This window comes from Modestobacter sp. VKM Ac-2984, from assembly GCF_026967985.1.
GTDB lineage: Bacteria > Actinomycetota > Actinomycetes > Mycobacteriales > Geodermatophilaceae > Modestobacter.
Genome location: NZ_JAPVBJ010000002.1, coordinates 548,691 through 605,141, shown reverse-complemented (window position 1 = coordinate 605,141; position 56,451 = coordinate 548,691). Strand labels below are relative to the sequence as shown.

At 73.3% G+C, this 56,451-nt stretch carries 54 protein-coding genes and 1 tRNA gene (1 of these 55 cut by a window edge); 33 read left to right on the top strand and 22 right to left on the bottom strand.

The window, feature by feature from the left end:
* The 4 genes from O2W16_RS06785 to O2W16_RS06770 form a co-directional block, all read right to left on the bottom strand.
* Positions 1-1,475, bottom strand: partial view of an MFS transporter gene (locus O2W16_RS06785; protein WP_269158048.1) — the 5' portion only. 199 nt of this gene lie to the left of the window's left edge; 1,475 of the gene's 1,674 nt are visible here — the first part of the coding sequence; it begins with the start codon at positions 1,473-1,475; the stop codon falls past the left edge of the window.
* A complete protein-coding gene (locus O2W16_RS06780) occupies positions 1,472-2,032 on the bottom strand; it encodes a MarR family winged helix-turn-helix transcriptional regulator (RefSeq protein WP_269158047.1) in 561 nt (186 codons plus the stop codon). Before O2W16_RS06780 ends, O2W16_RS06785 begins: the two co-directional genes overlap by 4 nt.
* Positions 2,033-2,223: 191 nt before the next feature.
* Complete coding sequence (locus O2W16_RS06775) at positions 2,224-5,154, bottom strand: FAD-binding and (Fe-S)-binding domain-containing protein (protein ID WP_269158046.1); 2,931 nt, start codon at positions 5,152-5,154, stop codon at positions 2,224-2,226.
* The gene (locus tag O2W16_RS06770) at positions 5,151-6,323 is read right to left on the bottom strand and encodes a pyridoxal-phosphate-dependent aminotransferase family protein (RefSeq protein WP_269158045.1); all 1,173 of its coding nucleotides are present in this window, start codon (positions 6,321-6,323) and stop codon (positions 5,151-5,153) included. Before O2W16_RS06770 ends, O2W16_RS06775 begins: the two co-directional genes overlap by 4 nt.
* Before the next feature lie 238 nt (positions 6,324-6,561).
* Between O2W16_RS06770 and O2W16_RS06765 the strand changes: the two genes are divergently transcribed.
* From O2W16_RS06765 to O2W16_RS06755, 3 genes are all read left to right on the top strand, one after another.
* Positions 6,562-8,076, top strand: a complete 1,515-nt coding sequence (locus tag O2W16_RS06765; RefSeq protein ID WP_269158044.1) for an SLC13 family permease — start codon at positions 6,562-6,564, stop codon at positions 8,074-8,076.
* A 158-nt stretch (positions 8,077-8,234) separates the two neighbouring features.
* The gene (locus O2W16_RS06760; protein WP_269158043.1) at positions 8,235-9,509 is read left to right on the top strand and encodes a CaiB/BaiF CoA transferase family protein; all 1,275 of its coding nucleotides are present in this window, start codon (positions 8,235-8,237) and stop codon (positions 9,507-9,509) included.
* On the top strand, positions 9,506-10,291 hold the full coding sequence (locus O2W16_RS06755; protein ID WP_269158042.1) for an enoyl-CoA hydratase/isomerase family protein: 786 nt from the start codon (positions 9,506-9,508) through the stop codon (positions 10,289-10,291). The genes O2W16_RS06760 and O2W16_RS06755 overlap by 4 nt, the downstream gene beginning before the upstream one ends.
* Here O2W16_RS06755 and O2W16_RS06750 read toward each other — a convergent pair.
* The gene (locus tag O2W16_RS06750; RefSeq protein WP_269158041.1) at positions 10,272-11,066 is read right to left on the bottom strand and encodes an IclR family transcriptional regulator; all 795 of its coding nucleotides are present in this window, start codon (positions 11,064-11,066) and stop codon (positions 10,272-10,274) included. The genes O2W16_RS06755 and O2W16_RS06750 overlap by 20 nt on opposite strands.
* A gap of 253 nt (positions 11,067-11,319) precedes the next feature.
* On the opposite strand from O2W16_RS06750, the gene aceB reads away from it, so the two are divergent.
* From aceB to O2W16_RS06730, 4 genes are all read left to right on the top strand, one after another.
* A complete protein-coding gene (gene aceB / locus O2W16_RS06745) occupies positions 11,320-12,921 on the top strand; it encodes a malate synthase A (RefSeq protein WP_269158040.1) in 1,602 nt (533 codons plus the stop codon).
* 100 nt (positions 12,922-13,021) lie between these two features.
* Positions 13,022-14,578 (top strand): FAD-linked oxidase C-terminal domain-containing protein, encoded by a 1,557-nt coding sequence (locus O2W16_RS06740; protein ID WP_269158039.1) that lies wholly within the window; start codon positions 13,022-13,024, stop codon positions 14,576-14,578.
* Positions 14,578-15,840 carry an FAD-binding oxidoreductase gene (locus O2W16_RS06735; RefSeq protein WP_269158038.1) on the top strand — a complete coding sequence of 421 codons (1,263 nt, stop codon included), beginning with the start codon at positions 14,578-14,580 and terminating at the stop codon, positions 15,838-15,840. Before O2W16_RS06740 ends, O2W16_RS06735 begins: the two co-directional genes overlap by 1 nt.
* Positions 15,840-17,243 carry a (Fe-S)-binding protein gene (locus O2W16_RS06730; protein WP_269158037.1) on the top strand — a complete coding sequence of 468 codons (1,404 nt, stop codon included), beginning with the start codon at positions 15,840-15,842 and terminating at the stop codon, positions 17,241-17,243. The genes O2W16_RS06735 and O2W16_RS06730 overlap by 1 nt, the downstream gene beginning before the upstream one ends.
* Before the next feature lie 37 nt (positions 17,244-17,280).
* Here the strand turns inward: O2W16_RS06730 and O2W16_RS06725 are convergent, their stop codons facing one another.
* The 5 genes from O2W16_RS06725 to dnaK all read right to left on the bottom strand — a co-directional run bounded on the left by O2W16_RS06725 (position 17,281) and on the right by dnaK (position 22,314).
* Positions 17,281-17,808, bottom strand: coding sequence for a MarR family winged helix-turn-helix transcriptional regulator (locus O2W16_RS06725; RefSeq protein WP_269158036.1), 528 nt, complete (start codon positions 17,806-17,808; stop codon positions 17,281-17,283).
* Positions 17,809-17,852: 44 nt separating this feature from the next.
* On the bottom strand, positions 17,853-18,284 hold the full coding sequence (locus tag O2W16_RS06720) for a heat shock protein transcriptional repressor HspR (RefSeq protein WP_269158035.1): 432 nt from the start codon (positions 18,282-18,284) through the stop codon (positions 17,853-17,855).
* Complete coding sequence (dnaJ, locus tag O2W16_RS06715) at positions 18,281-19,525, bottom strand: molecular chaperone DnaJ (RefSeq protein WP_269158034.1); 1,245 nt, start codon at positions 19,523-19,525, stop codon at positions 18,281-18,283. The genes O2W16_RS06720 and dnaJ overlap by 4 nt, the downstream gene beginning before the upstream one ends.
* An 82-nt stretch (positions 19,526-19,607) precedes the next feature.
* Entirely contained in the window at positions 19,608-20,363 is a 756-nt protein-coding gene (gene grpE, locus O2W16_RS06710) for a nucleotide exchange factor GrpE (RefSeq protein ID WP_269158033.1), read from the bottom strand.
* A 64-nt stretch (positions 20,364-20,427) separates the two neighbouring features.
* Positions 20,428-22,314 (bottom strand): molecular chaperone DnaK, encoded by a 1,887-nt coding sequence (dnaK, locus tag O2W16_RS06705; protein ID WP_269158032.1) that lies wholly within the window; start codon positions 22,312-22,314, stop codon positions 20,428-20,430.
* A gap of 294 nt (positions 22,315-22,608) precedes the next feature.
* On the opposite strand from dnaK, the gene O2W16_RS06700 reads away from it, so the two are divergent.
* The 4 genes from O2W16_RS06700 to O2W16_RS06685 all read left to right on the top strand — a co-directional run bounded on the left by O2W16_RS06700 (position 22,609) and on the right by O2W16_RS06685 (position 28,135).
* Positions 22,609-23,607, top strand: coding sequence for a type IV toxin-antitoxin system AbiEi family antitoxin domain-containing protein (locus O2W16_RS06700; protein WP_269158031.1), 999 nt, complete (start codon positions 22,609-22,611; stop codon positions 23,605-23,607).
* 189 nt (positions 23,608-23,796) lie between these two features.
* On the top strand, positions 23,797-26,088 hold the full coding sequence (locus O2W16_RS06695; protein WP_269158030.1) for a (Fe-S)-binding protein: 2,292 nt from the start codon (positions 23,797-23,799) through the stop codon (positions 26,086-26,088).
* A gap of 109 nt (positions 26,089-26,197) precedes the next feature.
* Positions 26,198-26,758, top strand: a complete 561-nt coding sequence (locus tag O2W16_RS06690) for a hypothetical protein (protein ID WP_269158029.1) — start codon at positions 26,198-26,200, stop codon at positions 26,756-26,758.
* A 66-nt stretch (positions 26,759-26,824) separates the two neighbouring features.
* Positions 26,825-28,135, top strand: coding sequence for an MFS transporter (locus tag O2W16_RS06685; RefSeq protein ID WP_269158028.1), 1,311 nt, complete (start codon positions 26,825-26,827; stop codon positions 28,133-28,135).
* A 10-nt stretch (positions 28,136-28,145) separates the two neighbouring features.
* On the opposite strand, the gene O2W16_RS06680 is transcribed toward O2W16_RS06685, so the two are convergent.
* Both O2W16_RS06680 and dcd read right to left on the bottom strand, forming a co-directional pair.
* Entirely contained in the window at positions 28,146-28,865 is a 720-nt protein-coding gene (locus O2W16_RS06680; RefSeq protein WP_269158027.1) for a methyltransferase domain-containing protein, read from the bottom strand.
* Positions 28,866-29,009: 144 nt separating this feature from the next.
* A complete protein-coding gene (gene dcd, locus O2W16_RS06675) occupies positions 29,010-29,603 on the bottom strand; it encodes a dCTP deaminase (RefSeq protein WP_269158026.1) in 594 nt (197 codons plus the stop codon).
* Positions 29,604-29,787: 184 nt separating this feature from the next.
* Here dcd and O2W16_RS06670 point away from each other — a divergent pair, with 184 nt between their 5' ends.
* From O2W16_RS06670 to O2W16_RS06650, 5 genes are all read left to right on the top strand, one after another.
* On the top strand, positions 29,788-30,318 hold the full coding sequence (locus O2W16_RS06670) for a PAS domain-containing protein (protein WP_269158025.1): 531 nt from the start codon (positions 29,788-29,790) through the stop codon (positions 30,316-30,318).
* A complete protein-coding gene (locus tag O2W16_RS06665) occupies positions 30,315-31,274 on the top strand; it encodes a methyl-accepting chemotaxis protein (RefSeq protein ID WP_269158024.1) in 960 nt (319 codons plus the stop codon). Before O2W16_RS06670 ends, O2W16_RS06665 begins: the two co-directional genes overlap by 4 nt.
* A gap of 123 nt (positions 31,275-31,397) precedes the next feature.
* The gene (locus O2W16_RS06660) at positions 31,398-34,091 is read left to right on the top strand and encodes a S8 family serine peptidase (protein ID WP_269158023.1); all 2,694 of its coding nucleotides are present in this window, start codon (positions 31,398-31,400) and stop codon (positions 34,089-34,091) included.
* 84 nt (positions 34,092-34,175) lie between these two features.
* Positions 34,176-34,246 (top strand) — tRNA-Gly (locus O2W16_RS06655).
* A 58-nt stretch (positions 34,247-34,304) separates the two neighbouring features.
* Entirely contained in the window at positions 34,305-34,859 is a 555-nt protein-coding gene (locus O2W16_RS06650) for a GNAT family N-acetyltransferase (RefSeq protein WP_269158022.1), read from the top strand.
* A 40-nt stretch (positions 34,860-34,899) separates the two neighbouring features.
* Here O2W16_RS06650 and fdhA read toward each other — a convergent pair whose 3' ends face one another.
* Entirely contained in the window at positions 34,900-36,126 is a 1,227-nt protein-coding gene (gene fdhA / locus O2W16_RS06645; protein ID WP_269158021.1) for a formaldehyde dehydrogenase, glutathione-independent, read from the bottom strand.
* Between the two features lie 284 nt (positions 36,127-36,410).
* Here fdhA and dhaK point away from each other — a divergent pair, with 284 nt between their 5' ends.
* From dhaK to dhaM, 3 genes are read left to right on the top strand one after another with little or no spacing between them, the layout of a single operon-like run.
* Positions 36,411-37,412 (top strand): dihydroxyacetone kinase subunit DhaK, encoded by a 1,002-nt coding sequence (gene dhaK, locus O2W16_RS06640; RefSeq protein ID WP_269158020.1) that lies wholly within the window; start codon positions 36,411-36,413, stop codon positions 37,410-37,412.
* Between the two features lie 2 nt (positions 37,413-37,414).
* A complete protein-coding gene (gene dhaL / locus O2W16_RS06635; RefSeq protein WP_269158019.1) occupies positions 37,415-38,044 on the top strand; it encodes a dihydroxyacetone kinase subunit DhaL in 630 nt (209 codons plus the stop codon).
* Between the two features lie 2 nt (positions 38,045-38,046).
* Entirely contained in the window at positions 38,047-38,457 is a 411-nt protein-coding gene (dhaM, locus tag O2W16_RS06630) for a dihydroxyacetone kinase phosphoryl donor subunit DhaM (RefSeq protein WP_269158018.1), read from the top strand.
* 184 nt (positions 38,458-38,641) lie between these two features.
* Here the strand turns inward: dhaM and O2W16_RS06625 are convergent, their stop codons facing one another.
* The 3 genes from O2W16_RS06625 to O2W16_RS06615 are packed head-to-tail and all read right to left on the bottom strand — an operon-like array spanning position 38,642 to position 40,824.
* Complete coding sequence (locus O2W16_RS06625; RefSeq protein ID WP_269158017.1) at positions 38,642-39,670, bottom strand: type III polyketide synthase; 1,029 nt, start codon at positions 39,668-39,670, stop codon at positions 38,642-38,644.
* A gap of 43 nt (positions 39,671-39,713) precedes the next feature.
* Positions 39,714-40,460: a methyltransferase domain-containing protein gene (locus tag O2W16_RS06620; protein WP_269158016.1), complete on the bottom strand. Its 747-nt coding sequence runs from the start codon at positions 40,458-40,460 to the stop codon at positions 39,714-39,716.
* A 10-nt stretch (positions 40,461-40,470) separates the two neighbouring features.
* The gene (locus tag O2W16_RS06615; RefSeq protein ID WP_269158015.1) at positions 40,471-40,824 is read right to left on the bottom strand and encodes a DUF3140 domain-containing protein; all 354 of its coding nucleotides are present in this window, start codon (positions 40,822-40,824) and stop codon (positions 40,471-40,473) included.
* A 47-nt stretch (positions 40,825-40,871) separates the two neighbouring features.
* On the opposite strand from O2W16_RS06615, the gene O2W16_RS06610 reads away from it, so the two are divergent.
* The 12 genes from O2W16_RS06610 (at position 40,872) to O2W16_RS06555 (ending at position 49,645) form a co-directional block, all read left to right on the top strand.
* Positions 40,872-41,372, top strand: coding sequence for a DUF6328 family protein (locus O2W16_RS06610; protein WP_269158014.1), 501 nt, complete (start codon positions 40,872-40,874; stop codon positions 41,370-41,372).
* Between the two features lie 45 nt (positions 41,373-41,417).
* On the top strand, positions 41,418-42,341 hold the full coding sequence (locus O2W16_RS06605; RefSeq protein WP_269158013.1) for a ribokinase: 924 nt from the start codon (positions 41,418-41,420) through the stop codon (positions 42,339-42,341).
* Between the two features lie 36 nt (positions 42,342-42,377).
* Positions 42,378-42,578, top strand: coding sequence for a hypothetical protein (locus tag O2W16_RS06600; RefSeq protein WP_269158012.1), 201 nt, complete (start codon positions 42,378-42,380; stop codon positions 42,576-42,578).
* Positions 42,579-42,699: 121 nt separating this feature from the next.
* Positions 42,700-43,728, top strand: coding sequence for a metal ABC transporter solute-binding protein, Zn/Mn family (locus O2W16_RS06595; RefSeq protein ID WP_269158011.1), 1,029 nt, complete (start codon positions 42,700-42,702; stop codon positions 43,726-43,728).
* Positions 43,725-44,522 (top strand): metal ABC transporter ATP-binding protein, encoded by a 798-nt coding sequence (locus O2W16_RS06590; protein ID WP_269158010.1) that lies wholly within the window; start codon positions 43,725-43,727, stop codon positions 44,520-44,522. The genes O2W16_RS06595 and O2W16_RS06590 overlap by 4 nt, the downstream gene beginning before the upstream one ends.
* Before the next feature lie 3 nt (positions 44,523-44,525).
* Positions 44,526-45,407, top strand: a complete 882-nt coding sequence (locus O2W16_RS06585; RefSeq protein WP_269158009.1) for a metal ABC transporter permease — start codon at positions 44,526-44,528, stop codon at positions 45,405-45,407.
* Positions 45,408-45,799: 392 nt separating this feature from the next.
* Positions 45,800-46,429 carry a TetR/AcrR family transcriptional regulator gene (locus tag O2W16_RS06580; RefSeq protein WP_269158008.1) on the top strand — a complete coding sequence of 210 codons (630 nt, stop codon included), beginning with the start codon at positions 45,800-45,802 and terminating at the stop codon, positions 46,427-46,429.
* Positions 46,430-46,521: 92 nt separating this feature from the next.
* The gene (locus O2W16_RS06575; RefSeq protein WP_269158007.1) at positions 46,522-46,944 is read left to right on the top strand and encodes a hypothetical protein; all 423 of its coding nucleotides are present in this window, start codon (positions 46,522-46,524) and stop codon (positions 46,942-46,944) included.
* Between the two features lie 45 nt (positions 46,945-46,989).
* Positions 46,990-47,160: a hypothetical protein gene (locus O2W16_RS06570; protein WP_269158006.1), complete on the top strand. Its 171-nt coding sequence runs from the start codon at positions 46,990-46,992 to the stop codon at positions 47,158-47,160.
* 117 nt (positions 47,161-47,277) lie between these two features.
* Positions 47,278-49,122, top strand: coding sequence for an acyl-CoA dehydrogenase (locus O2W16_RS06565; protein ID WP_269158005.1), 1,845 nt, complete (start codon positions 47,278-47,280; stop codon positions 49,120-49,122).
* A gap of 85 nt (positions 49,123-49,207) precedes the next feature.
* Positions 49,208-49,441, top strand: a complete 234-nt coding sequence (locus O2W16_RS06560) for a hypothetical protein (protein WP_269158004.1) — start codon at positions 49,208-49,210, stop codon at positions 49,439-49,441.
* A 24-nt stretch (positions 49,442-49,465) separates the two neighbouring features.
* A complete protein-coding gene (locus O2W16_RS06555) occupies positions 49,466-49,645 on the top strand; it encodes a hypothetical protein (RefSeq protein ID WP_269158003.1) in 180 nt (59 codons plus the stop codon).
* Positions 49,646-49,672: 27 nt separating this feature from the next.
* Here the strand turns inward: O2W16_RS06555 and O2W16_RS06550 are convergent, their stop codons facing one another.
* The 4 genes from O2W16_RS06550 to O2W16_RS06535 are packed head-to-tail and all read right to left on the bottom strand — an operon-like array spanning position 49,673 to position 53,311.
* Entirely contained in the window at positions 49,673-50,278 is a 606-nt protein-coding gene (locus tag O2W16_RS06550; protein ID WP_269158002.1) for a response regulator transcription factor, read from the bottom strand.
* Positions 50,275-51,486 carry a sensor histidine kinase gene (locus O2W16_RS06545; RefSeq protein WP_269158001.1) on the bottom strand — a complete coding sequence of 404 codons (1,212 nt, stop codon included), beginning with the start codon at positions 51,484-51,486 and terminating at the stop codon, positions 50,275-50,277. The genes O2W16_RS06550 and O2W16_RS06545 overlap by 4 nt, the downstream gene beginning before the upstream one ends.
* A 32-nt stretch (positions 51,487-51,518) precedes the next feature.
* Entirely contained in the window at positions 51,519-52,346 is an 828-nt protein-coding gene (locus O2W16_RS06540; RefSeq protein ID WP_269158000.1) for an ABC transporter permease, read from the bottom strand.
* Positions 52,343-53,311, bottom strand: a complete 969-nt coding sequence (locus O2W16_RS06535) for an ABC transporter ATP-binding protein (protein ID WP_269157999.1) — start codon at positions 53,309-53,311, stop codon at positions 52,343-52,345. Before O2W16_RS06535 ends, O2W16_RS06540 begins: the two co-directional genes overlap by 4 nt.
* A gap of 177 nt (positions 53,312-53,488) precedes the next feature.
* Between O2W16_RS06535 and O2W16_RS06530 the strand changes: the two genes are divergently transcribed.
* Positions 53,489-54,406 carry a 3-methyladenine DNA glycosylase gene (locus O2W16_RS06530; protein ID WP_269157998.1) on the top strand — a complete coding sequence of 306 codons (918 nt, stop codon included), beginning with the start codon at positions 53,489-53,491 and terminating at the stop codon, positions 54,404-54,406.
* Positions 54,407-54,424: 18 nt separating this feature from the next.
* Positions 54,425-55,264 carry a tyrosine-protein phosphatase gene (locus O2W16_RS06525; protein ID WP_269157997.1) on the top strand — a complete coding sequence of 280 codons (840 nt, stop codon included), beginning with the start codon at positions 54,425-54,427 and terminating at the stop codon, positions 55,262-55,264.
* Between the two features lie 96 nt (positions 55,265-55,360).
* Here the strand turns inward: O2W16_RS06525 and O2W16_RS06520 are convergent, their stop codons facing one another.
* Together O2W16_RS06520 and O2W16_RS06515 are read right to left on the bottom strand one after the other, a co-directional pair.
* Positions 55,361-55,516, bottom strand: a complete 156-nt coding sequence (locus O2W16_RS06520) for a hypothetical protein (protein WP_156119173.1) — start codon at positions 55,514-55,516, stop codon at positions 55,361-55,363.
* A 280-nt stretch (positions 55,517-55,796) separates the two neighbouring features.
* Positions 55,797-56,375, bottom strand: coding sequence for a putative PEP-binding protein (locus tag O2W16_RS06515; RefSeq protein WP_269157996.1), 579 nt, complete (start codon positions 56,373-56,375; stop codon positions 55,797-55,799).
* Positions 56,376-56,451 lie beyond the last annotated feature (76 nt).

The following is a 56,451-nucleotide window of genomic DNA, read 5'->3' as shown; positions in this document are numbered from 1 at the left end:
CGGATCAGCGCCTGGATCGGCGCCGGGGCGTCGGCCAGGCTGGCCAGCCCGATGTCCTGGGACCCGGCCGCTGCCGACGCCCCCGGGACGTCGGCCAGCCCCGACTGGATGAGCGTGCCCACCCGGCCGGAGAGCACCGCGCCGAGCACCGAGACCCCGATCGTGCCGCCGAGGCTGCGGAAGAACGCCACCGCCGAGCTGGCCGCCCCCAGGTCGGTGGCCGCCACGGTGTTCTGCACGGCCAGCACCAGGTTCTGCATGGTCATGCCGATCCCGACGCCGAGCACGGTGAGGAAGACGCCGAGCACCACCATGTCCGTGGCGTGGTCGATCGTGGCCAGCAGGCCGAACCCGAGGGCCACCAGCACCGACCCGGCGACCAGGTAGCGCTTCCAGAACCCGGTGCGGGTGATCAGGATCCCGGAGACGGTCGAGGAGACGAGCAGGCCGCCGACCATCGGGATGGTGAGCAGGCCGGCCGCCGTCGGCGAGTAGCCACGGGAGATCTGCAGGTACTGGCCGAGGAAGACCGTGGAGCCGAACATCGCGACACCGATGGCGACGCTGGCGATGATCGCCAGCGTCGTCGTCCGGTCCCGGAACAGCCGGAGCGGGACGATCGGCTCCTTCGCCCGCAGCTCGGTGACGACGAACGCGACGATGGCGAGCACGCCGCCCGCCACGAACAGGACGGTCTCCACCGACGCCCAGGCGAAGCTGTCCCCGGCCAGCGTCACCCAGATCAGCAGCGCCGAGACGCCGGCGGTCAGGAACGCCGCACCCAGGTAGTCGATGGAGACGTCCCGCTTGGTCACCGGCAGGTGCAGGGTGCGCTGCAGCAGCACCAGGGCCACGACCGCGAACGGGATGCCGACGAAGAAGCACCAGCGCCAGCCGAGCCAGCTGGTGTCGACCAGCAGGCCACCGATCAGCGGGCCGCCGACGGTGGCGACCGCCATCACCGAGCCGAGCAGGCCGGAGTACCGGCCCCGCTCCCGCGGGCTGATCATCGCGGCCATCGCGATCTGCACCAGCGCCTGCAGCCCACCCAGCCCCAGGCCCTGCAGCACCCGCCAGCCGATCAGCGTCGGCAGCGACTCCGAGAGCCCGGCCAGCATCGAGCCGACGATGAAGACCACGATCGAGATCTGGATCAGCAGCTTCTTGCTGAACAGGTCGGCGAGCTTGCCCCAGATCGGCGTGGACGCGGTCGAGGCCAGCAGGGTGGCGGTGACCACCCAGGTGTACTGGCTCTGCGTGCCGCGCAGGTCGGTGATGATCGTCGGCAGGGCGTTGGAGACGACGGTCGAGGACAGGAACGCCACGAACATCGCCAGCAACATCCCCGACAGCGCACTCAGGATCTGCCGGTGGGTCATCCGCCCCTGCTGCTCGACGGGGGCGACCGCCGACGGACCGGCGGCCGGGTCGACGGTCGCACCGGCGGCGGACCGGGTGGGTGCGGGGCTGCTCATCGGCGGTTCTCTCCAGGCGTTGCAGGTACGGGTGCGGGTGCGGACGTCGCGGAGGCCGACGTCGCAGGAGCGCGGGCTGCGGGGACGGGGCCGCCGGCCCGGGCGGGACGGCGACCCGCGCGGTCGAGGCCGTCGGCGAGCTTCTCCAGCAGGCCGCTGAACTCCCGCGCCTCGTCCTCGGTCCAGTCGGCCAGCGCCTCGACCGCCCACCGACCGCGGACGCCGCGGGTGTGGACGAGGGCTGCGGAACCGGCGTCGCTGATGCTGATCAGGCTGGCGCGGCCGTCGAGCGGGTCGGGCCGCCGCTCGACGTAGCCGGCACGTTCCAGCGCCGCCACCTGCCGGCTGGCCACCGAGACGTCGACGCCGGCGTGGTCGGCCAGGGCGCTGCACCGCTGGGCGCCGGCCTGCTCCAGCGGCACCAGCAGCGCCCACCCGAAGGAGGGGAGGTCGCCGTAGAGGTCGGCGGCGGCCCGGGGCCCCAGGTGCTTGACGGTGCGCACCAGCCGGGCCACGCCGGCGGTGAGCCGTTCGGAGGTCTCCGGGGTGAGCTGCACGTCGCGTCCTCTGCTGATCCGCCGCCGGGCGGGTCACCCGGTACATGTAGACAGCAACCATCGTGCACTCGTTGGTTGCTGTATGCAACAGCTAGATCCGGTGACCCGCGTCTCGCAGACGCAGGACGGGCGGCGACCGGACCCGAGGGTCCGCTCGCCGCCCGTCCTGGGGCGTGCGTCTCAGCCGGCGGTCAGGCCGGCACCTGCGTCGCCGGGGAGAGCGCCTCCAGGACCAGCTCCGCCGGGTGCCAGGCGGTGCGCTGGGTGCCGTGGAAGATCTGCTGGCGGCAGGAGACGCCGGTCGCGGCGATGACCGCGTCGGGCGCGGCCGCCCGGACGGCCGGGAACAGCCGGTCCTCCCCCACCTGCAGGGACACGTCGTAGTGCTCGGACTCGAAGCCGAACGACCCGGCCATGCCGCAGCAGCCGGCGTCCAGCTCCTGCACGGTGACCCCGGGGATCCGCGACAGCAGCGCCACGGTGGCCGCCGTCCCGGCCTCGGCCTTCTGGTGGCAGTGGCCGTGGAAGACCACCGTCCGCCCGGCCAGCCAGCTGTCCTCGCGCAGCCGCAGGCGACCGGCGTCGATCGCCTCGACCAGCAGCTCCTCGGGCAGCCTCACCCGCGCCGCGACGTCCCGGACGTTCGGGTCGTCGGGCAGCAGCTCCACGTGCTCGGCGCGCAGCGTGAGGATGCAGGAGGGCTCGCAGCCCACGATCGGCGAGCCGGGCTCGGAGCCCTCGCACAGGTTGGCCGCCAGCTTCTGCGCCTTGCCCCGGGCGTCGTCCAGCAGGCCCTTGGAGATGCTCGCGCGGCCGCAGCAGCCCTTGCTCTCCAGCCGCACCGGGTGCCCGGCCGCCTCCAGCAGCCGCACCACGGCCTGACCGATGCCCGGCTCGGTGTAGCTGGTGAACGAGTCGGCCAGCATCGTGACCGGCTGCTGGGTCAGCGCCGCCGGTGCGTCGTGCCGCTTGAACCAGCGCATCAGCGTCGTCCGGTGGAAGACCGGCAGGTCCCGCTGGCGGGCGATGCCGAGGCGGGCGTCCATCAGCGCCCGCAGCGGCTTGATCCTGCCGGGCAGGTTGGACAGCGGCGCGGTGGCCGAGCCCAGTCGGTTGAGCGTCCGGATCGCCCCGAACGCCCGCGACCGCAGCGGGGTGCCGTGCACGTCGTGCTTGGCCGCCAGCGCCTCGCTCTTCATCGCCGAGACGTCGACGCCGAGCGGGCACTCGCTCTTGCAGGCCTTGCACATCAGGCACAGGTCGAGCACCTCGTGCAGCCGCTCGTCGGCCAGCGCGGTGTGCGGGTCGCCCTCGCTGAGCGCCTTGACCAGCGCGCCCGCACGGCCGCGGGTGGAGTGCTCCTCCATCCGGGTCGCGATGTAGGACGGGCACATCGCCCCGGTCGTGGACTTGCGGCACAGCCCGATGTTCATGCAGCGGTCGGCGGCGCCGAACATCCCGCCGACGACGTCGAACTGCAGGCGGGTGCGCAGCGGGCCGGGCTGCGGCGGGTTCTCGTCCCGCAGGTGCTCGGTCATCGCCGGGGAGTCGACGATCTTGCCGGGGTTCAGCGTGCCCTGCGGGTCGAAGATCCCCTTGACCTGCCGCATCGCCTCGTAGAGGTCGTCGCCGAACAGCTCGCGGTTGAACTCGCTGCGGGCCAGCCCGTCGCCGTGCTCGCTGGAGTTCACCCCGCCGTACTCGCGCACCAGGTCCTTGACCTCGACGGCGACCGAGCGCATCACCTCGACCTGACCCGGCTGGGAGAGGTCGACGAACGGGCGGATGTGCAGACACCCGACCGAGCAGTGGCCGTAGAACCCCGCCTCGAGCCCGTGCCGGTCCAGCACGTCGCGGAAGCGGGCGGTGTACGCGGCCAGGTGCTTGGGGTCGACGGCGGTGTCCTCGACGAACGCCAGCGGCCGGCGGGCGCCCACCGAGTTGGCCATCAGCAGGCCCAGGGCGGACTTGCGCACCTTGAGCAGCGCGCCCTGCTGGGCCGGGGTGACCGCCCGCAGGGTGTGGTAGCCGTGCCCGTTGCGCTCCCACAGCTCGACGAGGGAGTCCATCGACTCGACCAGCTGCGCCTCGTCGTCCCCGGTGAAGGAGACGAACAGCAGCGCCTCCGGGTCGCCCTGCAGGATCTTGCCCAGCCCGGCGTACTCGATCTTCTGCCGGGAGAGGTCCAGGATCGTGCGGTCCAGCAGCTCGACCTGCGCCGGGTCGACCGACAGCGCGTCCTCGGTGGCGTTGATCGCCGCCTGCACGGTCTGGAAGTGGCCCACCGCGAAGACCTGCTTGGACGGCTTGGGCACCAGCCCGACCCGGGCGGAGGTGATGATCGCCAGCGTGCCCTCGGAGCCGACCAAGAACTTGGCCAGGTCGAAGGGCTGCCCCTCGGCCAGCCGGTCCAGCCGGTAGCCACCGGCCCGCCGCCAGAAGGACGGGAACCCGGTGGCGATCGCCTCCGTGTTCGCCGCGACCAGCTCGGGCAGCCGGCGGTAGATCTCCGCCTCCAGCGTGTCGCCCTGGGCACGGCGGGCGCGCTCGGCCTCGTCGACGACCCCGAAGGTGGCCGTCGAGCCGTCGGCCAGGACGACGTCGACCTCCTCGACGTGGTCGATCGTCATGCCGAAGCGCACCGAGCCGCTGCCGGCGGAGTTGTTGCCGATCATCCCGCCGATGGTGGCGCGGTTGGACGTCGAGGTGTCCGGCCCGAACATCAGGCCGGCGTCGGCAGCAGCCCGGTTGAGGTCGTCCTGCACGACCCCCGGCTCCACCCGGGCGGTGCGCGCCTCCGGGTCCAGCTCGGTGATCCGGTGCATGTGCCGGGAGAGGTCCAGCACCAGCCCCGGGCCGACGGTCTGCCCGGCCAGGCTGGTGCCCGCCCCGCGGGCGAGCACCGGGATGCCGGCCTCGCGGGCCAGCCGCACCGCGGCGACCACGTCGGCGGTGTGCGCCGGGTAGGCGACCCCGACCGGCGTCATCGTGTACATCGAGGCGTCCTGGCTGAAGATGTGCCGGGTGTAGTCGTCGAACGCGACCTCGCCGTCCAGCGCCCGGGTCAGCTCCTGCTCCAGGTCCGCCACCCCCACGCGGGGGCGCTCCGGGGCCGCTGTCATGCCTGCTGCAGGCGCTCGAGGGCCGCCTGGATCCCGTTCGGGTCGATCGGCACACCACTGCGGACCAGGCCCATCTGCACACCACCCAGGGTGCCGACCAGGGTCAGGTCGTTGAAGTGGCCCAGGTGCCCGATCCGGAACACCTTGTCCGCGAGCTTGCCCAGCCCGGCACCCAGCGACATGTCGTACTCCCGCAGGATCGTCGCCCGGACGGCGTCGGCGCCGCCGTCCGGCATGTGGATGGCGGTCAGCGAGCCGGAGTACTCCCGCTCGTCGAGGGCGAGCACCTCCAGCCCCCAGCCCCGGACGGCGGCCCGGGTGGCCTCGGCGTGCCGGGTGTGCCGGGCGTAGACGTTGGCCAGGCCCTCGTCGTCGAGCATCTCCAGCGCGACCTTCAGCGCGTAGAGCAGGTTGGTGGCCGGCGTGTACGGGAAGAAGCCGCGCTCGTTGGCGGCCAGGATCGGCTGCCAGTCCCAGAACGAGCGGGGCAGGCCGGCGGTCTTCGACGCCTGCAACGCCTTCTCGCTGACCGCGTTGAAGCTCAGCCCGGGCGGGAGCATGAGCCCCTTCTGCGACCCGGCGACGGTGACGTCGACGCCCCACTCGTCGTGCCGGTAGTCGATGCTGCCCAGCGAGGAGATGGTGTCGACCAGCAGCAGGGCCGGGTGCTCGGCAGCGTCGATGGCCTTGCGCACCTCGGAGACCCGGCTGGTCACGCCGGTGGAGGTCTCGTTGTGGACCACCATGACGGCCTTGATCTCGTGGCCGGCGTCGGCGGCGAGCCGCTCCTGGGCCGCGGCCGGGTCGGCGCCGTGCCGCCAGTCGCCGGGCACGAACTCGACCTGCAGGCCCAGCCGGGTGGCCATGTCCTGCCAGAGGGTGGCGAAGTGGCCGGTCTCGAAGGCCAGCACCTTGTCCCCGGGCGAGAGCGTGTTGGCGAGCGCCGCCTCCCAGGCACCGGTGCCCGACGCGGGGTAGATGACGACCGGCTGGGTGGTGCCGAAGACGGGCTTGACGGCCTCGAGGACCTCCAGGCCGAGGGCGGCGAACTCCGGGCCGCGGTGGTCGATGGTCGGGGCGGCCATCGCCCGCAGCACCCGGTCGGGCACGTTGGTCGGCCCCGGGATCTGCAGGAAGTGGCGCCCGCCGGTCGTCGTCGTCACTGACATGCCCGTGCCTCCATGGGTGTGGCTCTCGTCCGGATCCCCGGCTCGACACCGGAAGTCCACCATGCGGGAGGCTACTACCGGCAAGTGGATTGACGCAGAGACATCTCGGACGTCTTGTGAGCCTTGACACTGGCCGCGCCACCGCTTCTAATCCCCGCTAGCGAAAGCGCGGTTCCGTATCGCGGAAGCGCTTGGCCGGCGGGTGGCACACCCGCCTCGACCAACCCTGGGGACGCCGGTGTCCGTACAGCTCGTCTTGATCTCGATCTTGTTGGTGGTCTTCCTGATCGCCACGGTCCTGCCCGTGCACATGGGGGCCCTGGCCCTGGTGGCGGCGTTCATCGCCGGCTACTTCATCTACGGCACCGACGACGAGCTGCCGTACGACGACGCGGTCTTCGGCTTCTTCCCCGGGTCGTTGTTCGTCGTCCTGGTCGGGGTGACGTACCTCTTCGCCATCGCGAAGAACAACGGCACCGTCGACTGGCTGGTGCACGCCGCCGTCACCGCCTCCGGCGGCCGGCTGGCCGCCATCCCGTGGGCGATGTTCACCGTCACCGGCGTGCTCACCGCCATCGGCGGCGTCGTGCCGGCGGTGGTGGCGATCATCGCCCCGGTCGGCATGTCCTTCGCGCGGCGCTACCAGATCAACCCGGTGCTGATGGGCCTGTTCATCATCAACGGCGCCACCGCCGGAGGGTTCTCGCCGCTGTCGATCTTCGGTGTCATCACGAACACCGTGGTCGAGGAGAACGGCCTGGAGGGCAGCCCGCTGTTCCTCTGGGGCGCCTCGATCGTCATCAACATCCTGCTCTCCATCGCCGTCTTCTTCCTGTTCGGCGGCCGCAAGCTGCTCGGCGGCGGGCGGGTCGACCTCACCGACAACCGCGACGACGACTTCGTGGCGGCCTCCGTCGCTGGGGACGCCACCGAGGACACCGGCGAGGACATCCCCGGCGGCGGCGTCTCGGCGTCCCGCACCGCGGTCGGCAGCACCGGCACCGGTGGCGCCGCACTGGCCGGCGGCCAGGTCACCGAGGCGCGGCACGGGCAGCCCGGTCACCAGCACCCCACGGCCGGCGAGCGCGCCGACCAGCGGTCGCTGCAGACCACCGCCCTGGCCACGGAGGACCACGGCGCGGTCACCACGCTCGACCGGGACCGCACGCTGACGCTGATCGGGCTCGTCGTCCTGGTCGTCGGGTCGCTGCTCCCGCTGGGCCTCGACATCGGCCTGATGGCGATCACCGTCGGCGTGATCCTCTCGGTCGTCGCCCCGCGCGGCGCCAAGGGCGCCGTCGGCCAGATCGCCTGGCCGACCGTGCTGCTGATCTGCGGCATCGTCACCTTCGTCGGGCTGATGCAGGACCAGGACGTGCCCGGCTGGCTCGGGGACAACGTCGCCCAGATGGGCCTCCCGCTGATCGCCGCGCTGCTGATCTGCTACATCGGCGCCGTCGTCTCGGCCTTCGCCTCGACCACCGGCATCCTCGGTGCGCTGATCCCGCTGGCCGTGCCCTTCCTGCAGGGCGACAACGCGATCGGGGCGATCGGCCTGATCACCGCGCTGGCGATGTCCTCCTCGATCGTCGACTCCAGCCCGTTCTCCACCAGCGGGGCCCTCGTGGTCGCCAACGCCACCGAGGCCGAGCGGGAGCGGACGTTCAAGAACCTCACCGTCTGGGGCTTCTCGATGGTCGCGCTCATCCCGCCGATCACCTGGCTGGTCCTGATCGTGCCCGGCTGGCTCTGAGGAAGGACCCCGTCCTCCCCACCCCTCGCAGGCTCGCGGCGGGACCCGGGACGGGGCCGACCACCACCTCACCAACCCGCGCCCCGGACGGCGATCCTGCCGCCGGGGCGCGGTCACGTCCGGAGCACGACGAGACGACCACCACCGCGGAGGCAGACGTGAGCACACCCGCACCGGGCGACCAGCCGCCCCTGACCGGCATCACCGTCCTGGAGGTCGGCGTCTTCATGGCGGCGCCGTACGCCGCGATGCAGCTGGCCGACCTGGGTGCCCGGGTGGTCAAGGTGGAGGACCCCCGGTCCGGCGACCCGGTCCGGGCCAGCGGGCCGTTCGTGGACGGCGAGAGCTCGCCCTACCTGCGGCTGAACCGGAACAAGGAGTCCGTCGCGCTGGACCTCAAGTCGGCCGCCGGCAAGCAGGCGTTCCTCGAGCTGGTCGCCGCCGCCGACGTGGTGATCGAGAACCTCCGGCCCGGCGCGATGGCCCGGCTGGGGCTGGACGCGGCCGCGATCTGGGCGGTCAACCCACGGGTGGTCCACGCCTCCGGGTCCGGCTGGGGCCAGGACGGGCCGCTCGCCCCGTTGCCCGGGCTGGACATCATGGCCCAGGCGCGCAGCGGGATCATGAGCATCACCGGCACCCCGGGCGGCGAGCCGGTCAAGGTCGGCGTCCCGGTCTGCGACCTGGTCTGCGGCCTCTACCTGGCCCTGGCGGTCACCGCGGCGCTGCGCGAGCGGGACCGCACCGGCGTGGGCCAGTCGATCGACGTCTCGCTGTTCGAGGCCGGGGTCAGCCTCGCGGTGTGGGAGGCCGGCAAGTGGTTCGCCACCGGCGAGGTGGGCGGGCCGCTGGGCTCGGCGCACCAGAGCCAGGCGCCCTACCAGGCGTTCCAGACCGCCGACGGCTGGGTGACCATCGGCGCCAACACCCCCAACACCTGGGCCGGGCTGTGCGCCACGCTGGACATGGCCGACGAGCTCGCCGACCCCGGCTACGCCGACGCCAGCCGCCGGCACGCCCGCCGCGGCGAGCTGCTGGACGTCGTGGAGAGCCGCACCCGGACCCGCACCACCGCCGACCTGCTCGCGGCGCTCGGCGCCGCCGGGGTGCCCTGCGCCCCGATCAACGACTACGGCGAGGTGTTCACCGACGAGCACCTGAACGCGCGCGGCTTCTTCTGGGACGCCCCGCACCCGACCCTCGGGCCGGTGCGGCAGATCGGCTCGCCGATGCGGTTCTCCCGCACCCCCGCCGTCCGCGGCGTCGCCGGACCCCCGCTGGGCGCCGACACCCGGGCGGTGCTCACCCGGTACGGCGTCCCGGCCGAGGTCGTCGACGCCGTGGCCCCGGAGACCGTCGCCCCGGAGGCCGTCGCCCCGGAGTCCGTCGCCCCCGACACCGTGACACCACCCCCTGGAGAGGACAGCGCATGAGCGAGCTCGAGGTCACCCAGGACGGCGCGGTGCTCACCGTGCTGTTCAACCGTCCCGCGGCCCGCAACGCGATGACCTTCGCGATGTACGAGGGGCTCGAGGGGGCCTGCGCCCGGGCCGACGCCGAGGAGTCGGTGCGGGTGCTGGTGCTGCGTGGCGCCGGCGGCCGGGCCTTCGTCGCCGGGACCGACATCGCCCAGTTCCTGACGTTCGGTGAGGGGGAGTCCAGCAGCGGGGACGACGGCATCGCCTACGAGGCGCGGATCGAGCGGGTGGTGAACCGGCTGGAGGACGTCACCGTGCCGACCGTCGCCGCGGTCGAGGGCTCCTGCGTCGGTGGCGGGCTCGCCCTGGCCGCCGCCTGCGACCTGCGGGTGGCGACGGCGTCGTCCCGGTTCGGCGTCCCGATCGCCCGCACGCTGGGCAACTGCCTGTCGATGAACACCTACTCGCTGTTGGTGCACCACCTCGGCCCGGGTCGGACGCTGGACATGCTGCTGCGCGCGAAGCTGCTGTCCGCCGCGGACGCGGCCGCGGCCGGCTTCGTCGGCGAGGTGGTGCCCGACGGGGAGCTCGACCCGGCGCTGGCCTCGCTCGTCGAGACGCTGCTCGGGCACGCGCCGCTGAGCATGAAGGCCGCCGGTCAGGCGGTGGCCCGGCTGCGCCGGGCCGGGCTGCCGGACGGCGACGACCTGGTGCGGGAGGTGTTCGGCAGTGCGGACTTCCGGGCCGGCGTGCGGGCCTTCGTGGACCGTGGACAGGTCAGCTGGACCGGCCGCTGAGCGCGCGGGCGCTGTCGTCGCGCAGCTCGGCGGCGAGCCCGGCCGCGGCCTGCTGCAGCAGCGCCACGATCTCCGGCACGCTCTCCATCGGCACCCGCCCCTCGGGGCCGGAGACCGAGATCGCGGTCTGCGCCGGGCCGCCGGGCACCGGGACGGCGACGCACCGCACGCCGATCTCCTGCTCGCCGTCGTCCAGCACGTAGCCCTGCTCGGCGATCCGGGGCAGCAGCGCGAGCAGCTCGTCGGGGTCGGTGATGGTCTTGGCGGTGCGGCGGGGCATGCCACCGCGCTCCAGCAGGTCACGGGCGGTCCCCGGGGGCAGCTGGGAGAGCAGCGCCTTGCCCACGCCGGTGCAGTGCAGGTGAACCCGCCGGCCGACCTCGGTGAACATCCGCATCGAGTGCTTGGAGGGCACCTGGGCGACGTAGACCACCCGGTCGCCGTCGAGCATCGCCAGGTTCGCCGTCTCCCCGGTGGAGTCGACCAGGTCGTTCAGGTGCGGCCGGGCCCAGGTGCCCAGGGTCCGCGACGAGCTCTCGCCCAGGTGGATCAGCCGGGGGCCCAGCACGTAGCGCCGGGAGGGGAGCTGACGCACGTAGCCGCGGGCGACCAGGGTGCGGACCAGGCGGTGGATGGTGGACAGGGGCAGGCCGCTGTCCACCGCCAGCCGGGACAGCGCCACCTCGCCGCCGTCCTCGGCCATCAGCTCCAGGAGGAGGAACGCACGCTCCAGGGACTGCACACCCCCGTCGGAACCGCCGCTCGTCTCGGCCATGCCACTCCTCCGTCGTCCCGTGCACCCGGGGCCCGCCACCGTCCTCGTCCCCCGAGAGCCCGGGGCCGGACGACCGCCCGGCGCCGGAGCGCCGTGATCGCCTTGACCCCGTAGGTGACCGAGGATACGTTTTCCGCATCACAGATGGAACCTTCCGCTTCTCGGAATGTGACACCACTTGCACGGCCCGTCCCACCGGCCCGGGGAACGCCTCGGCACCGTCGCCGGACGGCACCGACCCCAGGGGAGAGCAATGAGCACGGTCGACGGCGTGGAGATCACCGGCCCGATGGGCCCGCGGTTCGACGAGGTGCTGACGCCTCAGGCCCTGGGTCTCATCGCGCTGCTGCACCGTGAGCTCAACGGCCGCCGGCTGGAGCGACTGCGGGCGCGCACGGAGCGGGTCCAGGCGCTCGCCGACGGCGGCACGCTCGACTTCCTGCCCGAGACGGCCGCCGTCCGTGAGGACGACTCCTGGCGGGTGGCCCCGTCGGCCCCCGGCCTGGTCGACCGCCGGGTGGAGATGACCGGCCCGACCGACCGCAAGATGACGATCAACGCGCTCAACTCCGGCGCCAAGTGCTGGCTGGCCGACCAGGAGGACGCCAACTCCCCGCTCTGGGAGAACGTCGTCAACGGCCCGCTCAACCTGATGGACTCGATCGACCGCACCATCGACTTCACCAGCCCGCAGGGGAAGGCGTACGAGCTCAAGCCGGACGACGAGCTGCCGACGATCATCGTCCGGCCCCGTGGCTGGCACCTGCCGGAGAAGCACATCACCGTCGACGGTGAGCAGACCTCGGGCAGCCTGGTCGACTTCGCGCTCTACCTCTCCGCCTGCGGGCAGAAGCAGATCGACCGCGGCCAGGGTCCGTACTTCTACCTGCCGAAGATGGAGAGCCACCTCGAGGCGCGGCTGTGGAACGACGCCTTCGTGCTGGGCCAGGACCACCTGGGCATCCCGCGCGGCACCATCCGGGCCACCTGCCTGATCGAGACCTACCCCGCGGCCTTCGAGATGGAGGAGATCCTCTACGAGCTGCGCGAGCACTCCTCCGGCCTCAACGCCGGCCGCTGGGACTACATGTTCAGCGTCATCAAGACCTTCCGCACCCGCGGCGACGACTTCACCCTCCCGGACCGCAACTCGGTGGGGATGACCGTGCCGTTCATGCGCGCCTACACCGAACTGCTGGTGCGCACCTGCCACAAGCGCGGCGCGCACGCGATGGGCGGCATGTCCGCGTTCATCCCGAGCAAGGACGCGGCGAAGAACGAGTTCGCCTACAACAAGATCACCGAGGACAAGACCCGTGAGGCCGACGACGGCTTCGACGGCTCCTGGGTGGCCCACCCCGGCATGGTGCAGACCGCGATGGACGCCTTCGACAAGGTGCTCGGCGACCGGCCCAACCAGCTGGACAAGACACGCGAGGACGTGCACGTCACCGCGGCCGAGCTGCTGGACGTCAAGTCCACCCCCGGTGAGGCCACCGAGGGCGGGCTGCGGGCCAACGTCAGCGTCGGCATCCAGTACGTGGAGTCCTGGCTGCGCGGCTCCGGCGCCGCCGGCATCAACGGCCTGATGGAGGACGCCGCCACCGCTGAGATCAGCCGCAGCCAGGTGTGGCAGTGGCTGCACAACGGCGTCCGGCTCAGCGACGGCCAGCAGGTCACCACCGAGCTGGTGCAGCGGGTGATCGAGGAGGAGATGGCCGTCATCGCCGAGGCCAAGGGAGATGCGTACGCCTCCGGCCGGTGGGACGATGCCCGTGCGCTCTTCACCGAGATGGCCCTGAGCGATGAGTACAACGACTTCCTCACCGTCCCGGCCTACGAGCGCATGCCCTGATCCACTCCCCCGCTGACCACCGGGATGGCCATCCCGGTGGTCAGCGGGGGTCGCACCACCCCGAACCAACCAGCAGGTCCGGCAGTGAAGGCGGCACGTGATGAGCGGAACGCACGGCACCGAGACGACGGCCGGCCCGGTCCTCGGCGACACCCCACCCGAGGCGACCTCGGCCACCGGTGAGGCGGGGGACAACGCAGCGGGCATCGCGGCCGTGGGCCGGGTGGCCCGGGCCCTCATGCCCGAGACCGGCGTGATCGCCGACCCCACCCAGCTGCGCACCTACGAGTGCGACGGCCTGGCCCACTACCGGGTCACCCCCGCACTGGTGGTGCTCCCGGAGACGACCGAGCAGCTGGCCGCGGTGGTGAAGGCCTGCTCCGAGCACGGCGTCCCGTTCGTCGCCCGCGGCTCGGGCACCGGGCTCTCCGGCGGGGCGCTCCCCCGGGCCGACGGCGTCCTGCTGGTCACCTCCCGGATGCGGACGATCCGCGAGATCCGCCGCGCCGACCAGCGCGCGATCGTGGAGCCCGGCGTCATCAACCTCGACGTCACCCGCGCGGCCACCCCCGAGGGCTACTACTACGCCCCCGACCCCAGCAGCCAACAGATCTGCTCCATCGGCGGCAACCTGGCCGAGAACTCCGGCGGCGCGCACTGCCTGAAGTACGGGTTCACCAGCAACCACGTCCTGGGCACCGAGCTGATCACCCCGCAGGGCGACGTCGTCTCCCTCGGCGGCCTGGCGCCGGACTCCCCCGGCTACGACCTGCTCGGCACCGTCGTCGGCTCCGAGGGCACGCTCGGCATCGCCACCACCGCCACCGTCCGGCTGGTGCGGCTGCCCGAGGAGGTCCGCACCCTGCTCGTCGGGTTCCACACCACCGACGACGCCGGGGCCGCCACCTCGGCGATCATCAGCGCGGGCGTCCTGCCCGCCGCGATCGAGATGATGGACGCCCTGGCCATCGAGGCCGCCGAGGCCGCGGTGCACTGCAACTACCCCGCCGGCGCCGGCGCGGTCCTGGTCATCGAGCTGGACGGCGCCTCGGCCGAGGTCGAGCACGAGTACCAGCTGGTCGAGCGGTTCTGCCAGGAGAACGGCTCCTTCGAGCTGCGACTGGCCACCGACGCCACCGAGCGCGCGCTGATCTGGCGCGGCCGCAAGTCCGCCTTCGCCGCCGTGGGCCGGATCAGCCCCGACTACATCGTCCAGGACGGCGTGATCCCGCGGACCGCGCTCCCGGAGGTGCTGCGGGCGATCGCGGAGCTGTCGTCGTCCTCCGGGGTCCGGGTCGCCAACGTCTTCCACGCCGGCGACGGCAACCTGCACCCGCTGGTCCTCTTCGACGGGGAGAAGGAGGGCGCCACCGAGGCCGCGGAGAAGGTCAGCGGCGCGATCCTGGACCTCTGCATCACCCACGGCGGGGCGATCACCGGCGAGCACGGGGTCGGCGTGGACAAGGCCGCCTACATGCCGAAGATGTTCACCGACGACGACCTGGACACCATGCAGCTCGTCCGGTGCGCCTTCGACCCGGGCAACATCTCCAACCCCGGCAAGATCTTCCCCACCCCGCGGCTGTGCGGTGAGGTGCCCGGCAAGCGGAAGAAGGCGCACCCGCTGGTCGAGGCCGGACTGGCGGACGCGTTCTGATGACCACGATCGACCTCGACACCGCCCGCACCCGCCTCTCCGACGCCTGCGCGGAGGTCACCGACGCCACCCCGGCCGACGCCGTCGACGGGGTGCCCGCCGCGCTGGTCGCCCGGCCCGGGTCCACGGAGGAGACCGCCGCCGTGCTGCGCGCCGCCGCGGCCGCCGGGCTCACCGTCGTCCCCCGGGGCCGGGGCACCAAGCTCAGCTGGGGCCGGCCACCGGAGTCCGCCGACGTGGTGCTGGACCTGAGCCGGATGAACCGGGTGCTCGACCACGCCGCCGGTGACCTCATCGTCGACACCCAGGCCGGCGCGCTGCTCTCCGACGTCCAGCAGACCGCGGGCTCGGCCGGCCAGCGGCTGGCGCTGGACGAACCGGTCGCCGGCGGCACCGTCGGCGGCATGCTCGCGACCAACGCCAGCGGCCCCGGCCGGGTCGCCGTCGGCACCGCCCGCGACCTGCTGATCGGCGTCACCGTGGTGCGCGCCGACGGCGTGGTCGCCAAGGCCGGTGGCCGGGTGGTGAAGAACGTGGCCGGCTACGACTTGGGCAAGCTGGTCATCGGCTCGTTCGGCACCCTCGTCGTCGTCACCCAGGCCGTCTTCCGGCTGCACCCGGTGCCGGCCGCCCGGCGGTTCGTCACGGTGCCGTTCGGCACCCCCGAGGACGCCTCACGGCTGGTCCAGTCGGTGGTGCACGCGCAGGTCGTGCCCGCTGCCGTGGAGGTGGAGTGGCGCGTCGACGGCGCCGGCACGGTCGGGGTCCTGCTGGAGGGCACCCCCGCCGGCGTCGAGGCCCGGACGACCACCACCCGCCGGCTGCTGGGGGCCGGGGCGGACGCCGCCGAGGCCGCACCGCCCGGCTGGGGCGTGCTGCCGTGGACCGACGAGCCCGGGTCGACCGGCCTGAAGCTCACCTGCGCGCTGTCCGGCCTGGCGCCGGTGCTCACCGCCGCCCGCCGGGCCGCGGAGGACGCCGGGGTCGCCCTCACGGTCCGCGGTTCCGGCGGGGCGGGGGTCCTCTACGCCTCGCTCGGCGCCGACGCGTCGGTGGAGGCGGTGGCCGACGTGGTCGCCCGCACCCGGGCGGTCTGCACCGAGCACGGCGGCGCACTGGTCGTCGTCGACGGCCCCCCGGCGGTCAAGTCCGCGGTCGACGTGTGGGGCCCTGTACCGGCGATCGACCTGATGCGCCGGGTCAAGGAACAGTTCGACCCCGAGCGCCGCCTGGCGCCCGGCCGGTTCGTCGGAGGCATCTGATGGTCGAGTCAACCCGCGCCCGTTCCGACGAGCCGCAGAGCGACCCACGGAAGGCCGACGCCCTCAGCGCCGGTCCGGTGCCCGTGGGCACCCCGACCGTGCGGTCGGCGTTCGACGAGGACCACCCGCCCTCGGCGGAGCTGATCAGCGACTGCGTGCACTGCGGCTTCTGCCTGTCCACCTGCCCCACGTACACGCTGTGGGGCGAGGAGATGGACTCCCCGCGCGGCCGGATCGACCTGATGAAGGCCGGACTGCAGGGCGCACCGCTCAGCGACACGATGGTGCAGCACTTCGACGCCTGCCTGGGCTGCATGGCCTGCGTGACCGCCTGCCCCTCCGGCGTCCAGTACGACAAGCTCATCGAGGCCACCCGGGTCCAGGTGGAGCGGCACCACACCCGCAGCCCCGGCGACCGGGCGATGCGCACGGCGATCTTCGCGCTGTTCCCGTACAAGAAGCGGCTCCGGGCGCTGCGCGGACCGCTGCGCGCCTACCAGGCCAGCGGCCTGCCGAAGGTCGTGCGGCGCAGCGGGCTGCTGGACCGGCTCGCACCGAAGCTGGCCGCGATGGAGGGCCTGGCGCCGGTGCTGGAGAAGCGGGAGAAGCTGCCCGAGCGGGTGCCGGCCACCGGCGCCCGGCGGGCCGTGGTCGGCATGCTCACCGGCTGCGTGCAGGGCGAGTTCTTCCCCGGGGTGAACGCCGCGACCGCCCGGGTGCTCGCCGCCGAGGGCTGTGACGTCATCATCCCGCGCCGGCAGGGCTGCTGCGGGGCGCTGTCGGTGCACAACGGCCGGCAGGAGGAGGCGGAGTCCTTCGCCCGCGCCACGATCGACGCGTTCGAGAGCGCCGGCGTCGACGCGGTCGTGGTCAACGCGGCCGGCTGTGGCTCGAGCATGAAGGAGTACGCCGACATCCTCGCCGACGACCCGGACTACGCCGAGCGGGCGAAGGCCTTCTCCGGCAAGGTCCGGGACGTCTCGGAGTTCCTCGCCGAGCTCGGCAGCGTCGCCCCGCGGCACCCGCTGGAGGTCACCGTGGCCTACCACGACGCCTGCCACCTCGGGCACGCCCAGGGCATCCGCAGCCAGCCGCGGAACCTGCTGAAGGAGATCCCCGGCCTGCAGCTGCGGGAGATCGCCGAGGCCGAGGTCTGCTGTGGTTCGGCCGGGATCTGGAACGTGCTCAACCCCGAGCCCGCCCGCGAGCTCGGCGACCGGAAGGCGCGCAACATCGCCGGCACCGGGGCCGAGCTGCTGGTGACCGCGAACCCCGGGTGCCTGATGCAGGTCTCGTCCTCGCTGGAGCGGCAGGGCACCCGGATCGGCCTGGCGCACACCATCGAGGTCATCGACGCCTCGATCCGGGGCCTCCCGGTCAGCACCCTGGGCCCCCAGCACTGACGAACGGCCCGCCCCCATGGGGGCGGGCCGTTCGGCGTCACTCGGTCTGGGCGGTGACCTCGGCCTCGTGGGCCTCGCCGAGCCGGTTCAGCCGGCCCAACAGCTGGGCGAGGGTGGCGACGTCGGAGGTCTCCCAGTCGGCGAGGTCGGCCTCCCAGCGCGCCCGCCGGGCGTCACGGAGCCGACTGAGCCGCCGGTGGCCCTCCTCGGACGTCGACAGCACCTGGGCGCGGCCGTCGTCGGGGTCCGCGACCCGGTCGACCAGGCCGAGGTCGACGAGCGAGGCCACCTGGCGGCTGACCGTGCTCTTGTCCAGACCCAGCCGCGCGACGACGTCACTGGCCCGCAGCGGGCCGGCGTCGTCCAGCAGCACGAGCAGGCCGTACGCCGCGCCGTCCAGGTCCTGGTGCAGCTGGCCGCCCAGCCGGCCGGAGATCGCACGGGACCGGCGCAGCAGGAGGGCCACCTCGCGTTCGAGCGCGACGTAGGCGGCGTGCGGGTCCTGCGCGGTGCGCTCCACGTCGGACTCCTCCGGGATGGCGCGGGCTGCGCTGTCGACGGTCACACCGGTATCCACGTCCGGGGCGGACCCGGCGTTCCCGGGGCCGGTCACTGCCGGCCCGTCGGCCGCCACACCACCAGCGCGGAGCTGGACGTGCGGGGCACCAGGTCGCGGCGGTAGGCGGCCGACACCGCGGCCTCCGCCGCGATCCGGTGGGCCTCGGAGAGCTCCAGTTCGTCGAGCAGCTCGGTGACCCGGGCCTGGAGCGCCTCGACCCGGGACTCCAGCTCGATGATCCGCTTGATCCCGGCCAGGTTGACGCCGTCCTCCTGGCTGAGCCGCTGCACCTCGCGCAGCAGCGCCACGTCCCGGGGGCTGTACCGGCGGCCCCCGCCGGCCGTGCGGCCGGGGCTGACCAAGCCGAGCCGGTCGTACTGGCGCAGCGTCTGGGCGTGCATGCCGGCCAGCTCGGCCGCGACGGAGATGACGAAGACCGGGGCGTCCTCGGCGAAGGCGCGCCCGGGGTCGGGGAGCGTCATCGCGTCGCTCCGTTCCGGAGCGCGGCCGTGACCTCCGGTCGGGGGTCGTCGGGCAGCTCGGCGGCGAGCTTCTCGATCGCCTCCCGGGCACCCGGGGTCAACCGACTCGGGACGGCGACCTCCACGGTGACCAGCAGGTCACCGGTCGCGGCCTTGCCCGGCACGCCCCGGCCGCGGACCCGGAAGGTGCGGCCGCTGGAGGTGCCGGCCGGGACCTTCAGCGACACCGAGCCGTCCAAGGTGGGGACGGTGAGCGTGGTGCCCAGCGCCGCCTCGGCGAAGGACACCGGCACGGTCAGGGTGAGGTCGTTGCCGGTGCGCCCGAACAGCTCCGAGCCGCTGACGTGGACGACGACGAACAGGTCGCCGGCCGGACCGCCGCGACGCCCCGGTGCGCCCTTGCCGGCCAGTCGGATGCGCTGCCCGTCCTTGACCCCGGCCGGGATGCGCACCGTGATGGTGCGGGTCTGGGTGGTGACGCCGCCGCCCTTGCACTCCGGGCAGGGGTCCTCGACGACCGAACCGGTGCCGCGGCACTCCTTGCACGGTTCGGAGAAGGCGAACGCGCCCTGGCTGCGGCTGGTGACGCCCGCGCCGTTGCAGACCGGACAGGTGTGCGGGCTGGTGCCCGGGCGGGCACCGCTGCCGGCGCAGGTCGGGCAGGTGCCCGGGCTCTGCATCCGCAGCGGCACGGTCACGCCGAGCACGGCCTCGTCGAAGGCGAGGGTGGCCTCGGTCTCGACGTCCTGGCCCCGGGCCGGACCAGAGGCAGCCTGGCTGCGGCCACGCGCGGCGCCACCCGGGCTCGCCCCACCCCCGGTGAAGAGCCCGCCGAACAGGTCACCCAGCCCACCGGCACGTCCCCCGGCGCCGGGCGCGCCGGCTGCACCGCCGAAGAGGTCGCCGAGGTCGAAGGGCTGGCCCGCGCCGGCACCGCCCCCGCCGGGGAAGCCACCGGAGAAGCCGCCGGGTGCCCCGGCGCCTGGCCGGAAGCCGCCGGCCCCGAACAGCCGGCGGGCGTCGTCGTACTCCGCCCGCCGCTTCGGGTCGGACAGGACGTCGTAGGCCTCCGAGACCTCCTTGAAGCGGGTCTCGGCCTGGCTGTTGCCCGGGTTCTTGTCCGGGTGCAGCTCACGGGCCAGCTGCCGGTAGGCCTTCTTGATGGCCGCGGCGTCGGCGTCCTTGGCGACGCCCAGGGCCGCGTAGTAGTCCTTCTCGATGAAGTCCCGGGTGCTGCTCATCGGGCGCCTCCTCTCTGCTGGGCGGGTGACGGGCCGGTCCGGCCTCCGGAGTACGGAGGCCGGACCGGCCGGGGGGTCGGGCTCAGCCGGCGGCCGAGCCGGAGCCCGACTGCTCGGCGTCCGCGGTGGTGTCGACCACCTCGGCGTCCACGACCTCCGGTGCACCCGCTGCCGCAGCGGGGGCGGCCGGGGTCTCTGGCTCGCTCACGCCGACCATCGCGGTGCGCAGCACCCGGTCACCGCGCTGGAAGCCCGGCCGCAGCACCGTGGTGGCGGTCGGCTCGGTCACCTCCGGGGAGGTGTCGTGCAGGACCGCCTCGTGCAGGGCCGGGTCGAACGGGTCGCCCGGCTTGCCGAACGAGGTGACCCCGAGGCCGTCGAGCAGCCCGAGCACCCGGTCGGCGACGACCTTGAAGGCGCCGTTGAGGTCGCCGTGGTCCCGGGCGCGCTCGATGTCGTCGACGATCGGGAACAGCTGGCCGGCGAACCGCTCGGCCGCCTGGTCGACGACGAGGACGCGGTCGCGCTCGACCCGGCGCCGGTAGTTCGCGTACTCGGCGGTGACCCGCTGCAGGTCCTCGGTCCGCTCGGCCAGCTGCCGCGCGGCGTCGTCGGCCCCGCTCTCGATCCCACCGGTCAGTGGTGGTTCGACGACCGGACCTGCTCCGTTCCCGGAACCGCTCGTGTCGTTGTCGTGCTCGCTCATCTGCTCTCCCTGCTCCGGCGTGGCACCGGCCGGCTCGTCACCGGCCGGTGCCCGGACCGTGCCGCTGGTCGGGTCGATGCGCCGTTTGTCGCGGATGACGACCCGCGGCGCCTGCTCGTCCTGCTGGCTCATCGTCTCTCCCCGAGGGCACCGGCCCGGTCACCCGGGCCGGTGCGCCTGCGCGTCGACGGTGAGGTCACCGCTTGTCGGAGTCGTCGTCCACGATCTCGGCGTCGACGACGTCGTCGTCCCCGGCGGACTGGGACGAGGTCGCCCCGGTCGCGTCGGTGGCGCCGTCGAAGCCGGCGTCACCTGCCGCGCCGCCGGCGGCACCGTCGGCCTGCGCCTGGGCGTAGAGCGCCCCGCCGACCTCCTGGGAGATCCGGGCGACCTTCTCCTGTGCGGTCTTGATCGCGGCGATGTCCGAACCACCGAGGGAGGAGCGGAGCTCGGTCAGCGCCTCGCCGAGCTCCTCCTTCTTGTCGGCCGGGATCTTGTCGCCGTTCTCGGCCAGGAACTTCTCGGTCTGGTACTGCAGCGACTCGGCCAGGTTGCGGGTCTCGGCCTCGTCGCGGCGCTTCTTGTCCTCCTCGGCGTGCGCCTCGGCGTCGGCCATCATCCGGGCGATGTCGTCCTTGGGCAGGGCCGAGCCACCGGTGATGGTCATCGACTGCTCCTTGCCCGTGCCGAGGTCCTTGGCGTGGACGTGCACGATGCCGTTGGCGTCGATGTCGAAGGCCACCTCGATCTGCGGGACGCCGCGAGGCGCCGGGGGCAGACCGGTCAGCTCGAACATGCCGAGCTTCTTGTTGTAGGAGGCCATCTCGCGCTCACCCTGGAAGACCTGGATCTGCACGGACGGCTGGTTGTCGTCGGCCGTCGTGAAGATCTCCGAGCGCTTGGTCGGGATCGTGGTGTTGCGCTCGATGAGCTTGGTCATGATCCCGCCCTTGGTCTCGATGCCCAGGGACAGCGGGGTGACGTCGAGCAGCAGGACGTCCTTGACCTCACCGCGGAGCACACCGGCCTGCAGCGCGGCACCCACGGCGACGACCTCGTCCGGGTTGACGCCCTTGTTGGGCTCCTTGCCGCCGGTCAGCTCGCGGACGAGCTCGGTGACGGCGGGCATCCGGGTCGAGCCACCCACCAGGACGACGTGGTCGATGTCGCCGACCTTGACGCCGGCGTCGCGGATCGCCTGGTTGAACGGGGCCTTGGTGCGGTCCAGCAGGTCCTGGGTCAGCCGCTGGAACTCGGCGCGGGTGATCGTGACGTCCAGGTGCATCGGGCCGTCGGCGCCGGCGGTGATGTAGGGCAGGTTCACGTTCGTCGACTGCGCGCCGGACAGCTCGATCTTCGCCTTCTCGGCGGCCTCACGCAGACGCTGCATGGCCAGCTTGTCCTTGGCCAGGTCGATGCCGGACTGGGCGTTGAACGTCTGCACCAGGTGCTTGACGACCCGCTCGTCCCAGTCGTCACCACCGAGCTTGTTGTCACCGGCGGTGGACTTCACCTCGATGACGCCGTCGCCGATCTCCAGCAGGCTGACGTCGAAGGTGCCGCCACCGAGGTCGAAGACCAGGATGGTCTGCTCGGTCTCGCCCTTGTCCAGTCCGTAGGCCAGGGCCGCGGCGGTGGGCTCGTTGACGATGCGCAGCACGTTCAGGCCGGCGATCTCCCCGGCCTCCTTGGTCGCCTGGCGCTGGGCGTCCTCGAAGTAGGCGGGGACGGTGATGACGGCCTCGGTGACCGGCTCGCCCAGGTAGGTCTCGGCGTCGCGCTTGAGCTTCTGCAGCACCCGCGCGCTGATCTCCTGCGGGGTGTACTGCTTGCCGTCGATGTCGCCGGTCTTCCAGGTGGTGCCGATCTCGCGCTTGACGCTGCGGATCGTGCGGTCGACGTTGGTGACCGCCTGGTTCTTGGCCGACTGGCCGACCAGGACCTCGCCGTTCTTGGCGAACGCGACGACCGAGGGGGTGGTGCGCGCACCCTCGGAGTTGGCGATGACGGTGGGCTCGCCGCCCTCGAGGACCGACACGACGGAGTTCGTGGTGCCGAGGTCGATTCCGACTGCTCGTGCCATGGAAGGCCTCTCCTAGCGTTGCTGACGGGGTGGTGCTGGTCTGGGAGCCGAGGGCCGGCGCCGTCCTTGCGCCTGGTCCGCTCAACTTTCCTGCCCAGCCTAACGGCAGGGGTGGCGGCGGTGTTCCCAGGGGCCCGGCAAGTGACGCGGCCCTCATCGAAAGGGCGCCGTCCTCACCGCAGGAGGTGCGGCTCGCCCCCGGGAGGCGAGGACGGCGAGCGCTCAGGCGGGCCGTCGTCCACAGGTACCCGACTGCAGCGACCTCCAACGTCGGTGATCGCCGAGACTGCCTCGGTGCACCCGGCACTGAGGCATGCGGCGAACGGTCGGATGGGCGTCTTCTCCGTCGCAGAGGCGCGCTCCGCCGGCTACGGCCCCGACGAGATCCGCGCCCTCCGCTCCTCGGGGCGGTGGGTGCGACTGCGCCAGGGGGTCTACACCACGGCCGAGGACCTAGCGGTGACCGAGCGGGACGGCGTCCGGCACGCCGTCGAGTGCCTGGCCGTGCTGACGTCGCTGGCCCGACCCACCGCCGTCGCCAGCCACGCGTCCGCGGCACGGGTGTGGGGCTGGCCGGTCCCCCGGCGCGAGCCCGGCACCGTCCGGCTCACCGATCCACACCAGTGGCGCCGCACGGCCGATTACCGGATGGCCTGCGCCCCCGTGCCGCCGCAACACCGGGCGCACCGCGGACCGGTGCCCCTGACCTCTCCCGCCCGCACCCTGGTCGACTGCGGGCGGGAGTGGTCGCTGGAGGACGCGGTCATCGCGATGGACGCCGGGTTGCTCGCCGGACAGACGACCTCGTCGGAGCTCCAGGACACGCTCGCCCTCGCCCGCCACTGGCCCGGCACCCCTCGCGCAGTCCGGGCCGTCGCCCTCGCCGACGGCCGAGCCGAGTCACCGCTGGAGACACGCGGCCGATTGCGGGTCGTCGGCGCGGGCCTGCCGGTGTTCCAGCCGCAGGTCGAGATCTGGTCCGACGGCCGGCTCCTCGCCGTGGTCGACGGCTGGTACGACGACGCGGCGATCGCCCTGGAGTTCGACGGGAAGCTGAAGTACACCGACCCCTGGCGTGGTCGCACGCCCGGGCAGGTGCTGTGGGAGGAGAAGCGGCGGGAGGACGCGCTGCGCTCCCTGGACGTCCGGGTGGTGCGGATCGCCGACGAGGACGTCGACCGCGGATGGGGCGCGCTCGACCGGCGACTGCGCTGCATGCTCGGCGTCGCCGGTCCGGTCGATCGCCGCTTCACCGTCGTGCCCCGGGCCATCGGCCGACCGCGAGTCGGTTGACCGCGCACGGCCGACCGCACTCGTCGGGCGCCGTCCTCACCGCACGACGTGAGGTCAGGCCCCGGGAGGTGAGGCCGGCGGCGGCGGCGCCGCGGGGACTGGGGGGTTACCCGCGAGTAGCCTGTGGCCGCCCGGTTAGTGTCCGTGCCGGGTGGGCGACGACGCCCGCGCACGCACGAGAGGGAGCTCATGGGCCCGTTGCAGATCGTCCTCGGCACGCTGGCCGTGATCCTGCTGATCGTCTCGGTGGTCTACGCCACCAAGGCCGTCCGCGCGATGCTGCGGATCTTCCGCAGCGGCCAGCCCGACCCGACCCGCTCCGGCCCGGTCGGCCCGCGGCTGAAGACGCTGGCCGTCGAGTCGCTGGGGCACACCCGGATGCTCAAGTGGTCGGCCATCGGCGCCGCCCACTGGTTCGTCTTCATCGGGTTCTACGGCCTCTTCCTCACCCTCGTCGAGGCGTTCGGCGAGGTCTTCGACCCGGAGTGGCACCTCCCGCTGATCGGCGAGTGGGCGCTCTGGAACCTCTTCGTCGACCTGATCGGCGCCGCCACGGTCCTGGGCATCCTGTACCTGATCGTCCGGCGGCAGCTCGACCACCCGCGCCGCAAGGGCCGGGCCAGCCGGTTCGCCGGGTCCAACGAGGGGCGCGGCTACTTCGTCGAGGCCGTCGTCCTGACCATCGGCATCTGCATCCTGCTGATCCGCGCGATCAAGGTCTCCGCCGACCTGACCGACGCCCCGGCCTGGTCGCACCCGATCTCCGGAGCGCTGGCGAACATCGTCCCGGCGAACCCCGACCTGCTGTCGATCGTCGCCTTCATCAAGATCGTCGTCTCGCTCGGCTGGCTGATCACCATCTCCCGGGTGCTCAACATGGGCGTCGCGTGGCACCGGTTCAGCGCGTTCTTCAACATCTACTTCAAGCGTGAGGACGACGGCTCCCAGGCCCTCGGCCCGCTGCCGGCGATGACGTCGGGCGGCAAGCCGATCGACTTCGAGGACCCCGGTGAGGACGACGTCTTCGGCCGCGGCAAGATCGAGGACTTCACCTGGAAGGGGATGCTGGACTTCACCACCTGCACCGAGTGCGGGCGGTGCCAGAGCCAGTGCCCGGCCTGGAACACCGGCAAGCCCTTGTCGCCGAAGATGGTGATCATGGACCTGCGGGACCACCTGTACGCCAAGGCCCCGTACCTGACCGGCGCGACCAAGGCCTCCGACGAGGCCCCGAACTTCGCCGACTTCACCACCCTGGAGCCCAGCGACGAGCAGGTCTGGGCGTCGGGCTACGCCCGGATCGAGGGCACCAACGACGCCCAGGCACACCGCCCGCTGGTCGGCACCCTCGAGGAGGGCGGGGTCATCGACCCCGACGTGCTGTGGAGCTGCACCAACTGCGGTGCCTGCGTCGAGCAGTGCCCGGTCGACATCGAGCACGTCGACCACATCATGGACATGCGCCGCTACCAGGTGCTGATCGAGTCCAGCTTCCCCTCCGAGGCCGGCGTGATGATGCGCAACCTGGAGAACCGCGGGAACCCGTGGGGCGTGGGCGGCAACGTCCGCGAGGAGTGGATGAAGGAGCTGGACTTCGAGGTCCGGCAGGTCGAGGGCGCCATCGACGACGACGTCGAGTACCTGTTCTGGGTCGGCTGCGCCGGCGCCATCGACGACCGCGCCAAGAAGGTCACCAAGGCCGTCGCCGAGCTGCTGCACATCGCCGACGTGGAGTTCGCCGTCCTGGGCAACGGGGAGACCTGCTCGGGTGACCCGGCCCGCCGGATGGGCAACGAGTTCCTGTTCCAGCAGCTGGCGCAGGAGAACGTGGAGACGCTGAACGCCGTCTTCGAGGAGCGCCCGGCCGGACGGCGGAAGATCGTCGCCACCTGCCCGCACTGCTTCAACTCGATCAACCGCGAGTACCCGCAGCTCGGCGGCGACTACGACGTCGTCCACCACACCCAGCTGCTCGGCCAGCTGGTCGAGGAGGGGCGGCTGACCCCGGTCACCCCGATCGACCGCAAGGTCACCTACCACGACCCGTGCTTCCTGGGCCGGCACAACAAGGTCTACACGCCCCCGCGGGAGATCCTCGACTCCGTGCAGGGCCTGACCACCCAAGAGATGCACCGCTGCAAGGACCGCGGCTTCTGCTGCGGTGCCGGCGGCGCGCGGATGTGGATGGAGGAGAAGATCGGCAAGCGGATCAACGTCGAGCGCACCGAGGAGGCGCTCGAGCTGGACCCGGACGTCATCTCCACCGCGTGCCCGTTCTGCATCACCATGCTGAGCGACGCGGTGACCAGCAAGCAGCAGGCCGGCGAGGCGAAGTCGCACGTCGAGGTCCTGGACGTCAGCCAGATCCTGCTCCGTTCCATGGCCCCCGCGGGTGCGCCGGGCACGGAGTCCGGCCCGGGCGTGGGCACCGAGCCCGACGACCCGGCCGGCACCGGCTCCGCCGCCACCCAGCACAGCTGAAGAAGGACCCCCGTGCCCCCCACCACTCGCAGGCTCGCGGCGGGACCCTGCACGGGGGCCGCAGGACGAGGATGACGCGACCGCACACCTGGGGCGGACACTGGGCGGCATGAGCTCTCCGTACGGCGGCGGCCGTCGTCGGGGCGAGGCCGAGCGCGCCGCGGCCTCCCGCAGCACCCGGATGCACTACGCCCGCGACGTCAACGACGAGCGCGCGCTGGCCGACGACCGCCCGACGATCCGGCGCAGCCGGCACTGGACCTGGCTGGCCGTCGCGATCGTGGCGATGACGGTGCTCGCCGTCGCCGGCGGCCGGGGTGCCGAGGACGTGACCCTCACCGCCGACTGCGACGACCCGGGGATCGCCGTCGCCAGCAGTGTCGTGGCCGCCGGCCAGCCGCTGCGGTTCCGGGTGACCGGGGCCGAGGACGTCGACTACGTGATGACCCTGGACGGCGAACCGGTCCGCGGCGACGCCGGCAGCACCGTCAGCTACACCCAGACCGCGGCCGGACCGGCGTTCCGGCTGCCCCAGTGCCTGAGTCCGGTCCTGCAGTTGGCCGCCCCGGCCGGTGACGGCGTCCACGACCTGGTGATGCTGCGGGTGGCCGTCGACGGGACGACCGAACAGGTGGCCGAGGTCCCGGTCACGGTGACCGACACCCGCTGACCCGACGCGGCCCGGCCCCGACCCGGCTCCCGGCCTGCCGCGGCTCGGGGAGGAGGATGAGCGGACGTGACCCGCGCCGCCGCCTCGCTGCCGCCGCGCACGTCCTCCCGGCAGGGGCTGGTCCTGGTCGGGACGGCGATCGTGCTGACCGGGTTCAACCTGCGCACCGCGGTCAACAGCGTCGGCCCGGTGCTGCAGGAGATCGAACGCGGCCTGGGCATCTCCTCCGGCCTCGCCGGACTGATCACCAGCATGCCGCTGATCTGCTTCGCGCTGATCGGCTTCGCCGGCCCGCCGCTGGCCGCCCGGTTCCGCGACGGGCACGTGCTGGCCGCGGCCCTGCTGGTCATGGCGATCGGGCTGCTGCTGCGGGTGTCGGTGCCCAACGTGTGGGTGTTCCTCCTCGGCACCGTGGCCACGATGGTCGGCGGGGCGCTCGGCAACGTGCTGCTCCCCGGACTGGTCAAGCGGTGGTTCCCGGAGCGCACCGGCCTGCTGGTGGGCGCCTACAGCACCGCGCTGGCGATCGGCGGGGCGGTCGCCGCCGTCTCCACGGCGCCGATCGCCGCGGCCGCCGGCGCCGACGGCTGGCGCTGGGGACTGGGCATCTGGGCGGTGTTCGCCCTGCTCGCGGCGCTGCCCTGGCTCGCCGTCCCCGTCCGGCCGGGCGCCTCCCGGGGCGGGCACACCGCGGTGCGGCTGCGGGAGCTCCGACGCAGTCGGCTGGCCTGGACGATGGCCGCCTTCTTCGGGCTGCAGGCGATGCAGGCCTACGTCATCGTCGGCTGGACGGCGCAGTACCTCCGCGACCAGGGCATGTCCGCGGAGGCGGCCGGTTTCCTGGTCGGGCTGAACGCACTGATCGTCATCCCGCTCAACGCCGTCGTCCCGCTCGGCACGGTGCGGCCGCACTGGCAGCGGCCGATGCTGCTGGCCTTCATCGCCTGTTACCTGGCCGGCTGGACCGGCCTGCTGCTCGCCCCGCTCACGCTGACCTGGCTGTGGGTCTGCCTGCTCGGGTTGGGCATGGGCACGTTCGCGATGATCCTGGCCCTCTTCGGGCTGCGCGGCCGCACCCCGGAGTCGGTGAGCGCCCTGTCCACCGTCGCCCAGGGCTGGGGGTACGCGCTGGCCGGGGTGGGGCCGCTGCTGGTCGGCCTGCTGCGGGGCGTCACCGGCGGCTACACCGGCATGTTCGTGTTGGTCTACGCCGGGGTTGGGCTGCTGCTGGTCACCGGCTGGAGCATCTGCCGGCCGCGGTACGTCGACGACGAGGTGCCCGGGCTCGTCGGCCCGGCCGCTCGCCTCGGCGACTTCCCGGAGACCGAGGTCGCCGGGGCCGAACCGCCCGTCCTCCTCCCGCGGACCGAGCGCTGACCGACCGGGCTCAGACCGACAGCTGCAGGGCGCGGAGCAGTTCGGTCGACCGGTCCCGGCGCAGCTCCGGTGACCGGGTGAGCAGCGCGACGGCGACGACGTAGGAGTCCTCGCCCGCCCAGCCGTGCCCGTCCGCGGTGAGCGCGGCGATGTGCTCCCGGACCTTCGGCTCCCCGCTGTAGGCCCCGAACTCCAGGCCCATCGCCAGGAAGTTGGCCACCTGGTACCCGAGGTCGCGGGCCGTGGACAGGGTGGCGGCGGGGTCGGAGTAACTGGGCAGCGCGACCAGCAGGTGCTCGAAACCGGCCTTGAGCAGCCGGAGGACCATGTCGTTGCCGTACCAGCCGCCCCAGAGCTCGGGCATCAGGATGTCGGCGTCCGGCGCGGGGATGTAGGGCGGGTTGGCGATCACCGTGGAGACGTCCCGCCCGTCCGGGGAGTCGGCCCAGGCGAAGAAGTCACCGTGCTCGACGGTGTAGCGGTCGCCGACGCCGAGGCCGTCGATCGTCTGCCGGGCCCGCTCGACCGACGTCGTGCTGATGTCGGTGCCGTGCACCTGCAAGCCGGGCACCGCCCGCACGACGTGCGCGATGGCCCGCGCGTCACCGCTGCCGAGCTCCGCCACGCCCTCGGCCTGCCAGGGCACCAGGGTCGCGTACTGGGTCAGCAGGAGCTGGACCGAGAACGCGTAGTGCGCCGACTCCTCGGCGCAGTCGAAGAATCCGTCCACGATGTGGTTGCCCGACGGCTGAGGCAGGAGAACAGCAGTGTCCCGGGGGTCCATGGGGCAGGGCCTACCCAGCAAGGCGGCCCGTCATCCGGCTTGGCGCCACCGTTCACCGAGGGGTCGGACACCCGCCACCCGGGAGACGGGTCAGGCCGGGTCGGGGCGGCGGGTCTCGGCCCGGTTGAAGTTGCGGAAGGACCGGGACGGCGTCGGCCCGCGCTGGTCCTGGTAGCGCGAGCCGTAGAGCGCCGAGCCGTAGGGGTGCTCGGCGGCCGAGCTCAGCTGGAACAGGCACAGCTGGCCGATCTTCATCCCCGGCCACAGCGTGATCGGCAGGTTCGCCACGTTGGAGAGCTCCAGCGTGATGTGCCCGGAGAACCCGGGGTCGACGAACCCCGCCGTCGAGTGGGTGAGCAGGCCCAAGCGCCCCAGCGAGGACTTCCCCTCCAGCCGGGCGGCCAGGTCGTCGGGGATGCTGACGACCTCCAGCGTCGACCCGAGCACGAACTCGCCCGGGTGCAGCACGAAGGCGTCGTCGCCGGTCGGCTCGACGAGGGTGGTCAGGTCGTCCTGCTGCTCGGCCGGGTCGATGTGGGTGTACCGGGCGTTGTTGAACACCCGGAAGAACCGGTCGAGCCGGACGTCGATGCTCGAGGGCTGCACCATCGCCGGCTCGTAGGGCTCGATCCCGAGCCGGCCGGTCGCCAGGGCCGCTCGGATGTCGCGGTCGGACAGCAGCATGGCGCGGAGTCTAGGGACCGGCCTGCCGGGACCTTCGTCCCGTTCCGGTGGCCAGGCTCGATCTCACCGCCGGACTGCCGATGACCAAGAGGCACCGACCGGTGCCGGAACTCGAGCACACAGAGAGAGGGGCGGGATGGTCACCACACGGCCGGCGCCCGGCGAGGCCCGACCGAGGCAGCAGGTGGTCCGACCGACGGGGGTCGAGCGGACGTTCTCCGCCGACGAGCTCATCGTCTCCAAGACCGACACCCGGGGCGTGATCACCTACGCCAACGACGTCTTCCTGCGGGTCAGCGGCTACGACCTGGACGAGGTCCTGGGGCAGCCGCACAACCTGATCCGGCACCCGGAGATGCCCAAGGCGGTCTTCAAGCTGCTCTGGGACACCCTGGCCGAGGGGCACGAGATCTTCGCCTACATCGACAACCTGGCCGCCGACGGCGCCAACTACTGGGTGCTGGCGCACGTGACGCCGTCCTTCGGCGCCGACGGGCGGGTGGTCGGCTACCACTCCAACCGGCGTCGTCCGGCTGCCCGCGCGGTGGCCGCGGTGCGCCCGCTGTACGCCCAGCTGGTCGCCGAGGAGCGCCGCCAGCCGAACGGCCGGGCAGCGGTGGAGGCGTCGAGCCGGCTGCTGGGCGAGCTGGTCGCCCAGCACGCGGCGTCGTACGAGGAGTTCGTCTGGTCGGTCATCGGGGAGGACGAGCAGTGAGCCCGCGTCGCCGTGGGGACGGCCAGCTCAGCGCGGCCGCGGAGCTGGAGGTCTACCGAGGGTTCGTCCGGCAGCTCGTGGCCGCATGCGACAGCGCCGCCGCCGGCGACCTGGAGGCGCGCAGCCGTCCGGTCCCGGGGTCCTGCGACGTCCCCGAGCTGGTCGCACTGCACAACAGCGTCAACCGGGTGCTGGACGTCTCCGACGCCTTCGTACGCGAGGCCGGAGCGGCGCTGACCTCGGCAGCGGAGGGCCGGTTCCACCGCAGACTGCTGCTGACCGGTCTCTCCGGCGCCTACCGCCGCGGCGCGGAGGTGATCAACTCCGCCCGGGCGGCGATGCAGGAGTCGGCGTCCCGGGTGGCCGAGGCACAGACCTCCCGGCTGCAGCTGGCCGACGAGTTCGAGACGGTCGTGCTCGGCATGAGCGAGCAGGTCGCGACGGCATCCACCGAGCTGTCCGCCTCGGCCCATGGCCTGACCCAGGCGGCGACGGCCGCGAGCACGGAGGTGGCTGCCGCCCGCGGCACCATCGACTCGCTGACCCGCTCGTCGGCGGAGATCAAGGGCATCGTCGCCATGATCGACTCGGTGGCGGCACAGACCCGGCTGCTGGCGCTGAACGCCACCATCGAGGCGGCCCGCGCCGGTGAGGCGGGCAAGGGCTTCGCGGTGGTGGCCTCCGAGGTCAAGGACCTGGCCGACGAGACCGCCCGGTCCACCGAGCGGATCACCGCCCAGGTCGAGTCGATGCGCACCGCGTGCGACGACGTCGCCGCCGGCATGAGCACCGTGGGGGCGACGGTGGCGGAGATGAACGGCCTGGTCGACGGGATCGCCGCCGCGGTGGACGGCTCCGCGTCGTTGGGACCGGCCGGGGACACCACCGGGCTGTCCCGGATGGCGGAGAAGCTGCGTTCGGAGATGACCGGCTTCCTCGGCGCGATGCGGGGCTGAGGTCCGGGGTCACCCGATGGGGCGAGCGGCAACCGGCACGCTCCAGCGGGGGACCCGCCGGGCCGATGCCCCTCCTTCGAGCACCGCCGTGACGGCACGGGGTGCACCTCGGAGGAGGACCGGATGGATCTCGTGGGCCACCAGGGCAGTCGGCTGCCCGCGCACGGCCGGGGCGTGCGCATGGTCGCCGTCGTCGCCGCTGCGCTGACCGGCTTCGGCGGCGCGGCCGCAGTGGACGCCCTGGCCGGGCCCGGCCTCCCGATCGCCGTCGCCGACGGCTTCGGCGCCGGCGACGGCCTCACCCGGTACGTGGTCACCGGAGCAGCGGGGGACGCGACGCCGGAGTTCCTGGCCGATCTGGACCAGCAGGACGGCGTCGACTCCGCGCAGCGGCTCTACGACGGCACCGCGCTGGTGGCGACCGACGGCATCTCGGTACAGACCCTGCGATCACTGCCTGGCGTGGCCGACGTCGAGCTGTCGCCGTCGATCCCGGCGCTCGGGACGGTCAGCGACCCCTATGCGGCCCAGTACGGCTGGAACCTGGAGAACACGGGAACGAACGTGTACCAGCAGGTAGCCACGGCCGACGCCGACGTCGACGTGACCGACGGCTGGAGCGCCTCCACCGGTGAAGGCGTCGTCATCGCCCTCACCGACACCGGCTTCGACTCCGACCACCCGGACCTGGCCGGGTCGTTGTGGACCAATCCGTCCTGCACGGAGGACGCCGACGGTGACGGACTGACCGGGGACTGTCACGGCTGGAACTTCTCCGCGAACAGCCCCGACGTGGACAACGGGGCGAACGGCACGCACGGGGCCTCGGTCGCCGGCGTCCTCGCCGCTCGCGCGGGGAACGGCATCGGTTCTGCGGGTGTGGCGCCGAAGGCGACCATCATGCCGCTGGTCATCGGCAGCGGGGACTCCGTCGACGCCAACCTCGGCGCACAGGCCATCCGCTACGCCGTCGACCACGGCGCCACGATCATCAACGCATCGTGGGGAGGTCAGTTCACCGGGAGCGCACTGACGAACCTGCAGTCGGCCATCGCCTACGCGGCCAGCAAGGGGGTCCTGATCGTGGCCGCAGCGGGCAACGACGCGCTCGACCGCGACTCCTCGATGTTCTACCCGGCGAGCCTGCCGGACGACAACCTCGTCGTCGTGGGCAGCTCCAATGCGGAGGACGGCGTCTCCGCCAGCTCCGCCTACGGAGCGACGTCGGTGGACCTGTTCGCCCCCGGCAACAAGGTGGCGACCACCTGGAACGACGGCAGCTACCGATTGGTGAGCGGGACGTCGATCGCCGCACCGCACGTCGCAGCCGCACTGGCGCTCTACCGGACCACCATGCCGACCGCCACGGCCGCCGAGCTGAAGGCCGCGCTGCTGGCGGACGTCGACCCGATCACCGCCTTCCAGGGGAAGTCGGTGACCGGCGGCCGGCTGACCCTCAGCCACCTGGCACCCGAGACCAGTGTCGGCTACAGGTTCACCTCGATGACGGCCCCGGCGGGGCAGGCGACACCGCTGGTCCGAGCGACCGGCCCGGACCTGGCCGGCACCTACGAGATGGTGCTGAGCCTGGGCATGGAGCACGGCGGCGAGGTCTGGGCGCTCTCCGGTGAGGACGTCACGGTCGCGGGAGCGACGCTGACCACGGACGACGCCGGCCAGGTCACCGTCCCGCTGGGTGCGCTGACCACGGTGGAGGGCCTGGAGGTGGCCCCCTCGGTCGACCTGGCCCCCGGCCGATACGCGCTCAGCGCGCAGCTGATCGTCGACGGTCAGCCGTTCGGCGACACCTTCGCCGCGCCGCTGCTGGTCGGCGCCACGCCGGCGCCCGCGCCGGACAGCGGGACGACGCCCGGGACCGGCCCCGGAACGACCGACCCCGGCACCGACGGCAGCACCGACCCGGGCACGAGCACCCCCGGGACGACGGTCCCGGGCACCACCGACCCCGGCACCCCGGGCCCCGGCACGGCCGACCCGGGCACCAGTGGCCCCGGCACCAGCGACCCCGACACCACGGGCCCGGGAACGGACGACCCCGGGACGACCGGCCCGGGCACCACGGACCCTGACCCCACGGACCCGGACACCACGGATCCGGACACCACGGGCCCCGGCACCACGGACCCCGCCGAGCCAGAGACCAGCGACCCAGGACCGAACCCGGGCCCCGCCGAGCCGGGGACCAGCGACCCAGGGACGGACCCGGGCACCACCGACCCCGGCACCCCCGTCCCGGGCAGCGACACCGGGTCCAGCGTGGATCCCGCGCCGGGTGACACCACCCCGCCGCCGTCCGTCGTCACCTATCCGGAGGTCGGGCCGTTCGGGCTGACCAGCATCTCCCCGGCGGTCGTCAGCACCGCCGGCGGGACGCGCGTCACGGTCACCGGCACCAACGTCCCCAACGGCGCACGGGTGCGGATCGGGGACACCCGGGAGGCCACCGTCGTCAGCGCCGACAACACGTCGGTCGTCTTCACCGCTCCGGAGCTGGTGGCGGGTGTGTACGACGTCTTCGTCTTCGGTCCGTCCGGCACGGAGTCCTCGGTGCTGGCCGACGGCCTCACCTACGTCGAGGAGCCGACCAGCGATGGCGGCACGGACTCCGCGCCGGGCACCGACGACGGGACGGCGCCGGATGCCGGGAGCACCCCGGACACCGGCGGCGGCTCGTCCGTGGTCACCGCGGTCGGGCCGAACGGCGAGCGGCTGGTGCGCTCGGCGGCCTTCGGGCGGCTGGGCAGCTCGTTCTGGTCGCTGGACTGCAGCACCAGCTGCCGAGGCGTGTTGCTCTGAGCCGCTGAGACACAGTCGCCCCCGACCGGGTTCCGGTCGGGGGCGACTGTCTTGCTAAGCTCTCCGACAGGTCACTGACCTGCCGCGGGTGTAGTTCAATGGTAGAACATCAGCTTCCCAAGCTGACAGTGCGAGTTCGATTCTCGTCACCCGCTCTCCTCCTCCAGCGCCCCTCCCGGGGCGGCACGGCGACGCCTCCGCGAAGCTGGTCCGGTGAGCCACACCCGCACGACGGTCACCGTCCGCAGCGCCCCCACCGCCGACCTCTCCACAGCCGAGCTCCACCGGCTCCGGGGCTTTCTCGACACGGCGTTCACCGACGGGTTCAGCGACGACGACTGGTCCCACGCGCTCGGCGGCGTGCACGTGCTGGCCACCGTGGACGGCGAGCTGGCCGGGCATGCCGCCGTCGTCGTCCGCCAGCTCGTCGTCGCCGGCCGGACGCTGCGGACCGGCTACGTCGAGGCCGTCGCCACCGCGGCCGCCCTGCGCCGCCGCGGCGTCGGCGCGGCCGTGATGGCAGAGGCGGAACGGTTCGTCCGGGGCGGCTTCGAGCTCGGCGCGCTGGCCGCCAGCGAGGACGGCGCCCGGCTGTACGGCGCGCGCGGGTGGCTCCCCTGGTCCGGCGACCTGGCGGCGCTGACCCCCGAGGGCGTGGTCGCCACCCCGGGCGAGGCGGTGTTCGTGCTGCCCACCCCGGCCACCCCGGCGCCGCTGGACCCCGCCGTCCGGCTGGTCTGCGACTGGCGCCGGGGCGACCTGTGGTGACGCGGCGGGCCCGGGGCACCCGCCCCGGGCCCGCGTCGTCCTAGGCGGCCTTCTTGCCGACCATCCCGTGCGGGTCGATCACGTACTTCTTCGCCGCACCGGAGTCGAAGTCCTGGTACCCCTGCGGCGCCTCGTCCAGGGAGATGGTCGTGGCGTTGACCGCCTTCGCGATCTGCACCTTGTCGTTCAGGATCGCCTTCATCAGCCCCAGGTTGTAGCGCATCACCGGGCACTGACCGGTGGTGAAGGAGAGCGACTTCGCCCAGCCGGTGCCCAGGCTCAGCGACAGCGAGCCGACCTTGGCCGCCTCGTCGATGCCACCCGGGTCACCGGTGACGTAGAGCCCCGGGATGCCGATGGCACCGCCGGCCGCGGTGACCTCCATCAGCGAGTTCAGCACCGTGGCCGGCGCCTCCTTGCCCGCGCCCTCGCCGTGGCCGCGGGCCTCGAAGCCCACCGCGTCGACGGCGGCGTCCACCTGCGGCTCGCCCAGGATCTGCTCGATCTGGTCCTGCGGCGAGCCCTTGGACACGTCGACGGTCTCGCAGCCGAAGCTGCGTGCCTGGGCCAGCCGCTGCTCGACGAGGTCGGCGACGATCACCACCGAGGCACCGAGGAGCTGGGCGCCGACGGCCGCCGCGAGCCCCACCGGGCCGGCCCCGGCGATGTACACGGTCGAGCCGGGCTTCACCCCGGCGGTGACCGCCCCGTGGAAGCCGGTCGGGAAGATGTCCGACAGCATGGTCAGGTCCAGGATCTTCTCCATGGCCTGGTCCTTGTCCGGGAACTTCAGCAGGTTCCAGTCGGCGTAGGGCACCGTCACGTACTCGGCCTGCCCGCCGACCCAGCCGCCCATGTCCACGTACCCGTAGGCCGCTCCGGGGCGCGCCGGGTTCACGTTCAGGCAGATCCCGGTCTTGCCCTCCTTGCAGTTGCGACAGCGCCCGCAGGCGATGTTGAACGGCACCGAGCAGAGGTCGCCCACCTCGATGAACTCGACGTCGGACCCCTTCTCGACGACCTCGCCGAGGATCTCGTGGCCGAGCACCAGGTTCGGCGGCGCCGTCGTCCGGCCGCGGACCATGTGCTGGTCGCTGCCGCAGATGTTGGTGGTGACCACCTTGAGGATCACCCCGTGGTTCAGCTTGCGGCCCACGTTGGCCGGGTTCACCCCCGGCCCGTCCTGCAGTTCCAGCTTCGGGTAGTCGGTCTCGTGCACCTCGACCTTGCCGGGCTCGATGTACGCAACGCCTCTGTTGCCAGCCATCTGGGGGAGCTCCTCAGCTCTGGGGGGACCGGTCCTGGGTCGTGCACCCTCCGGCCGCCAGTTCTTCGACCGGCATGCGCTGGAGGGCATGGGAGGCCGAGTGTGCCCCAGGTCACGTCTCTCGTGCAGCCCCGAGCTCGGGGAGAAACGTCGTCCGACGATTGCGGACCGCTCCCCGTTGCCGACGCGGCCCCCTCCAGGGCACCGCCCCGAGCTCGCGAGGGGTGGGGAGGAGGGGGTCCTTCTACTACGGTTCGCTCGTCCCCCATGATCAGGAGCCCGCGATGAAGAAGCTCATCAACGACCCGGCAGACGTCGTCGACGACGCCCTGCGCGGCATGGCCGCAGCACACCCCGAGCTGCGGATCGACCCCGAACACCGGGTCGTCTTCCGCGGCGATGCGCCGGTGGCGGGCAAGGTCGGCCTGGTCTCCGGAGGCGGCTCCGGCCACGAGCCGCTGCACGGCGGGTTCGTGGGGCTCGGCATGCTCGACGCCGCCTGCGCCGGCGAGGTGTTCACCTCCCCCGTCCCGGACCAGATGGTCGCGGCGACCCAGGGGGTCGACGCCGGCGCCGGCGTCCTGCACATCGTCAAGAACTACACCGGCGACGTGATGAACTTCGAGATGGCCGCCGAGCTGGTCGCCGCCGAGTCCGGCACCGAGGTGGTCTCCGTCGTCACCGACGACGACGTCGCCGTCCAGGACAGCCTCTACACCGCCGGCCGGCGCGGCGTGGGCGTCACCGTGCTGGTGGAGAAGCTGGCCGGCGCCGCCGCCGAGCAGGGCCGCCCGCTGGCCGAGGTCGCCGAGGTGGCCCGCCGGGTCAACGGGCAGGGCCGCAGCATGGGCATGGCGCTCACCTCCTGCACCGTGCCGTCCGCCGGCAAGCCCACCTTCGACCTGCCCGCGGATGAGATGGAGCTGGGCGTGGGCATCCACGGCGAGCCGGGCCGCCGCCGGGTGCCGGTCGCCCCGGCGCGCGAGGTCGCCGAGATGCTGCTGGAGCCGGTGCTGGCCGACCTGGACTTCACCGGCGGCGACGGGGTGCTCGCCTTCGTCAACGGGATGGGCGGCACGCCGCTGCTCGAGCTCTACGTCGTGTACGCCGAGGTGCAGGCGGTGCTGGCCAAGGCCGGCGTGACGGTGGCCCGCTCGCTGGTCGGCTCGTACATGACCAGCCTGGAGATGGCCGGCTGCTCGATCACCCTGCTGAAGGTCGACGACGAGCTGATCCGGCTCTGGGACGCCCCGGTGCGCACGCCGGCGCTGCGGTGGGGGGTCTGAGCATGGCCACGCTGGACACCGACGCCCTCGGCGCCTGGGTGCGCGAGTACGCCCGCGCCGTCACCGAGCACCGCGACGAGCTGACCGAGCTGGACTCCGCCATCGGCGACGCCGACCACGGCACGAACATGCACCGCGGGATGACCGCAGCCGTCGCCGCCCTCGACGCGACCCCACCGGCCGACGGTGCGGCGCTGCTGAAGACCGTCGCGATGACCATGATCAGCAAGGTGGGCGGCACCAGCGGCCCGCTGTACGGGACGCTCTTCCTGCGGATGTCCGGCGCCCTGGACGACGGCTCACCGGCCGCCTTCGCCGCTGCGTTCCGGGCCGGCGTCGAGGGCGTCGTCGCCCGCGGCAAGGCCGAGCTGCAGGACAAGACGATGGTGGACGCGCTGCTGCCCGCGGCCGACGCCCTCACCGAGGCGGTCGGCGCCGGGCAGGAGCTGGACGTGGCGCTGCGCGCGGCCGCGGACGCCGCGGCGCGGGGTCGCGACTCGGTGACGCCGCTGGTCGCCCGCAAGGGCCGGGCCAGCTACCTGGGCGAGCGGAGCGCCGACCACGTCGACCCGGGCGCCGAGTCGGCGGTGCTGCTGGTCGAGGCCGCCGCGGCGACGCTGGGGAGGAGCTGACCGTGGCCGCCGTGGGCATCGTCGTCGTCTCGCACAGCCGGCCGCTGGCGGATGCCGCCGTCGAGCTGGCCCGGCAGATGCTGCCGAACTCGACCCTGGCCATCGAGGTGGCCGCCGGCACCGACGACGGCGGGCTGGGCACCGACGCGGTCGCCGTGTCCACGGCCATCACCGCCGCCGACTCCGGGGACGGCGTGGTGGTGCTGATGGACCTGGGCAGTGCGGTGATGTCCGCCGAGACGGCGCTGGAGCTGCTGGACGACGACGTCCGGGCGCGGGTGGTGCTCAGCGCGGCCCCGCTGGTCGAGGGCCTGGTCGGGGCCGCGGTCGTCGCCGCCGGCGGTGCCGACCGGGACCGGGTGGCCGCCGAGGCGCTCCGCGGCCTGGCCCCCAAGCAGGCCCACCTGGGCTGATGGCGGGCTCGGCATCTCCGGCCGAGCCGCCGGCGGCATGCTGCACCCCGGGTTGAGCCGCGCGAACTGACGTTGAGCCATGCCGTGGCGCGGCTCAACGTCAGCTCGCCCGGGTTGACCCGGGCGGCGGCCGGCCCAGGGGGCAGCCAGCCCAACGGGTGGCCAGCTGGCCGGGGGGTTCGGGTCAGACGGGGAGCAGCAGGGTGGCGTAGAGGGTCAGGCCGGGCCCGAAGGCCATCGCGACCACCGGGCCGTCGACGTCGGCGAGCTCGTCGAGCACCAGCAGCACCGTCGCCGACGAGCAGTTGCCGTGCTCGGCGAGCACCCGGCGTGACGGCGCCATCTGCTCCTCGGTGAGCCCCAGCTCGTCCCGGACGACGTCCAGGATCCGCGGCCCGCCCGGGTGCACCGCCCACCCCGCGACGTCCTCGACGCGCAGGCCCGCCTCGGTGAGCAGCTCCTCGACCACCCCGCCGACGTGCCGGGCGAGCACGTCGGGAACCCGGGGCGACAGCCCCATCCGGAAGCCCAGGTCGGTGACGTCCCAGGTCATGTGGTCGGCGGTGGCCGCGTCGGTGCGGGCGACCATCCCGGCCACCCGCCGGCCCCGCCGGGCGGCAGGCTCGACGACGATCGCGGCCGCGGCGTCGCTGAACAGCGCGTGGGTGACGACCTGCTCCAGGTCGGCGACGGCCGGCTGCACGTGCAGGCTGGTCAGCTCCAGGCACAGCAGCACGGCCGGCCGGGAACGTGCCGTGACGAAGTCGCTCACGGCAGCCAGGCCGGGCAGCGCCGCGTAACAGCCCATGTGGCCCACGAGCAGTCGCTGCAGCCCGAGCGGCATGCCCAGGTCGCTGGCCAGCCGGATGTCCAGACCCGGGGTGGCGTACCCGGTGCAGGTGGCGACGGCGAACTGCCCGACGTCCCCGGGAGCCAGCCCGGCGGCGTCCAGCGCGGTCGCGACGGCCTGCTTGCCCAGCGGGAGCCCTTCGGTGACGTAGCGCTCCATCCGCGCCCCGGTGCCCCACTGCGACACGTCCTCGTCGACGGGGTTGACCACCGCGTGCCGGCTGCGGACGCCGGCGCTGCGGAACACCCGCTCGGCGGCGCGCAGACCGGCGTACTTGGCGGCGAAGTACCCGTCCCAGACCTCGCCCTGCTGGTAGCTGGCCGGCAGGGCGCGGCCCGAACCGGTGACGACTGCGGCGGTCACCAGGCCGTTCCCGGCGCGTTCGGGGTCTCGGGGCCGCTGACGGTCATGCCCCGACCGTACGTGCGGACCCCGGCGCCCGCTGCTCGGCGACGGGCTCCGGGCGCTTGGTCGCCGAGCCGGCGAACAGGATCCCGGTCCAGGGCATGGTGCGCATCCGCACGTCGTCCCGTCGTCCCCGCCGCCAGGCGACCAGGTCGCGCACCGAGGGGCGCAGGCCGACCAACCGCAGGTCCAGCCCCAGCCGGTCCGCGGTGGCCAGCAGCGCCTTCCGGTCGACGAACAGCGCCGGGTCGTGGATCCCCGGCGGCGGCCCACCGGGCAGCCGCTCGGCGATCCGGACCGCCACGATCGGGGCGAGCCGGGTGTCCGCGATCGAGTCGATGACCAGCAGACCGCCGGGCTTGAGCAGCCGGGCGCTCTCGGCGAGCACCTGCCCGGGGTCCGCGACGTGCTCGAGGATCTCCCCGGCGGTGACGACGTCGGCGCACCCGTCGGCGAGCGGCACCTCCAGCACCGACCCACGGACGACGGAGACCGCGTGCCGGCGGGCGACCTCCAGCCCGGCCAGCCCGATGTCCACGCCGACGTGCCGGTACCCGAGCCGCTGCACGTGCGGGGCCATCAGGCCACCGCCGCAGGCGAGGTCCACCAGGACGGCACCGGGCGCCGGCGCCGGCGGAACGTGGCCGGCCCGCGACGCGGCGATCCACTGGAGCATCGCGAAGCCGCCGTGCGGGTCCCACCACTGGTCGGCCAGCTGGTCGTACTGCGCCGGGTCGTTGCGCTGCACGCCGGCGAGGCTACTTGTCCTTGAGCGGGTCGTGACCCCAGTTCATCAGCGAGTACCGCCACCGCGACGTCTCGACGTCCTCCTTGGCGGGCTCCTGGGCCAGGTGGCGCTGCACGTAGCCGTGCACCTTGCGCATGTGGGAGAGGTCGTCGTCGGTGAGGTCGGCCTTCTTCGTGCGCAGCAACTGCACGATCCGCCGGCCCGACTCGTGCCCGGTGGACTCCCCCGACCCGCCGCTCTTCTGCCCCACCGACTGCGACTCCTCGGTCTCCAGCCACCCCTCCAGCTCACCGGCGGTCATGTTCACCGCCTCGCCGAACTCGCGGCGGGTGCTGTCGGCGTCCTCGGTCTGGTGCTCGGGCACGGGCGTCTCCGGGTGTCGATCGGCTGCGCCTGCGGTACCGCAGGCAGGTGGCGGAGAAACGGAGCGAGGCCGAACGGACCGCCCTGGCCCGCGGTGAGACACCCGACGAGGTGCTGGACCGCAACGTCAACGAGGTGCTGCAGGAGATCCGGGTGGCGATCACCGCCGTCCAGGTGCTCTTCGCCTTCCTGCTGACCCTGCCCTTCCAGTCCCGCTTCGCCGACCTCGGCACCTTCGGGACGACGGTCTACGCGGTCACGATGATCAGCACCGCCACGGCCACGGTGGTCCTCATCGCCCCCGTCTCCTTCCACCGGATGCTGTTCCGGCGGCGGCAGAAGGCGGCGATCGTCCGGTTCGCCGACCGGTCGCTGGTGGTCGGGCTGACCCTGCTCCTCACCGGGATCACCAGCGCGGTGCTGCTCGTGCTGGACGTGGTGCTCGGGCGGTGGCCGGCGGTCACGGTGTGCGCGGCGATCGTCCTCATCGGGCTGACCACCTGGTACGGGCTGCCGCTGCGGCAGCGGCGGACGGCGGCGACCGACTGAGCGGCCTCTCTACGCTGGCGCCGTGGTGACCACCGGGGAGATGCCGTGTCCGTGACCGTGGTGGGGAGCCTCAACGAGGACGTCGTGGTGACCGTCGACCGGCTGCCCGGCCGCGGGGAGACCGTCATCGGCTCCTCGGTCGCGGTCCTGCCCGGAGGCAAGGGCGCCAACCAGGCCGCCGCCGCCGGCCGGCTGGGCACCGGCGTGCACATGGTCGGCCGGGTCGGCACCGACCCGGCGGCCGGCCGGCAGCTCGCCGCCCTCGCCGACGCGCGGGTGAACGTGGGGCGGGTGCACCGCACCGAGGGCGTGCCCACCGGGTCGGCCATGATCCCGGTCGAGGCGGCCGGCGGGGAGAACCTGATCGTGGTGGTGCCCGGCGCCAACGCCGAGCTGACCCCCGCGGACGTCGACGTGGAGTCGGTGCACCGCGCCGGCGTGCTGCTGCTGCAGCTGGAGAGCCCGCTGGACACGGTGCAGGCCGCCGCTGCGGCCACCCGGGGAACCGTCGTCCTGAACCCGGCGCCGCCGCAGCCGCTGCCGGCCGACCTGCTGGCCCGGGTCGACGTCCTGGTGCCCAACGAGCACGAGCTGCGCCGGCTGACCGGCGCGCCGTCCGGCGAGCTCTCCCCCGGCGAGCTGGCCGAGCTGGCCTGCGGGCTGGGCGTGCGGTCGACGGTGGTCACCCTGGGCGCACGGGGCGCTCTGGTGGTGCCCGCGGAGGGTCCGGCGCACGTGCAGGGGCCCCCGCCGGTCGAGCCGGTCGACACCACCGGCGCCGGCGACTGCTTCTGCGGTGCGCTGAGCAGCGCGCTAGACCGCGGCGAGACGCTGGCCGACGCGGTCCGCTACGCGGTCACGGCGGCGGCGCTGTCGACGACCGGCGCGGGCGCGCGCGGTGCGCTGCCGGACGACGACGAGGTCCAGGCGCTGCTGCCCCAGACCCCCGCGGCGACGCCGGTCGGCTGATGGTTGCGCCGCCGCGGGCGGGGGCACGGGGCGGGCATGACCGAGAACACCGGACGCACCCCGCACCCCGCTGAGCCCGCCGAGGGCGACGCCACGAGCGACCAGCACGAGACCGGCCGCACGCCGCACCCCGAGCAGCCGGCCGAGGGCGGCGACCCGACCGAGGGCAGCGACCCGACCGAGGGCAGCGACCCGGCCGCGGGCGTGGACCCGGAGAACCGGGTGACCGGGGCCTGACCTGGGCCCTGCAGGTCGGGGCGGGGCCCGCTGTGGGGGGACCGACATCGACGCAGCGCACGGCTGGGGTGATACTGATTGTGACGACCATTCCCAGTAGCCACTCCCGTGAGGACCCACCGTGCCCCGCCTCGCCCTGTCCCGCCGCCCGGCGCTCACCGCCCTGGCCGCCACCGCCACGCTGACCCTCGCCGCCTGTGGGGGCCCCAGCGCCGGCGCGGGCACCACGACCAGCGCGGCCGACGCGGAGAGCTGTCCCGGTGAGGTCCTCGACGTCGTCGTCTCGGTGAGCCAGTGGGGCTCGATCGTCGAGCAGCTGGGCGGTGACTGCACCAACGTCACCACCGTGCTCGCCTCCTCGGCGGTCGACCCGCACGACTACGAGCCGACGACCGCCGACATCGCCGCGTTCACCGACGCCGAGCTGGTCGTGCTCAACGGTGCCGACTACGACCACTGGGCCGCCGACGCCGTCGCCACCCTCGACCCCGCGCCCACCGTCGTCGACGCGGCCGAGGTGGTCGGCATCGAGGAGGAGCACGCGGAAGAGGAGGAGCACGCGGAGGAGGAGCCCTCCAAGGGCGAGGAGCACGCCGAGGAGGAGCACGGCCACGGCGGCGTCAACCCGCACCTCTGGTACTCACCCGAGTACGTGCAGGCCGTCGCCGCTGCGGTGACCGAGCAGCTCGGTGAGCTGTCGCCGGACGCTGCCGACCACTTCGCCGAGCAGGCGCAGGCCTGGGAGTCCGACCTGCAGCCCTACCTGGACGAGCTGGCGGCCCTGCAGTCCTCCGCCGCCGGTCGCTCGTACGCCGCCACGGAGAGCGTGTTCCAGTACACCGCCGAGGCCATCGGCCTGACCGACGCCACCCCCGAGGGCTACCGGGACGCCGCCAGCAACGAGACCGACCCGGCGCCCGGCGACGTGGCCGCGTTCGAGGCGGCGCTGGCCGACGGTTCGGTCGACGTCCTGGTGTACAACTCTCAGACGGAGGGCAGCCTCCCCGAGCAGCTGCGCGCCGCGGCGGAGACGGCCGGGGTGCCGGTCGTCGAGGTCACCGAGTCGGCGCCGGACGGGGAGTCGTCCTTCGTGTCCTGGCAGCTGGACCAGCTGCAGCAGCTGTCGAACGCACTCGGTGGGGGTCAGTGACAGACGTCCCGACGGCCGACCGGCTCGCCGTGCGGCCACCGGCGCTCGTCCTCGACGACGTCTCGGTGGTCCGCGGCGGCCGGCTGGTCTGGTCGCAGGGCACGCTCACCGTGCCCACCGGTGCCGTGGTCGGGGTCATCGGGCCCAACGGCGCCGGGAAGACCACGCTGTTCCAGCTCGTCCTCGGCATGCTGCCCCCCGCCGGCGGGCGGGTCGAGGTGCTCGGCCGCACCCCCAGCCGGGGTGACCGCCGGATCGGCTACGTGCCGCAGAACTACACCGCCGCGCTGGGCGAGGCGGTGCGCGCCCGCGACCTGGTCATGCTCGGCCTGACCGGGGGGCGCTTCGGGCTGCGCCGCGCCTCGGCCGCCGAGCGGGCCCGGGTCGACGAGGCGCTCGACCGGGTCGGCGCCGCCGGCTACGCCGACCGGCGGATGTCGGAGCTCTCCGGTGGTCAGCAGCAGCGGGTCGCGATCGCCCAGGCGATCGTCGACGACGCCGAGCTGCTGCTGCTGGACGAGCCGCTGGCCAACCTGGACCTGCGCAACCAGCACGAGGTGGTCGCGCTGCTCGGCGAGCTCACCCGCGAGCGCCGGGTCACGGTGATGGTCGTCGCGCACGACCTCAACCCGCTGCTGCCCGTGCTCACCGATGCCGTGTACCTGCTCGACGGGCACCCGCACCACGACCCGATCGACGCCGTCGTCACCGAGGACCTGCTCACCCACCTGTACGGCACCCCGGTCCGGGTGGTGCGCACCGCGCAGGGCGATCTCTTCACCCGGGGCGGTTGAGCCGTGGTCACCTTCCAGGAGAACTGGCTGCAGGTGCTGCAGACCACGTTCATGCAGCACGCCCTGCTCGGCGGTTCGATGGTCGCGCTGGCCGCCGGGCTGATGGGCTGGTTCGTCGTCACCCGGCAGAACGCCTTCGCCGCCCACGCCCTGGCCCACATCGGCTTCCCCGGCGCGACCGGCGCCATCCTGGTCGGCGCCCCGGTGACGCTGGGCCTGGCGGTCTTCTGCGTCGGCGGCGGGCTGCTGATCGGGCTGTTCGGGAAGCGGGTGGCCGACCGGGAGGTGGCCACCGGCACGATCCTCGCCTTCGCCACCGGCTTGGGCGTGCTGTTCGCCTCGCTGGCCACCGCGAACGCCAGCAGCACCACGACCGTGCTGTTCGGGAACCTGCTGGCCATCTCCCGCGACCAGCTGTGGGTCTTCGGCGGGTTCACCGTGCTGGTGGTCGGCGTGCTGGCCGTCATCGCCCGGCCCCTCGTCTTCGCCTCGGTGGACCCGACCGTGGCGGAGGCCCGCGGGGTCCCGGTCCGCGCCCTGGGCGTGGCCTTCGTCGTCCTGCTCGCGCTGACCATCACGATGGCCGTGCAGGTGGTGGGCACGCTGCTGCTGTTCGCCCTGGTGGTGACCCCGGCCGCGGCGGCGCTGCGGATGACCGCCCGGCCCGGGCTGGTGGCCGCGATCGCCGTGGCCATCGCCCTGGGCAGCGTCTGGTTCGGCCTGGTCCTCTCGGCGATGGTGAACCTGCCGCCGAGCTTCTTCGTGACCACCCTCGCCGTCCTGACCTGGGCGGTGACCCTGCTCCTCACCTGGGAACGCGTGCCGCGGGAGACCTCCGCCCCGGTGCTGGACGTGCCCCTGCTGGTCCCCGACCGCACCAGGTGAGCGAGGTCTCACCACCCGATGGGGGCCGAGTTGGCTCGGGGCGGTTTTCCGGCTCGCCCGGCAGGGGAGGGTGAGGGCATGCACGAAGACGCCCGCGACCAGCAGCTCGACGACACCACCACCTCCGGCGAGGAGCAGACCCCGCAGCAGGCGGTCGCCCGGATGCTGGCCAACCCCCGGCGCACCCGCCGCGCCTGATCCCAGCCGGCCGGCTCCCCACGTGGAGCGGCACAGCGGAGCGGCACAGCGGAGAGTCACAGCGGAGAGTCACAACCGCCTCACAGTTCCCCACTGCCCCGGGTGCTCCTCTCGCCCCGGAGGTGCTGGTCAGGGGCCTGTCCCCCTCGGCGTGCCGTGGACCGCTCCGTCACGATGTGCTGCACGATCAGACCGTGACCGCCGCAGCCCTCCCCCTGCACGCACCAGAGGACGGCGCCCTGCCGGCCCGTCGCTCCCGCGCGGAACGGCAGGAGATCGTCCTGGACACGGCCGAGCGTCTCTTCTCGGCGCGCAGCTCGCGCAGCGTGGGGATGGACGAGCTCGTCCGCGAGACCGGCCTGGGGAAGATGACGGTCTACCGGCTCTTCAAGAGCAAGGACGACCTGGTCGGCGCCTACCTCTCGCGCAAGGCCGCCACCGTGCTGGCCTACATCGACGCCGAGCTCGACGAACGCCAGGGCGACCCGCGGGCCGCGCTGCTCTCGGTGGTCGACGCCGTCGAGGCCGACGTCACCCGGGTCGGCTTCCGCGGCTGCCCGTTCACCAACGTCAGCAGCGAGTACGACGACCCGCAGCACCCGGCCCGCAGCGCGGCCGCCGACTACAAGTTCGAGCTGCACTCCCGGCTCGAGGGCCTGGCCGACCAGCTCATCCCCGGCGGCGGCGACGACCTCGCCGCACAGGTGCACCTGATCATCGACGGGATGTACCTCTCCGGCGGTCTGCTCGGCCCGGACGGCCCCGCCTCGCACGGGCGTCAACTGGCCGAGAAGCTGATCGACGCCGCCCTCGCCTCCGCCTGAAGGAGGACCCCGCTGCCCCCCACTCGTACGCTCGCGGGCCCCTGCAGCGGGGCCGCCGGGCAGGACGACGCGGGCACCCGCAGGATCGGTCCATGACCGACCGTTCGCGTCCGGACCTCGACGAGGCCACCGTCGTCGCCCTGGGCAAGCTCTCCGAGTCCCTCGAGACCGTCGAGCAGGCCCGCGGCCTGCTGTACGGCTTCCACCAGCTCACCGGCAAGGCCGACCTCCTCCTCCAGGACGCCGTCGCCGGCCTCCGCGACGCCGGGCACACCGAGCTGGCCGACGACCTCGAGCGCGACCTCGTCGGTCGCAACGTGATCGCCGACCGGTGGACCTTCCAGCTCGTCGAGGACTACGACGCGAACTACTGGAGCACCTACCGGGCCTTCGACCAGCGCGCCCGGGACGAGCTGGCCGGCGGCGACCGACACGTGTTCGAGGCGCGGATGAAGCAGCGCGAGCGCACGTCCGGGCACCCCCGCCACGAGGCCGGGCCGGCGCTGGACGGCTGAGCTGCCCGGCTCGCCGCCGGACGGCCCGCGGTCGAGACTCGGGGCATGACCAGCTCCCCGCAGGACCGGCCGGACGAGCAGGACCGGGACGAGCACGACGTCGAGCCGCTGGGCGGCGCCGTCTCCCCCACCCCGGGGGACGACGGCGCCGACGGCATGGCCGGCCCGGTGTACCCGCCTCCGGAGACCGAGCCCGACGCCCGCCCGGCGGACTGACCCCGCAGGGCGAGCTGCGGCCGAGGTGCTTGCTGTGGTCACCGGCCGGTCATACGGTCTTGTTACCCGCGAGTAGGACCTGCTCGCGTCCGACCGGCGAGCACGGGAGCACCCCCCATGGGCCACTACACGGCGAACCTGCGCGACCTCGAGTTCAACCTGTTCGAGTTCCAGAGCAGCAAGGACAGGTTCGGCACGGGGCCGTTCGAGCAGATGGACGCCGAGACCGCCCGCGGGGTGCTGGCCGAGGTCCGGCGGCTCGCCGAGGGCCCGCTCGCCGACTCCTTCACCGACGCCGACCGGAACCCTCCGGTGTTCGACCCGGCGGCGCACTCGGTGACGCTGCCCGAGTCGTTCAAGGCGTCGGTCCGGGCGGTGAACGCCGGTGAGTGGTGGCGGCTGGACCTGCCCGACGAGCTCGGCGGGTTCGGCGCACCGTTCAGCCTGCGCTGGGCCGCCTTCGAGATGCTGCTCGGCGCCAACCCGGCGGCGTTCATGTACGGCTCCGGCCCCACGTTCGCGGCGATCCTGCACTCCCTCGGCACCCCGGACCAGCAGCGGCTGGCCGAGCTGATGATCGAGCACCTCTGGGGCGCCACCATGGTGCTCACCGAGCCCGAGGCCGGCTCCGACGTCGGTGCCGGGCGGACGAGGGCGGTGCAGCAGCCCGACGGCTCCTGGCACCTCACCGGGGTGAAGCGCTTCATCACCTCCGCCGAGCACGACCTGAGCGACAACATCGTCCACCTGGTGCTGGCCCGGCCCGAGGGCGCCAAGCCGGGCAGCAAGGGCCTGTCGCTCTTCGTCGTCCCCAAGTTCCACGTGGACCTGGCCACCGGCGCGCTCGGCGAGCGCAACGGCGTGTACGTGACCGGCGTGGAGAAGAAGATGGGCCTGAAGGTCTCCACCACCTGCGAGCTGTCCTTCGGCGACGGCCCGGTGCCGGCGCAGGGCTGGCTGGTCGGAGACGTGCACGACGGCATCGCGCAGATGTTCAAGGTGATCGAGTACGCCCGGATGTTCGTCGGCACCAAGGCGATCGCGACCCTCTCGGCCGGCTACCAGGTGGCCCTGGCCTACGCCAAGGAGCGCGTGCAGGGAGCCGACCTCACCGCCACGGCCAAGGACGCCCCGCGGGTCACCATCACCCACCACCCCGACGTCCGGCGCTCGCTGATGCTGCAGAAGGCCTACGCCGAGGGCATGCGCGCGCTGTACCTGTACACCGCCACCTTCCGCGACCAGGTGATGGAGGCAGAGGCCGCCGGCACGGCCGACAGCCCCGAGGCGGTCCTCGCCGCCAAGGTCAACGACCTGCTGCTGCCGATCGTCAAGGGCCACGGTTCCGAGCGGGCCACCCAGCTGCTCACCGCCGAGTCGCTGCAGACGCTCGGCGGTTCGGGCTACCTGCAGGACCACCCGATCGAGCAGTACATCCGGGACTCCAAGATCGACACCCTCTACGAGGGCACCACGGCGATCCAGGGGCAGGACTTCTTCTTCCGCAAGATCGTCCGGGACGGCGGGGTCGCGCTGACCTGGCTGGCCGAGCAGGTCCAGGCGACGATCACGGCCGAGGCCGGCAACGGGCGGCTCAAGGAGGAGCGGGCGCTGCTGGCGACCGCGCTCGGCGACGTCCAGGGCATGTTGAGCGCGATGTTCGGCCAGCTCGGCGCGGCCCAGACCGACGTCCGCAAGCTCTACGAGGTCGGGCAGAACACCTCCCGGCTGCTGCTGGCCACCGGTGACCTGATCACCGCCTGGCTGCTGGTCCGCCAGTCCGAGGTCGCGCTGACCGCGTTGGACGGCGAGGTGTCGGAGTCCGACCGGCACTTCTACGAGGGCAAGCTCGCCGCCACCCGGTTCTTCTGCGCCCAGGTGCTGCCCACGCTGGCCAGCGAGCGGTTCATCGTCGAGCACACCGACAACGCGCTCATGGACGTCGACGAAGCCGCCTTCTGAGGCGGACGGGAGGCGGCCGGCGGTGCATGGGCCCGCGGCATCGCGGGCATGGGCGGAGGACGACGTCCACGCGAGGAGGACCGCGATGAGCGAGACCGGCGGCAGCGACCGCATCCAGCAGGACGTGCCCACGGCTTCCGGGACGGGCGACAACAGCGATCTGGGCACCGGTGCCGAGGACACGAACGAGACCGGCACCCGGGAGGGCGTCCCGTTGACTCGGGACGCCGCGCTGGCACGGGACGCGGAGAGCGACGACCTCCAGCCGGAGCGCACCTCCACCGAGCCCTCGCTGGCGCAGCGCGCCGACCCGTCCTGACCCCCTGATCGAGAGGTCCACCCCATGACAGAGCCCGCCACCAGCGGATACCACGACTCCCCGGCGACCGACGACCCCGAGGGCGACCTGGTCGACGGCACCCCCGGCCACGACCGCGGGGACGGCGGCGAGAAGGACACCGTCCTGCTCACCGACGACGACGCCCAGACCGAGGACTCCGTCACCCGCCCCGGCAACTCCTGACCCACCGCTCCCGCGAGGGAGCCCTCCTCAGATCCAGCCGTGCCGGCGCGCCGTCTCCACGGCGGCGTGCCGGTTCGGTGCACCCAGCTTGGCCGAGGCCGCCGACAGGTGGTTGCGCACCGTCCCCGGTGACAGGTGCGCCCGGACGGCGATCTCCTCCACCGGAGCGCCGCCGGCGGCCAGCTCCAGCACGTCGGCCTCGCGCGGCGTCAGCGGGCTGTCCCCGGCGCTGATCGCCTCCGCCGCCAGCTCCGGGTCGACGTAGCGCCCACCCCGGTGCACGGTGCGCACCACGTCGCTGAGCACGGCGGCGCTCACCGTCTTCGGCAGGAACCCGCGGACCCCGGCCTCCAGGGCACGCTTGAGGTGCCCCGGCCGCCCGTGGCCGGTGACGATGACCAACCCACAGCCGGGCAGCAGCGTGGCGAGTTCGCCGGCCACGCTGATCCCGTCCCGGTCGGGCATCTGCAGGTCCAGGACGGCGACGTCCGGCGTGTGCGCCCGGGCCATCGCCAGTGCCTCGGCGCCGGAGGAGGCCTGGGCGACCACCTCGAGGTCGTCCTCCAGGCCGAGCAGTGCGGCGAAGGCGACCCGGACCAGGTTCTCGTCGTCGGCCAGCAGCACCCGGATCACGCCGCACCCCCGGCGGGCACCGTGGCGGTGACGGTGAACCGGTCGCCGTCCCGGCCGGCGTGCAGCGTCCCGCCGGCACCGGCCAGCCGCTCGCGCAGGCCCGTCAGGCCGTTGCCCTCACCCGGGTCGGTGGAGACGCCGTCGTTGCTCACGGTCAGCCGCACCTCTCCACTCCCTCGCTCCAGCGTGATCGTGCACTCTGCGGCCTCGCTGTGCCGCAGCACGTTGGTGACCGCCTCCAGCACCACCCAGCCCAGCGCGGCCTGCACGGGCTCGGGCAGGGTGCCGGCACCGTCCTCACCCTGCACCGTGCAGCCCACGCCGGCCGCGCGCAGCACGGAGCGTGCCCCGGCGAGCTCGCCGGTGAGGTCGGTCCGGCGGTAGCCGCGGACCACCTCCCGGACCTCCTTCAGCGACTCCTCGGCGATCCGGCTGATGTCGGCCACCTCCGCGGCGGCCTCCGGCCGGGACCGGCGCACGAGCTCCCCGGCCAGCTGGCTCTTCACCGCGATCGCCGAGAGGTTCCGGCCCATGACGTCGTGCAGGTCGCGGGCGAACCGCAGCCGCTCCTCGGCCACCGCCAGCTGCAGCTGCACACCGCGGCTGCGCTCCATCTCCAGCACCACGTCGAGCACCCAGACGGTGAACCGGAAGGCCAGGACCACGAAGAGGACCGTCGTCGCCATCACCACGCCCTGCACGGCGGCCGCGGCAGGGTGCGCGTCGCCGAGCGAGGTGACGAAGCCGCTAAGCACCCCGATGCCCATCGCGTACGGGGCGAGCTGCCGGGTGCTCCAGACCGTCGAGCAGGCGATGAGCACCGCACCGAGGGGCAGGGTGACCGACCACGGCACCGCGACCGACGTCTCACGGTCGGCGAACGCCCAGGCCCCGCCGGCCGCCGTCGCCCCCGCGAGGCAGAACGCCAGGACGGCCAGCCGCCCGGGGAGCGGTCGTGCGGCCAGGTGCGCCGCCAGCCCCCGCCGGGTCAGCTGCACCGCCATCGCCGCGGTGACGACGGATCCGGCGACGAACAGCCACGCCCCCTCCGTCGGCTCCGCCCCCTCGACCGCCGCACCCACCACCGCGAGGGCGAGCACCGGCAGCCCGGCCAGGAAGACGTAGAAGGACCAGCGGGTGTAGAGGTCGATCCGCTGCGGCGCCGTCCGGCTGTTCCACCAGCGGGAGACGGTCGGCACGGCGGTCATGCTGCCGTACCGACCGTCCCGGGGGCGGGACCTCACCGGCGGGGAGCCCACCGGAACCCGCGCCGGGCGGCGATCGAGCCCACGACCAGCCAGCCGGCGAGCACCGCCAGCGGCATGCCGGCGTGCGGCCAGACGCTGCCGTCGACCGGGTCGCCCTGCCAGGTCTGGCCGGCCAGGCCCAGCTGCAGCAGCTCGACGACCGGGGTGAGCGGCAGGAACCGGGCGATCTGGCCCAGCGCCTCGGGCAAGACGGAGAGCGGGTAGAAGACGCCGGACAGCCCGGTGGAGACCACGATGATCGGCAACGTGGTGATCTGCGCGGACTCCGGCGTCCGGGTGAAGCTCGTGCTCGCCGCGGCCAGCACGACCATCAGCAGCGTCCCCGCGAGCAGGGCGACCAGCGGCAGGACGACGTCGGCGGGGGCCGACCACTCGCCGAGCAGCACCACGCCCGCGGCGATGATCACCACCTGGCCGAGCGTGACGAACACGGTGGGCGCAGCGGTGCCGGCCAGCACCTCGACGTCGGTCAGCTCCCCGGTGCGCATCCGCTGCAGCACCAGGTCCTCCCGGCGGGCCACGTAAGTGGTCACCAGGTTGTAGTAGGTCAGCATCACCAAGCTGATGCCGACGGCGGTCACCAGCAGCCGGGCGCCGAAGGGCAGCTCGCCCTCGTCCATGCCCAGCGCCGGGACGGCCGCGACGAAGAGCAGCGGCAGGACGACGGAGTTCACCAGGGCGGTCCGGTTGCGGCCCAGCATCCTGGTCTCGGCCGAGGCCAGGGACCACACCCGGGACAGCCGGGAGGGTCCGCTGGTGGGGCGGTCGAGGGTCGTGCGATCGGGGGTCGTGGCGGTCATTCGTTCTCCTCCGGGGTCTCGCGCGGGTCGGTGCCGTCGGCGACGGCGAGGAAGGCCTGCTCCAGGGAGCCGGCGCGGGCCAGCAGGGTCCGCAGCACGACCCCGTGCTCGGCCGCCCAGGCCAGCAGCCCGGCGAGCACCGGCTGCAACGCGCGGGTGTGCCACTCCACCCGCCGCCCGTCGGTGACCACCTGCACGCCGGCGGGGACCGGCGGCCGCGGGGCGTCCTCGTCGAGGCCGAAGCGGATGGTGGCTGGCTGGGTCTCGGCGATCTCGGCCTGGGTCCCGGACAGCACGATCTGCCCGCCCCGCATGATGGCGACGCGGTCGGCGAGCTCCTCGGCCTCCTCCAGGTGGTGCGTGGTCAGCAGCACCGCGGCGCCGTCGGCCACCAGCCCCTGGACCAGCGCCCAGACCTGGCGTCGGGACTCCGGGTCCAGCCCGGTGGTCGGCTCGTCGAGGACGACGACGCCGGGCCGGCCGAGCAGGGCCAGCGCGAGGTCCAGGCGCCGTCGCTCGCCCCCGGAGAGACTGCGCACCCGGACGTCGGCGCGACCGGTGAGGCCGACCTGGGTCAGGGCCTCCTCGACCGGCCGGGGTGCGGTCAGCGTGCCGGCCCACGTGCGCAGGGTCTCGGCGACGGTGAGGTCGCCGGGCAGGCCGCTGCTCTGCAGCAGCACGCCCAGGTGCGGGCGGACCCGGGCCCGCTCGGTGACCGGGTCCATGCCCAGCACCCGGACGGTCCCGCTGCCTGCGTCGGCGAGCCCCTCCAGCACCTCCAGGGCGGAGGTCTTGCCGGCACCGTTGACCCCCAGGAGGGCGAGCACCTCCCCGGGCCTCACCTCGACGGAGATGCCCCGGACGGCCTCGAAGTCGCCGTAGCTGCGCCGCAGGTCCCGGACCGCGATCGCTGGAGCGGCCTCGACGGTCACGGGTGGGAGCACGGGTGGGGCGCTGGGGTGCACGGTCGACCTCCTCGGTGCGCCGCCGGCCGCCGTCGGGCCGGGCTGTCGGACGCACCCCTCACGTTGCCGCCGGACAGCGGCCGGCACAGGTGCCTGGGTGCACGACTTCTCCCCGCCGGTGCACGGCCGGGCGGTGACAGGTGTCAGGGGTCCGCGGTGCGCGCCTACCCTGGGTCGGTGCTCCCGCTGCTCTCCCCTGCGCCGACGGTGCTGCCGGAGGCGGAGTGGGCGGCCCGGGCTGCGGCCCACCAGCAGCGGATGGACGCCTGGCTGGTGCCGCACCAGGAGCGCCGCCGGGCCGGGGTCGCGCACCCGGTGCTGGACTTCCTCTTCACCTACTACTCCGAGACGCCGGGCCGGCTGCGCCGCTGGCACCCGGGGGTCGGCGTCGTCCTGACCGGCGCGGCCGCCGACGAGCGGCTGAGCTGGCCGTTCTACACCGAGGTCGACGCCCGGGACGCCGCCGGGGAGCCGGTGCGCGGGGTCGGGCTCGACGTGCCGGCGTTCCTGGCCAAGCGGCGGTCGTCGGTCGGCTGGGTCGAGGGCCTGCTTCGCGGGACGGCCGGCCGCCCGGGACAGTTCGGCTGCTTCGGCATGCACGAGTGGGCGATGCTCTACCGCCCCGAGGACGGCGAGGTACGCCACCCGCTGCCGCTGCGGCTGGGCCAGGCCGGCACCGACGCCGTCGTCGAGTCGCACCGGGTGCAGTGCAGCCACATCGACGCGTTCCGGTTCTTCACCCGGGCCGGCGCCCCCCGGAACACGCTGACGCCGACCCGGGAGACCCAGCAGCAGCTGGAGCAGCCGGGCTGCCTGCACGCCACGATGGACCTCTTCAAGTGGGCCTACAAGCTCAGCCCCGCGGTGCCCGGTGAGCTGCTGGCCGACTGCTTCGCGCTGGCCGCCGACGTCCGCGAGCTGGACATGCGTGCCTCCCCCTACGACCTCACGAGCCACGGGTACGCACCCGTGGCGGTCGAGACGCCGGAGGGCAAGGCCGAGTACGGCGCCGCCCAGCGCGCCTTCGCCGACCGCGGCGCTGCGCTGCGCGAACGGCTGCTCGCCGTGTGCCGGGAGCTGCTGGCGCGCGGCTGACGTCGTACGGTCAGGGGCGTGACTGGCACTCGCACCGACCGCTGGCTGCACCTGGACGGGACGACGAACACCCGTGACCTGGGCGGGCTGCCGACCACCGACGGCGGGACGACGCAGTTCGGCCGGGTCCTGCGCAGCGACAACCTGCAGACCCTCAGCCCGGCCGACGTCGCCGCGCTGGTCGAGGAGGTGGGGCTGACCGAGGTCGTCGACCTGCGGACCACCGCCGAGATCCTGCTCGAGGGGCGCAGCCCGCTGCGCGACGTGGACACGGTCACCCACCGGCACTTCACCCTGCTGCCCGAGCGGGGGCTGCGCACCGACGTCTTCGCCGCCGAGGAGAGCGACGAGGAGATCCGGGCCCAGCTGCCGGCCGACTGGGCGGAGTCGCTCCTCCCCCGCCAGGTCGCGCCCGGGGACGAGGGCGAACCGCCCGCCGTCCGCTCCTACCTCGGCTACCTCACCGACGGCACCGACAACGTGCTGGCCGCAGTCCGGTCACTGGCCGCCGGCGGACCCGGTGCTGCGGTGGTGCACTGCGCCGCGGGCAAGGACCGGACCGGCGTGGTCTGCGCGCTGACCCTCGCGGTGGCGGGGGTGACGCCGGAGGCGATCATCGCCGACTACGCGCAGACCGCCGAGATCATCGACGCACTCGTCGCCAAGCTCGCCAGCAGCCCGACCTACGCCGAGGACATGACCCGGCGCGACGTCGCCAGCCACACCCCGCGGGCCGAGTCCATGCGCCGGGTGCTGGAGGTGCTCGACGAGCGCTGGGGCGGCCCGATCGGCTGGCTGGAGCAGCACGGCTTCGGCGCCGACGAGCAGGCAGCCCTGCGGTCCCGCCTCCGCGACTGAGGAAGCCCCACACAGCAGAGGACCCCGGCTCCCATGGGGAGTCCGGGGTCGCGGTGCGTGCCTGCGTCCGCCCTCGTCGTCGAGGACGGTGGGTGGTCAGCGCAGGACGTTGTTGAACTGGCTGCTGTTGGCCAGGGTCAGCAGCTCGTCCCGCATGGCGGGGCTGCTGGTGCGGGCGACGGCGGCATCCACTGCCCGCCGCGTACGCGACGCCTGCCGACGCTGACGCCAGCTGGAGGTCACGCTGCTCATGTCACTGCCTTCTTCCGGGGGTCCTGAGTGGGTGTTACGCCTGTATTAAACCAGGCAAGGCGACGACTATTCCAACGGATCTAAGGCCGTGTCGCTGAAGGCTCCGACGGAAGCTTCACTCGAAGGGGGTGCTGGCCATGGATCCTTCACCCGAGCGTCACTTGTCCAGCACCAACGCAGTGCAGTCGGTCACCTCTGCTGAGTGAGCACCCTCACCCGGAGACGACAGCGCCCCGCCGGTCCGCTGGCTGGACCGACGGGGCGCTGAGCTGCACCCGGATCAGCCGGCGGCGAGCACCTCACGCACCGCGGCGCGCGCGGACTGCGGGTCGGCCGCGGCGAGGGCGGCCTCGGCGGCCCGCTGACAGGTCGCCAGGTCCACCGTCGCCAGCCGTGCGCCCACCCCGGCCACCGACGAGGCGGCGCAGGACAGCGAGGTGATCCCCATGCCGACCAGCACGCACGCCAGCATCGGGTCGGCGGCCGCCTCACCGCAGACCCCCACGGGCTTCCCGGCGCGCTGACCGGCCGCCGCCGTCGCCTGCACCAGCGCGAGCAGCGCGGGCTGCCACGGGTCGGTCAGGTCTGCCAGGTCCGCGGAGAGCCGGTCGGCGGCGAGCGTGTACTGCGACAGGTCGTTGGTGCCGATCGACAGGAAGTCCAGGTGCTCGAGGAACCGGTCGGCGAGGACGGCGACCGAGGGCACCTCCACCATGACGCCCGGCACCATGCCCCGCTCCCGCACCTGGGCGGCGAACTCCGCGGCCTCGGCCACCGTGGCCACCATCGGCGCCATCACCCAAGGGGCGGCGCCGGTGCTGCTGGCGGCCTGCGCCACGGCGTCCAGCTGGTGGGTCACAGGCCGGGGTCGCGGCGGGCGGTGCGCAGCCCGCGGACACCGAGGGCCGGGTTGGCCTCGTCCGGCGGGGTGGCGA

Bases quoted from the DNA above. Each gene is read 5' to 3' on its own strand.
- O2W16_RS06775 (WP_269158046.1), bottom strand. From the start codon at position 5,154: ATGACAGCGGCCCCGGAGCGCCCCCGCGTGGGGGTGGCGGACCTGGAG.
- O2W16_RS06770 (WP_269158045.1), bottom strand. From the start codon at position 6,323: ATGTCAGTGACGACGACGACCGGCGGGCGCCACTTCCTGCAGATCCCG.
- O2W16_RS06755 (WP_269158042.1), top strand. From the start codon at position 9,506: ATGAGCGAGCTCGAGGTCACCCAGGACGGCGCGGTGCTCACCGTGCTG.
- O2W16_RS06750 (WP_269158041.1), bottom strand. From the start codon at position 11,066: ATGGCCGAGACGAGCGGCGGTTCCGACGGGGGTGTGCAGTCCCTGGAG.
- aceB (WP_269158040.1), top strand. From the start codon at position 11,320: ATGAGCACGGTCGACGGCGTGGAGATCACCGGCCCGATGGGCCCGCGG.
- O2W16_RS06740 (WP_269158039.1), top strand. From the start codon at position 13,022: ATGAGCGGAACGCACGGCACCGAGACGACGGCCGGCCCGGTCCTCGGC.
- O2W16_RS06735 (WP_269158038.1), top strand. From the start codon at position 14,578: ATGACCACGATCGACCTCGACACCGCCCGCACCCGCCTCTCCGACGCC.
- O2W16_RS06730 (WP_269158037.1), top strand. From the start codon at position 15,840: ATGGTCGAGTCAACCCGCGCCCGTTCCGACGAGCCGCAGAGCGACCCA.
- O2W16_RS06720 (WP_269158035.1), bottom strand. From the start codon at position 18,284: ATGACGCTCCCCGACCCCGGGCGCGCCTTCGCCGAGGACGCCCCGGTC.
- dnaJ (WP_269158034.1), bottom strand. From the start codon at position 19,525: ATGAGCAGCACCCGGGACTTCATCGAGAAGGACTACTACGCGGCCCTG.
- grpE (WP_269158033.1), bottom strand. From the start codon at position 20,363: ATGAGCCAGCAGGACGAGCAGGCGCCGCGGGTCGTCATCCGCGACAAA.
- dnaK (WP_269158032.1), bottom strand. From the start codon at position 22,314: ATGGCACGAGCAGTCGGAATCGACCTCGGCACCACGAACTCCGTCGTG.
- O2W16_RS06695 (WP_269158030.1), top strand. From the start codon at position 23,797: ATGGGCCCGTTGCAGATCGTCCTCGGCACGCTGGCCGTGATCCTGCTG.
- O2W16_RS06690 (WP_269158029.1), top strand. From the start codon at position 26,198: ATGAGCTCTCCGTACGGCGGCGGCCGTCGTCGGGGCGAGGCCGAGCGC.
- dcd (WP_269158026.1), bottom strand. From the start codon at position 29,603: ATGCTGCTGTCCGACCGCGACATCCGAGCGGCCCTGGCGACCGGCCGG.
- O2W16_RS06660 (WP_269158023.1), top strand. From the start codon at position 31,398: ATGGATCTCGTGGGCCACCAGGGCAGTCGGCTGCCCGCGCACGGCCGG.
- fdhA (WP_269158021.1), bottom strand. From the start codon at position 36,126: ATGGCTGGCAACAGAGGCGTTGCGTACATCGAGCCCGGCAAGGTCGAG.
- dhaK (WP_269158020.1), top strand. From the start codon at position 36,411: ATGAAGAAGCTCATCAACGACCCGGCAGACGTCGTCGACGACGCCCTG.
- dhaL (WP_269158019.1), top strand. From the start codon at position 37,415: ATGGCCACGCTGGACACCGACGCCCTCGGCGCCTGGGTGCGCGAGTAC.
- O2W16_RS06600 (WP_269158012.1), top strand. From the start codon at position 42,378: ATGACCGAGAACACCGGACGCACCCCGCACCCCGCTGAGCCCGCCGAG.
- O2W16_RS06575 (WP_269158007.1), top strand. From the start codon at position 46,522: ATGACCGACCGTTCGCGTCCGGACCTCGACGAGGCCACCGTCGTCGCC.
- O2W16_RS06570 (WP_269158006.1), top strand. From the start codon at position 46,990: ATGACCAGCTCCCCGCAGGACCGGCCGGACGAGCAGGACCGGGACGAG.
- O2W16_RS06565 (WP_269158005.1), top strand. From the start codon at position 47,278: ATGGGCCACTACACGGCGAACCTGCGCGACCTCGAGTTCAACCTGTTC.
- O2W16_RS06560 (WP_269158004.1), top strand. From the start codon at position 49,208: ATGAGCGAGACCGGCGGCAGCGACCGCATCCAGCAGGACGTGCCCACG.
- O2W16_RS06555 (WP_269158003.1), top strand. From the start codon at position 49,466: ATGACAGAGCCCGCCACCAGCGGATACCACGACTCCCCGGCGACCGAC.
- O2W16_RS06545 (WP_269158001.1), bottom strand. From the start codon at position 51,486: ATGACCGCCGTGCCGACCGTCTCCCGCTGGTGGAACAGCCGGACGGCG.
- O2W16_RS06540 (WP_269158000.1), bottom strand. From the start codon at position 52,346: ATGACCGCCACGACCCCCGATCGCACGACCCTCGACCGCCCCACCAGC.
- O2W16_RS06520 (WP_156119173.1), bottom strand. From the start codon at position 55,516: ATGAGCAGCGTGACCTCCAGCTGGCGTCAGCGTCGGCAGGCGTCGCGT.